Source organism: Streptomyces sp. NPDC089799 (assembly GCF_040684755.1).
Lineage (GTDB): Bacteria > Actinomycetota > Actinomycetes > Streptomycetales > Streptomycetaceae > Streptomyces.
Window position 1 is genome coordinate 1 of sequence record NZ_JBFBGR010000028.1, and the last position, 56879, is coordinate 56879.

Here is a 56879-nt window from a genome sequence, read left to right on the forward strand (position 1 = left end):
ATCAAGGACCCGGCTCAGTTCGCCGCGTTCAGCAAGATCGTGGAGCACGAGAGCGGCTGGAACCCGTCGGCGACCAACGCCTCCTCCGGCGCCTATGGTCTGGTCCAGGCCCTGCCCGGCTCGAAGATGGCTTCGGCCGGTGCGGACTGGAAGACGAACCCGGCCACCCAGATCAAGTGGGGTCTGGACTACATGAACTCCCGCTACGGCTCCCCGGTCGGCGCCTGGAACTTCTGGCAGGCCAACCACTGGTACTAAGCCACCAGCACACAGCACACAGCACACAGCAGCACGCATGCGAAGACGCCCGGCCGGAACCCCCGGCCGGGCGTCCTCGCATGTGCGGACCCGGAGCTCCGCCCGTGGGTGAGGAGGGTCACCCACGGTCACGGTCCCCGCGGGCCGCGCCGTTGCTAGATTGTGCGGCGGCCCGGTCTCGGGCCCCGGACGAGATGCGCCGTACCCGGTTACGCACGACGACGCGCCAGGCGCCGTCCCACCGGAGGGTGCCGAAGCGCCGTCCGGACCCGGGTGGCGTTCCCTCGTCGCACAGATGGGCCGGACACATGACCGTACCGCTCACCCGCACCCTCTACCGGACGACCGCCCACGCCGACGGGGGCCGCACCGGCACCGTACGCACCCAAGACGGCCGGCTGGACGTGCGCCTGGCCCCGCCCCGCAAGAACGTGCCGGGCACCACCAACCCCGAGCAGCTGTTCGCCGCGGGTTTCGCGGCCTGCTTCACCTCCGCACTGGCCGAGGTCGCCGCCGAATTCGGGGCGGACGCCTCCACCGCGCGCGTCGCCTGCGAAGTCCGGCTGGGGACCACGGACACGCCCGCGGGCTACGGCCTCGCGGTCGCCCTCACCGTCTCCCTCCCCGGCTGGACGGCCGCGGACCTGCTGCCCCTGCTCCACCGGGCGGACGCCGTCTGCCCCTACTCGCAGGCCGTGCGCGGGAACATCGAACTGTCCCTGCTCGCCGAGGACGGCGGCACCGCCGATGCCTGAGCCGCTGTACGAGGACGAGGCGGTCGGCCCGGGGAGGGCCGGGAGACTTCCGGCAGCGGGCGGGCCCGGCATCCCGGTACCCGAGCGGGGCGCCTGGCTGCGGCGCGGGATCAGCCGTGACGGCGGACCCCTGATCGAGGACCGCGAGGTGGTGTGGCTGCAGGCCGGGCCGTACTTCGCCGACAGCCGCGGATTCGCCGGCGTCACGTCCTTCGACGGCCGTCAGGTGCACTTCCACCACCTGACGGGGGAGCCCGGCGAGGACGCGGGTACCTTCCGGCGGGAGGGCACGGACCTCATCGAGTGGGGCACCAACACCGACGGCAGCACCTTCCTGGAGGTCTGGACCCCCCTCCCCGTCAATGACGTCGAAGCCCACGGCGACGTGGACACCGGCTCCTGGTCCGCCCCGGGATACCACGTGGTGCGCGTCGGCCGGCACCTCGTGCACGTCGATTCCCGGACGGGCACGTACTGGCAGCTCTGAGCAGTCGGTTCCGGGCAACCGGCCGGTTCGGCGAGCCGGATCAGGAAGTCGGGAGTCGGGAGCCGGGTCGCGGAGCCGGGTCAGCGGGGCATCGCCCCGATCACCGCGGTCGCGACCTTCTCCGCTTCCTCACGACAGCTTCCCGCCGGATGTTCCGGCCCGCTGAGCCTGACGAGGACGGTGAGGTTCCCGTCGCGAAGGTCGAGCCGGCAGCCCGTGCCGTCCGACCAGGCGGTGTCCCAGTACGCCTCGTCGCCCGGGCCGGGGCCGGCTTTGGCCCCGCGCTTGCTCACCGAGCCGGCGAGGTCCGCACGGGCCGCCTCCTCACCGCCCGTCCGTACGGTGGTCCCGTCCGGCCGCGTGGCGGAGGCGGTGCCGCGGTGCATCCACCAGGACACGTACGCGTGCTCGCGCGAGGTGCCGTACGCGTTCCAGGTGCAGCTCGCATAGGCGTTGTTCCCGGCGTCGCTGCGCGTGTCGTGCGCCGTGTCCCAGTCGGCAACGGGCAGCGGGAGCCCCCGCGCCACCTCGTCGCAGAACACCATGTTGACGAACCGGTCACCCTCCGGGCCGCGCGCTTCCGCCCCCGTCCCGCCGGGCCACAGGGCGTACGTCGTGGCGGCGGCCACCACCACCGCACCCGCCACCACCGGTCCACGGAGGAACCGGCGCCGCACCCGGCCGCCGCCGTCGGGCGCTGCGGCGCCGTCCGCCGTCGTGCGCACGGCCGTCGGCGCGCCGGCGGGTGCGGCGGCAGACGCGGTGGCCGCGGACCACGGGCCGGAGCCGGCCGATGTGCCCGAGCCGGCCCCGCCCGGGCCCGCCCCGGCGGCAGACGCATCCACCAGGGTCCGCTCCGGAGCGCCGAGCACCCGGTCCACCTCGGCCTGCTGAGCGGCGATCATCCCGCGCACGGCCTCCGGCCACCGGTCGCCACCCCCCGGAGCCACCGGCCCCAGCAGCTCCAGCAGCCCTGCCGGCGTGGGCCGGGCGGCCGGATCCTTGGCCAGACAGGCGGCGACGACCTCCCGCAGCCCCTCCGGTACGGCCGCCAGCTCGGGCTCGCCGTGCACCAGGTCGTACAGGGTCCGCAGCGTCGACTCCCGGGCGAAGGGAGAGCGTCCGCTCGCCGCCATGGCCAGCACCGAGCCGAGCGCGAACACATCGCTCGCCGCGGTCAGTTCCTTCGCCTCGGCCTGCTCCGGTGACATGAAGGCGGGCGAGCCGACGACGACCCCGGCCGCGGTGAGCTCGGTCGACCCCGGCCCCGCCACCTCCCCTGCGTCCGCGCCCGCCCGGGCGATCCCGAAGTCGATGACCCGTACGCCGTCCTCGGAGAGCAGCACGTTGTCCGGCTTGAGGTCCCGGTGCACCAGCCCCGCCCGGTGTATCTCCACCAGAGCCGTGGCCAGGCCCGCCGCGATCCGGCGCACGGCCTCCCCCGGCAGCGGGCCGACCAGGTCGACCACGTCGCCGAGCGAGGGCCCGGTCACGAACACCGAGGCCAGCCACGGCGTTTCCGCCTCCGTGTCCGAATCGGTCACGGAGGCCGTGAAGGCCCCCGACACCCGCCGCGAGGCATCCACCTCCCGCCGGAACCGCGCCCGGAAGGACGCGTCGGCGGCGATCCGCGCGTGCACCTGCTTGACGGCCACCAGCCGCCCGTCCGGCGCGGCACCCAGCAGCACCCGCCCCATGCCGCCCCGCCCGATCTCGGCGAGCAGCCGGTACGGCCCGACCGCGACCGGATCCGTCCCCTTCAGCCCTTTCACCGCTGCGGCACCACCCTCATCGCCGACCGCGCGGCCTGCAGGGCCAGCGACTCGCACTCCACTCCCGGCCCATACCGCGCCCCCTTCACCTGAACCGTCAGGTGAAGGTTCGCATCGCGCACTGACAACCTGCAGCGGAGGGGGCCGCCTTCGTCCACGGGGAGCCACAGCCCCTCGTCGGCGAACTCGGGACGGGCCTCGCGTCCGGCCCCGCCGCCCGGCCGGCTCCCCTCATGGGCGCGGTCGGCCTGCACCGCTCCGGTCCCGGCGCCCGGGGAGGTGAAGTAGGTGCGCCACTCGACCGAGACCTCGCTGGAGCCGAACTCGACTCCGCTCTGGACCCAGGCACAACCGCCACCGGAGCCCGAAGGGTCCACGGTGATCCCCCGACCACCACCCCCCAGCGCGAAGCCGCCCGGCAGCTGCATCTCCCCGCCGATGTCCCGGCAGGTGGCGGCCTCCGCCCGGTACGCGTCGGCCACCCGCGACAGCGGCGCCTCCTCCGGGAACAGGGCGTAGTACGCGTCGTCGCCCACGACCGCCCCGGCCCCGCCGAGCACGGCCAGGACGGCCACCACACCCCCCGCGACCAACGCCCGCCGCCGCCTCCGCCGACGTACGGAGACACCCGCAGCGGGGACGACAGCGGAGGCGGCACCGGATACGAGCCCTGCGGCACCCGCACGCGGCGGCATCGCGGCCGCGAACTCCGCCGCCTCGGCCCGCTGAGCGGCGATCAGCCCCGTCACCACGCCGGGCCAGGGCCGTGCGGCCGGCGCCACCCGGCCGACCAGCGCGAGCACCTCGTCCGGTCCGGGCCGCAGCGCCGGGTCCTTGGCCAGACACGGCTCGATCACCCCGCGCAGCGCGCCCGGCACACCCGAAAGGTCGGGCTCCGCGTGCACGATCTCGTACAGCAGGCGCGGTACGGACTCCGCCGCGAAGGGCGGCCGCCCCGTACAGGCCGCGACCAGCGTGGACCCCAGCGCGAACACATCGGTGGCCGGCGTGACCGCCAGGCCCTGCGCCTGCTCGGGTGCCATGAACGACGGCGAGCCGATCAGCGCCCCGGTGTGGGTGATGCGCGTCCGGCCCTCGACGGGCCGCGCGATGCCGAAGTCGATGACCCGTACGCCGTCCTCGGTGAGCAGCACGTTGGACGGCTTCAGGTCCCGGTGCACCAGTCCGGCCCGGTGGATGTCCCCGAGGGCCGTGGCCAGCCCCGCCGCCAGGCGCCGTACGGCCTCCTCGGGCAGTGGGCCGGCCGTCTCCAGGGCCTCGCCCAGCGCGGGCCCCGGCACGAACACCGAGGCCAGCCAGGGTGTTTCCGCCTCCGGGTCCGCGTCCACGACGGGCGCGGTGCAGGCGCCCGAAACCGTGCGCGAGGCAACGACCTCCCGCCGGAAGCGGGCCCGGAAGCCGTCCTCGTCGGCGTATTCGGCGTGGATCTGTTTGACGGCCACGAGCCGTCCGTCCGGACCGGCCCCGAGCAGGACCCGCCCCATCCCGCCTTCCCCGAGCACGGCGAGCAGCCGGTACGGCCCGGCCGCGGCGGGTGCGGGCCCCGATATCGGTCGCATGGAGGTGGTCCGTCCATCACACGGGCCGTCAACTCGGCCGAACCCCCGCCCGACGGAACCCAGCTGCCGGCGAGCCTAACCCACGGACCGGGCCGCTCATCAGACCATCCCTCAGACCTCTCGTCGCATGTCTCGTCGGATGTCTCGTCGGTGATCCCGTCGGATGCTTCGTCGGATGCTTCGTGGGATCAAGTGATCGGCTGTGAGGTCCCGTCGGGCAACGAGCAGACCTCTCCGCCGTACGGGCGCGACACGATCTGTCCGCCCGCGGCCGTGCAGTCGTCCCGGGTGATGGTCGGGGACACGGCGGCCTGGGCGCTGACCGCCCCGACGGCGCTCATGCCGGCAAGGGTCGCCGCGGCCAGTGCGAGACCCAGCATCCTTCGCAGTCGCAGACGCATGGCTTCCTCCTCCGGGCGCCCCGTTCGGCCCTGTGGGGGAAGAACGAGCCCATGTCCCGGGCGGACGGCGCCCTGCTTCTCAGCATGGGCGACGCGCACGGGCCCCGCGAGGCGAATCGAGCCGAGCCGGACCGAAGCCCCCGCCCCTACCGGGCAGGAACACCTGCTCAACCCCTGAGCAGCGGGTTTCAGTAGGTACCGGGACCCGCGCCGTGAACCGGCGGGTTGCCCATGGCGCGCAGCTGCTGCCACAGATACAGGTCGATGCGTTCGACGAAGTCGGCGGCCTGCGCCTCGGCCGAGGCCGCCGCCCAGGACGAGGCGCCGACCGACCCCTCCAACTGCTGGTAGTACAGGTGCAGCTGCTCCAGCGCATGACGGAGCGCCGCGGCCTCGACGGGCACGATGCCCGCGACCGCGGTGACGTAATTGGGCCACCAGCCGTTGACGGCCTCCCTGAGCAGGTTCTTCAACTGTCTGGACGTGCCGCACGCAGCCACGAAGCAGGCCGGTGGCGGGCGCAGCACCCGGAGCAGGGCGTCGGTCTGGGCGGCGGTGCCCCGCCAGCGGTTGCGGCGTTCCGCGTCCTCCCAGCGGTCCCGCGTCATCCCCAACTCGGCCGCGGTCCGGCTCATCGTCAGCCCGGCCAGGGTGCGGCACTGGGCGAGCGTCGTGGCCTCCCCGACGAGGTCGACGGGGGAGCACCACAGCGCGGCGGCCAGCGCTTTGACCTCGTCGTCGTCGGGCACGACGGTGCCGGATTCCCAGGCTTCCAGCAGGGCCGGCGGAAACGGTTTTCCCTGATAGGCGGCAATGGCGTAGGCGACCTGACCGAGAGTCACCCCGAGCATGCCGCGGATCGCGCCGGCGCGGGCCGGCTCGAATGGGGGGAGGACGGATGGATCCTCTACGAAGGACATAGCGGCACACCGTAGAGACCGACCGGCATTTCGCCAAGGCCCGGAAAGCGCGGTCCGTACGCACTACCCCCTGCTCGACCGGGCGGCCGCACCCTGCCGGTGACCGGCGATCTTGTCGGAATCGGCGCGCCTCCGACCTGCGCATTCTCCGTTTCGGGAGTCTCCCGAAACGCAAACCGGAGCGCGCTCCTTGGGCATTTCCTCCAAAGTTTTCCGTGAACACCCCCTTCCGCTTGGGGGAGTTGACGAGTAGCCGAATCCCTACTTAGAGTCCCGTCGTCCGCAGCGGAAGAATTCTTCCGTGATGCGAAAGGGGCAGTGGCTCCGTGCTGCCCACCCATGCAGCACACCACAGCACAGCCTGCAGCACAGCACGGCACGGCCTGCACCACAGCACGGCCCGCAGCTCGACACCGCCTGCAGCACAGCACTCTGCAGCACAGCACTTCTGCAGCATTCCGCGGCCGGCACCTCCTGCATCCGGCACGGCCCGCAGCACGGCACTTCCCAGCACACAGCACCTCCTTGAGTACGGCACTTCCTCCGGCACGGCACAGCCGTCAGCACAGAACCAACCCTCTGCAGCACAGCACCGCCTGCAACGCCCCGGCGCCGGCCGTCCCCCGGCGGCGGCCGCCCACCTTCCACCCGCACGCCCCGGAACCCCCGTTCCGCGGGCGGTGTCCCAAGGACTCCGCTTGTCGCCCCGCGCCTCCGCCCCAACGCCCGATGCGCCCACGCACCCGGTCGACGAGATCCTCCCGACCCGCCGCCTGGTGCCCGCCGCGCTCCAGCACGTCGCCAGCATGTACGCCGGCCTCACCGCACCACCGCTGATCATCGGCGGATTCCTCGGCCTGACGGCCTCGCAGCTCTCCGCCCTGCTCGCCGCGTCCCTCCTCGTCGCCGGTCTGGGCACCATCGCCCAGACCCTCGGCCTGTTCGGCATCGGCGCCCGGCTGCCCCTGACCAACGGCGTCTCCTTCGCCGTGGTGGCCCCGGCCCTCTCCACCTCCGCCGCCGTGGGACGGGAGAACGCCCTCCCCCAGATCTTCGGCGCCACCCTGATCGCAGGAGTCCTCTGCATCCTGCTGGCACCCGCCTTCAACCGGCTGGTCAGGTTCTTCCCGCCGGTCGTCAGCGGCACCGTGATCACCCTCGTCGGGCTGTCGCTCCTCCCGGTGGCCAGCACCTGGGCCCGCGGCGGCGACACCGGTGCGCCGGACTTCGGCTCGCCCTCCAACCTGGCCCTGGCCGGCGCCACCCTCGCCATCACCCTGGCCGTCCACCGTGCGCTCTCCGGCCGCTTCCTCGGCCGCATCGCCGTCCTGCTCGGCATGCTCGCCGGCACCCTGATCGCCATACCCCTGGGCAAGGTCGATCTCGATCCCCTCGAAGAAGCGCCGCTCTTCGCCTTCCCCGAGCCGTTCGCCTTCGGCGCCCCGCAGTTCGTGCCCACGGTCATCACCACCGGCGTGGTGGTGATGCTCGTCTCGATGGCCGAAGCCACCGCCTCGCTCTTCGCCATCGGCGCCGTCTCCGGCCGCCCCACCCAGGGCTCCACCATCACCGGAAACCTGCGCGCCCAGGGCCTGGGCACCGTGCTCGGCGGCGTGCTGGGGGCGTTCACCCCCACGGTCTTCGCGCAGAACGTCGGCCTGGTCGCCCTCAGCCGGATCCACAGCCGCTACGTGGTCACCGTCTGCGGTGCGATCCTGGCCCTCCTGGGCCTCGTGCCGGTGCTCGGCTCCCTCGTCGCGCTCGTCCCGCCGCCCGTCCTGGGTGGAGCGGGCGTGGTCTTCTTCGGCTCCGTCGCCGTCGCGGGCATCCGCACCCTGGCCAAGGCGGCCCTGGGCACCGGCCACAACAGCCTGATCGTCTCCGTCACCCTCGCCTTCGGCCTCGTCCCCGTCGTCAGCCCGGACTTCTACGGCGACCTGCCGGCGCCGGCCGAAACCGTCCTGGGATCGGGCATCTCCGCCGGCTGTCTGGTCGCCGTACTGCTGAACTACCTCCTCAACCACCTCGGCGGCGGCACCGAAGCCGACCCGGACCCCATCCCGGCCCAGCAGACCTCGCCGCTCGCCGCCCCCGGCCTCACGGGTCCGCCCCCTCTCCCCAGCCGGCGCCTGCACGGCCCGGGCGCCCAGTCCGTACCCGCACCCTCGCCGTACGCCGCGCCCTCGCCGTACCCCGCACCCACGCCGTACGCCGGCCCGCCCACGGACTGGCCCGCCCCCGGGCAGACCCACCCGAACTTCCCCACCCCACCCCCGCCCCAGGCATCCGGCCATCCCTCCACCCCTCCGGCGGACTTCTCCTCCCCTTCCTCCCCCTCATCCGACGCGTCGGTCGGGTTCCCCGGCCCGCTCCACCCCCTCCACTCCCGGCTCAACCACCCTCGGGCCCAGGCCATCCGCGTCCACGACGACGAGCCCACCCACCACCCCGAAGGCCCCGGTCGGCCGTCCCCGAACGACAGCTGGTAACCGCGGCAGCTGGTAACCGCGACAGCTGGTAACCGCGACGGCCGGTAGCCCCGGCAGCGGGCATCCCCAGAACCGCCCGCTCCGGCGAGCGGGTGCGGCAGAGCGCCTCCCGGCCCCATCCGGGAGGCGCTCTGCCCGTACGAGGCGACCACCGTCGCCCGATGATCCGATCAATCGTTCGATTCGCGGCGGTGTGGACGGGCTCTGCCCGAGGGGGAGTGGGGAGCGGGGGAGCGTGGAACTGGGGTGCGCCCGTCGGCTGCGGTGCAGTGCAGTGCGGTGCGGAGAGGGCCGGCCAGAGGGCCGGCCGACACGACGGTGCCCGACCCCGGTCGATCGGGAGGCCGAAAGCGTCCCCTGCCAGGCACGGTGTGGGCAGGGTGCGGGCGGACGGGCGGCCGACACCGCCCGTCAAGGCGCTATGCCCCTATTGCACGGATATTCTGTGAAGTGTGATCGAGTCTGGACGGCCGCGGCCCCGTCGGCGCTACGGCCGTGGGTGGCTCGTTCGGCTGTCTCCGGTCATCCTGACCGTCGTGATCGCCAGCCTGGCCTACGCCACTCCGCCGGAGATGGCCTTCAGCCGCCTCCTGCCCGCGGCACCGGCCCTGGCGGCCGCCATGTGGCCGGTCCTCCCCACCATCCTGCTCGGCACGGTCTGCCTCCTCCTGATGATCGGCCTCGGCATGGTCTTCCCCGACCTGGGGACCTGGTGGACGGCCGCCGGAATCATCGCGGTCACCGTGGCCGCCGCCTACGGAAGCCACCTCCGCCTCCAGCGGGAGCGCACCCTGATCCAGGTACGGCTCGTCGCCGACGCCGCCCAGCAGGTGGTGCTGAGCCCCATGCCCCGCCGCTTCGGCGACGTCGAGATCGAATCCCTGTACCTCGCCGCCGCGGCGGAGGCCCGCATCGGCGGCGACTTCTACGAGGTGGTCGACACGCCGTACGGGGTCCGGCTGCTCATCGGCGACGTCCGGGGCAAGGGCCTGCCCGCGGTGGGAACGGCCGCGGCCATCGTCAACGCCTTCCGGGAGGCTGCCTACGGCGAGACCGACCTGGTCGAGGTCGCACGCCGGCTCGACGCCAGCAGCACCCGCTACAACGCCGCCTTTCCGCCTGAAGGGCCGATGGAGCGCTTCGCCACCGCCCTCCTCGTCGAGATCCCGCACGAGGGCAGACGTATCCACATCCTGAACTGCGGACACCCGCCACCGCTGCTCCTGAACCGCGGAAAGCTCTGCGTCCTGGAACCCGACACCCCCTCGCCCCTGCTCAGCCTCGCGGAGCTGATCGGCGACGACTACACCGTCGACAGCTTCGGCTTCGTGCCCGGCGACCTGCTGCTCCTCTACACCGACGGCATCGCCGAGGCCCGGGCCCGCGACGGTGAGTTCTTCCCGTTGACGGCCTGGATGAACCGACAGCCCCCGACACCGCCCCGCGAACTGCTCACGGCCCTCCACCGCGACCTCCTCCGCTACAGCAGGGGCCGCCTGGACGACGACATCGCCGCCCTCGCCGTACGCCTGCACGAGTCCTGAGCCGCGACTCCCGGCCCCCCGGCCGCTCACCCACCCGCTGCGAGGCCCCGGGGCGGTCCGACACCCGCCCCTCCACCTCGTCCTGCCTCCGCCCCACGCAGCGTTCACCGCCCACGAGTGGACCAATGGCCCGATCCCACCGCCTCACCGGCAAGACTGATGAGCCGCGTTCCGGCGCACCGGAACCGGCGCACCGGAACCGGCGAACCGGAACCGGCGAACCGGAACCGACAGGGGACAGAGGAGGGAGGACGGCGGGCGGCGCCGCCGCCATCGCACCGGCATGAATCCCACCGGCATGGATCCCACCGGCATGAGTCCGACCGAGCAGCGCGCCGAGGGCGCGGGCCCGTTCACCACCCGCCTCACCTGGCAGCCCCCCGAGGGCGGCACCGCCGTGTGGGAGTCGAGGCCCGCCCGCCGGCGCGGCGTCATCGCCGTCCGCCCGCCCGGAGCCCCCGCCGGCGGGCACACCCGTGCCGACGCGGCCGCCCTGCGCCGGCTGCGCCGGCTCAACGCCCTGGCCGCCACCGCCTTCATCATCGGCGGAGCGCTCTTCGCCACCGGCGCCGGCGTCGCCCAGTTCGGCTCCGGCGACGCCCTGACCTGCGCCTCGATCTACTTCGCCGGCGGTCTCTTCTTCAACACCGGCGGCTTCGCCTCGCTGCTCCAGGTCGTCAACAGCCCCCGCCACGTACCCGGCGGCGAGGGCCGGCTGGTCACACCCGCATGGCGCTGGTGGAGCTACGAGCCGACCCGGGTGGACTGGCTGAGCGCGTTCGTCCTCTTCGTCGGCACCCTGGTCTTCGGAGTCAACCTCCTGGACTCCTTCCTCCAGGGCCTGACCGTCCAGCAGGTCAACCGCCTGATCTGGACCCCGGACGTGATCGGCTGCATCCTCTTCCTGGTCTCCGGACACCTCGGGTTCGTGGAGATCTGCCACCGCCCGTGGATCTGTCTGCGCAGCCGCAGCCTCGGCTGGTGGATCGTCGCCGTGAACCAGTTCGGCTCGGTCCTCTTCATGATCTCGGCACTGGCCGCGTACACCCGCCCCGCCACCGGCAGCCTGATCAGCACCGGCGTCGCCAACTGGGGCACCCTCCTCGGCGCCGCCTGCTTCTCCCTCGGCGGCCTCCTCCAGCTCTACGAACGCCCCTGACGGCACCCTCGGCCGACGGGCGGGAACGACACCTGCTCGCGCCCGCCCTCCGCGGGCTCCGACCGCTCAGTCGAGGCGCTTGGCGGTCTTGATGTAGACCGGCTCCACCGGAACGTCCTGCATGCCGTCCCTGGTCGTCGTAGGAGAGCTCACGATCCGGTCCACGACCTCGATTCCCCTGGTGACCTTCCCGAAGACGGCGTAGCCGGCGTCAGGACCGGGGTCGAGCGCGGGATTGTCCGCCACGTTGACGAAGAACTGGGAAGTGGCCGAGTCCGGGACCGAGGTGCGGGCCATGGCGATCGTTCCGCGGGTGTTGCGCAGCCCGTTGCCGGACTCGTTCACGATCGTCTCGCGGGTGTTCTTCTCGACCATCAAGTCGGTGAACCCACCGCCCTGGACCATGAATCCGGGGATCACACGGTGGAAGATCGTGTTGTTGTAGAACCCGCCGGCGACGTACCTGACGAAGTTGTTCACCGAGACCGGGGCCTTCTCGGCGTCGAGTTCGAGCTCGATTTCGCCGAAGCTGGTGACCAGCAGAACGTGCGGCTGCTGCGCACTCATCGTCGTCTCCTGTGCAGATCGCATGCTGAACAACCTCGGCGACGGCCTGAACCGCCAACCGGGCCACGAGGTCCCATTCCATCCCCGGACCCCCAATCCTCGCAGGTCGGCACCGGGGTTCCACCAACCGGCCAGGGGGGTGGCCTCGGCTAGAGGCGGCGTCCGTCCAGCCTCTGCGTGTGCCTCCTGAGCTGGGCGAAGAGCTTGTCGACGAGCTTGTCGACGGCCGTGTGCACGTCCGAGGCCGTTGCGGTGATGGTGGTGAGGTCCTGGCCGTCCACCCGGAGGGTGCCCGAGGCGATCCGCTCCGCACCGTTGGTCTTCAGGCTCACCCGAGCGCTTGCGGTCTCGGTGCCCCGCCCGTCGAGCGCGCCGAGCCTTTCGCCGACGAAGTCGCGCAGTGCGTCGGTGATCTCGACGTTGTCTCCGTTGAGCGTGTAGAGCATCTCTTGCCTCTCGGTTCTGACAGGTCCTCGCTGCTCAGGCTAGGCGCCTTGTCGCGCACGCACGAAGTTGCGGCAGGATTTTTTCCCTTCTGACTCGATTGATGTGCATTCGCATGCGCCGCCGCGTACCCGTCCGCGGCCGAGTCGAGCGCCGCCGTCCACCGGGGACTGCGGGCGGACCACACGTTTCAAACAACCGTATTGAACAACTGTCATAGACGTGCGTATAGTCGATCTCGGCGAAGCACCGCCACTCCGACACCCGGATCCACAGAGGGGTACCACCGCCATGACCGTCCAGCCCGCCCGCGCGACCCTGACCGTCGACAACCGCACCCTGTCCTACCTGGACTTCGGTGGCACCGGCCGCCCCCTGGTGGTCCTGCACGGCCACCTCTCCGAGGGCGCCTCCTTCACCGCCCTGGCCACCGCCCTCGGCCCCGAATGGCGGGTGATCGCCCCCGACCAGCGCGGCCACGGCGACTCCGACCGCGCCCCCGAATACACCCGCGCCGGCTACGTCGCCGACCTCCTCGCCCTCGTCGACCACCTCGGCATCGACCGCGCGGTCTTCCTCGGCCACTCCCTCGGCGCGATCAACGCCATCCATCTGGCCGCCGAACGCCCGGACCTGGTCGAGGCCCTGATCAACGTCGACACCGCCGTGGACCTCCCCGACCACGGCACCAGCCCCCTCGCCTTCGTGCTCGGCCTCCCCCACACCGCGCCCACCCGCGAGGAACTGGCCGCCTCCTGCGGACCCCTCGCCGCCGTCCTCGGCCCCGTGCTGCGCCCGCTGCCCGACGGCGCCGGCTGGCGGCTGCCCTTCCACCCGCAGGACACCGTCGACTCCGAGAACCTCGTCCACGGCGACCACCGGAAGCAGTGGCTCGCCACCGACTGCCCCGCGCTCCTGATCCACGGCCTGCGCAGCCAGGTCCTGCCCGCCGAACAGGCCCGGGCCATGTGCTCCGAGCGCCCCGGCACGGTCTACCGCTCCCTGGACACCGACCACTTCGTCCAGCAGGCGGACCCCGACGGCTTCGCCACCACGGTCCGCGACTTCCTCGCGGAGGCCGGTGTGTGACCAGATGATGATTCCTTCGTTGTCCGCAGCGTGGGACAACGTCAAGGCCCCGGAGCCGGGCTGCGCCAGGCTGAGGCGGTCATCGTCGAGCGCTACCCCCGACTGCTGTGTCTGGCCTACCTGGTGCTGCCGCCGGACCTCGACCGGCACACGCGGCTGCTGCGCGCCCACCGTGCCGTCCAGCACTCCCTGCGGGCCGCGGGGCGCCGGGCCCGGCACGGCGCGGACCCGCTGGCAGCCGTACGGGCCGAGGTGGTGCGGCGCGCCGCCGGGCGGCGGCGCGGGCCGTTCCCGCCATGGGTGTGGGGGCTGCGGATGTGGCCCACGGCCGAGGGGCTCGACGAGGTGGCGCGCGGACTGGCGGGGCTGTCCCCGTACGCCCGCGCGGCGCACGTGCTGTGCCGGTACGACGGACTGGACCAGGACACCGCGGCGGACGTGCTCGCGCAGGCCGGAGCCGGTGATCCGGGCGGCGAGGTACGGGCGGCCCTCGCGGCCGGTACCGGACCGGAGGCCGCAGCCGGGCCGGAGGAGGGGGCTCCCGGGCGCAGGGGCGTCGGTGCCGGGCCCCGGCCGGACAGAGAAACGATCTTGCACCCGGCGGACGTCCACACCCGCCCCACCGATCTGCTGCTGCGCCGCACCCGCATCCGCGCCGCCTGGGGCATCGCCGCCGTCCTGCTGTCGGCCGCCGGGCTGACCCGGGCCACCGTCGCCGGGCCGGACTCGGGGCACCCCGTCGCCTACGCCGGAGCCCCCGCCGCCCGCGCCGTCCTCGATCCCGCGCGCCTGGTCCGGGTTCCCGCACAGGCCTGGGCCGACACCGGCCGGGTGGACTTCACCGCCTGGCCCGCCCGTGGTCCGCGCACCGGGGACCGGCCCCTGCTGGCGCGGGCCCTGGGCACCTGGGCCGCGCCGCCCTCCGGTACGGCCGTCACCGTTGCCCCCTCGGCCTCGGCGGAACCGCCCGGACACCCGCCGCAGCTGCTGTTCGCCGGCGATCCCCGACCCGGGACGGCCGTGGTCGTGTTCCTCGACGCCGACCGGGTCGTGCGCTACACCGAGCAGCGCGGCCACAGGAGCCTGGACATCGCCCGGACCGACGATTCCAACGTCACGACGGCGGCCGCCGTCACCCTGACCCGGGACGGGGGCACGGCCCGGCGTCTCCTCGCGCCGTGGATCGCCACCGCCGGGGTCCGGGACCTCGCCGCCCCCGCCACCGCCGCCCGGCCGCTGCCGATCGGCCCCGACGGGACGGTCACGACCGCGTTCCCGCGCGAGGCCGCCGGCCGGCAGGGGCCGGATGACGATGCGGACGGCGGTGCGGCGGGCGAGGGCTGTGGGCCGCGTCCCGTCCTGGAGGTCGCCTCCTCGCCGCGCATCGTGGAGAAGCACGCCTTCCTCCTCGCCGACCGCGGCGGGATGCTCCCCGTCCACCTCACCTACACCCCGCCCGCGGAGGGCGCCGGCGCGCCGCCGGCCCGCCAGCCCCGCGAGGCCACGGGGCCCGCCGCCCTGGCCCGCTGGGCGCAGGAGGCCTGTGCGCTGGACGCGGTGGACGGGCGGGCGGTCCGGGCGGTCAACCTGTGGGACTTCGCCGTCACGGAACTCCCCGAGACCCCCGGGCGGGCCGTCTGGTCCTGTACCCGCGCCACCCACCGGACCGGGCAGGGCGACGTCCGGATCCGGCTCCGGCCGCCCGCGGGTGCCTCGCTGGAAGTGGCCCGGGCCCGCTCCACCGCCGCCTGCGGACGCTTCGGGCAGCACCTCCTCGCGACGACGGTCTGGCGTGCCCCGTCCGGCCGCACCTACCAACTGGCCGCGGGCAGCCGGGAGGTGGCGGAGATCAACGCCACGGGATCCCTGCATTCCCGTACGCCCGGCCGCACCCTCGCCGTCCCGGCGCCGCCGGCCCCCGTTCCCCCGGCCACCCTGACCGCGAGACTGCGCAGCGGCGCGGTGATCAGCGCCCTGGATTCCCGGGGCGGCGGCCGGGACTGAAGGAGCCCGCCCCCCGATCACCGCCGGCGCCGTCCCGGTCCGCCGCCCGGTCCCCGGTCCGCGTACTGCAGCTCACCGAGGACGGCACCCGGCACCTGCCCACCTCGCCCGCCCGACCCGCCCGATGACCCGGAACCGGCCCGCCTCATCGGCGAACTCTCCGTGCGCAGCGAAGCGGCCCGTGCCCGCCGCTACCGGTGACCGCACGGAGGACCGTCCGCATGTGCCCGCCACTCCCGGGCAGGAGCACACCGTGCCGCCGTACAGCGAGAACGGAGCAGCACCATGACCGAGCACCCGGACGAGGCTGCCGTCGAAGCGGCGCACGAGCCGCACGATCCCGCGCCGGGCGAACCGACGGTCATCGACCGGGTGCGGGGCAAGGCCACGGGCATGCACCACCACGAGGCCGAGACGGCGCTGGAGGCGGCCCGCGAAGAGGCCGCGGACCCGGTCGCCGTGGCCGAGTGGGAGCGCATCGAAGAGCACCTCGCCGCGCACAGCGGCCCGTACGCACCGGACTCCGACCCCTACGTCCAGGGCCAGCTCGCGGCCCGCGCCGCGCACGAGGCCGAGCCTGAGACCGAGCACGAGGCCGGCTAGTACCGGGTACCGGAGTACGGCGGAGCGACCGCCGGCGTGCCGCCTGTGCCCCGGGTCGAAGGCCGGGGTGTCACGTTTCCCGCTGCCCGTTTGTCCACAGGACGAACCGTCAGCGAAAGCGGCACGCCCGCCGCACGACCACGGAAAGAGCACGCATGGAACTGAGCGTTCACACCTTCGTCAGCCTCGACGGCGTCATGCAAGGCCCCGGCGGCGTCCAGGAGGACCCGTCGGGAGGCTTCGACCGTGGCGGCTGGCTCGTCCCGCACAGCACCGAGGGACAGCTCGACCCGGTGGGGGAGTGGTTCGGCCGGGCCGACGCCGTCCTCCTGGGACGGACCACCTTCGAGATGATGCGCACGTACTGGTCGCAGGTGACCGAGCCCGACAACGTCGTGGCCACCACCCTCAACACCGGGCAGAAGTACGTCGTCAGCAACACGCTCACCGATGCCGACGCGGCATGGGGCAAGACCACCGTGCTGCGCGGCGACGACATCGTCGAGCAGGTGCGCCGGCTCAAGGAACAGCCGGGCGGCGAGCTCCAGGTGCACGGCAGCCGGCAGTTGGTCCGGACCCTCCACGACGCCGGACTGGTGGACGTCCACCGCCTGATCCAGTTCCCCGTCGTCGTGGGCGCCGGCAAGCGCCTCTTCGACGACGGCGCCGTCCCGTCCGTCTACCGGATCACCGAGTCGCAGGTGGCGGCCGGTGGCTCGGGGGCGGTCGCCCTCACCCTCCGCCGTACCGCGTGGGGTACGACCGGAGCCGGTGAGTTCGTCGTACGCGACGGCCGGGAGGCCACGGCGTAACGACCGGGAGGAACCGGCAAAGGTCCGGAAGGGCTCGGAAGGGTCCGGGCGGGTCCGGGTGGGTCCGGTTGGGTCCGGGTGGGGGCCGGGCGGGGGATCTCCTTCGTCCGGCCCCCACCGCCCATCCGGTGACGGGCCGTCAGTGAAGCCCGGGCCCCCGTCCCCGTCCGGTACGAGCGCCGCTCAGGCCACGCCCATCCCGGCCCGGTGGTCCCGGTGGAGCGGGGTCCAGCCGAGCTCCCGGGCCGCCTTCGCACCCGACACCCGCAGCCGGGTGTCCAGCATGAGCGCCCCCAGGTAGGGGACCATCATCCGCAGCGCCCACCCCGGCAGCCGCACCCCGCGGCCACCGGCCGCCGCCGAGCGCGCCGCACCGAGCTCGCCCCACGTCGACGGCCGCCCGTCGACGATGTTGTACGCCTCGCCCGCCCGCCCGTGTTCCAGAGCGGCGACGGTCGCCGCGGCGGCGTCCTCGACGTGGACCCACGGAACCACCCCGCCCCCGCCCGCCGGGACGGGCGTGGCCCTGCTTCCCGGAGTCGGGTCGAACCACGTCCCCGGGCCGTAGAACACCCCGTAGCGCAGGGCGCAGCCCGTCACGTGCCCGGCGTCGAACAGCCGGCCCTCGGCCTCCAGCAGCCCGGTGATCACGTGGTCGGCGACGTTGCCGCCGCGCACTCCGAAGGGGTCCTCCTCGGTGAGGACCCGGTCGCCGTGGTCGCGGTACCCGTAGCCCAGCACGAGCGACTGGGTGAGGAACCGGGCGGCGCCGACCGTGCCCGCGGCCTCCAACAGGTTCGCGGTGCCGCGTTCGCGGAGCACGTTGCCGGGATCGTCCGCCGTCAGCGTGCGCTTGGGCGCCTTGAGCGCTGTCAGCTGGTGGATCACCGCGTCGGCCGAGACGCCCTCCAGCGCCCGCAGCAGGCCGTCCCGGTCCAGGGCGTCCGCCCGGACGGGCTCGGCGCCGAGCCCGCGCACGGTCGCCGCCGACCGGTCCGTCCGGGCGAGCGCCAGCACCTGGTGCCCACCGTCGAGCAGCGCCCGGGTCAGCGGCCGGCCGATCGCGCCGGTCGCACCGGCGAGCAGGACTCTCATCGTCATCCTCCTGAAGTGACGGGTACGACCATTGGACAAACGACAAGATCCGTACGTGACACTCCGCGGCTCCGCCCTTCCGTGATCCGGGTCACGGCCGCGCCGTCGGCGATCCGGGTCACGGACGGATCGTCAGCCCCCGCAGCTTGTCGGGGTTGACCTGGAACCGCAGGTTGCGCAGCAGCAGGCCGCCCTCCTCGATGTCGAAGGTGAGCGCGCCGACCGGAACTCCCCCCATCAGACAGAGCAGGGACAGTTCGCCGTTGACGACGGCCGTGGTGACGGTCGCGGCCGCCATCTCGGGCTTGGCCATGACGCCCAGCAGCCAGCGGGCCACGCGGGAGGGTCCGTGCAGCGGGCGGATGGCGGCGGTGACCTTTCCTCCGCCGTCCGACCATGCGGTGACCTCGGGCGCGAGGAGTTCCATGACGGCGTTCAGGTCACCGCCGGCGCAGGCGCTCATGAACCTGGCGGTGAGCTCCGCGCGCCGGGCGTCGTCGGTGTCGAAGCGGGGGCGCCGGGCCTGCACATGGGTGCGTGCGCGGCGCGCGATCTGCCGGACCGTCGCTTCGGGCCGGTCCAGGAACCCGCCGATCTCCGCGTGGGAGAACCCGAACACCTCGCGCAGGACGAACACCGCCCGCTCCAGCGGGGTGAGGGTCTCCAGCACGACCAGCATGGCGGTCGACACGCTTTCGGCCGTCTCACTGCCCTCCGCGATGTCGGGCGAGGTCAGCAACGGCTCCGGCAGCCACGGGCCGACGTACTCCTCCCGCGTGGCGCGGGCCGAGGTCAGCCGGTTCAGGGCCAGGTTGGTCACCGTCCGGACCAGATAGGCCTTGGGGTGGCCCACGTCGGAGCGGTCCTTCTTGTTCCAGGCCAGCCAGGCGTCCTGGACTATGTCCTCCGCGTCCGTCACCGTCCCGGTCAGGCGGTAGGCGGTGGCGAACAGCAGTCGCCGGTGCTCGGTGAAGGGGTCCTGCTCCGACTCGCTCGCGGTGATCATCGCCGTATCGTGCCAATCGCCCATGACCGTGACAAGGCGGATTCACCACGGCCGACCCCGCAGCGCCTCGCCGAGACCCCCCCAGGGCCGTCGCGCGGTCAGCCGAGCAGGGCCGTTGTCGCAGGGCCGTCGTCGCGGTCAGCCCCGCAGCGCCGCGAGCCCTTCGGCGCAGCCCGGGTACCGCGGCGCCCAGCCGAGTTCGGCCCGGGCCCTGGCGTTGGACACGCGCAGGCTGCTGGTGAACATCCTGTGCGCGTAGGCCATCGGCCGGGTCACCCAGGCCGGAACGGTCATCGGCGGGGGAGTGCCGAACGCCTCGGCGACCGCGCGGACATGGGCGCCGAACCCCATCGGGACGTCGTCCACGATGTTGTACGCCCGCCCGGGACGACCACCCTCCACGGCCAGCGCCACCGCCCGCGCCGCGTCCCGCAGCTCGATCCACGGCAGGACGCGCCCCCGGCCGGCCACGGCCGGCAGCTTCCGCTTCCGCAGCAGCTCCACCAGTGCCCCGGTCCCGCCGGGCCCGTAGAACAGGCCGAACCTCAGGGCGATCCCCTCGATGCCCTCGGCGCCGAGCATCAACCGCTCCTTGATCCGCATCGCGTCCACGTGCGCCTGCGAACCGCGGTCGAGCCCGTCGGCCGCGCCGAACCCGTCGTCCTCGCCCAGCACCCGGTCCCCGAAGTCGCGGTAGCCGTACCCGAAGACCATCGACTCGGCGATCATCCGCCGCGCCCCCACCACCTGCGCCGCTTCGACCAGGTGCGCGGTGCCGGTGGTCCTCAGGGCGTCGGTGGCGGCCATGTCCCGGTGCTTCATCGGCGCCTCGCGCAGCGCGGTCGCCGCGTGCACGACGACGTCGAAGCGCAGTCCCTCCACGGCCCGCAGCAGCCCCTCGCGGTCCATCAGATCGGCGACGATGTCGTTCCCGGCCCCCCGCCCCAGCGCGAGCACGCGGTACCCCGCCCCGGCGAGTTCGTCCGCAACGTGGCGCCCGAAGACCCCGCTCGCCCCTGCCAGCAGCACGTTCCTGATGTCGTCCATGCCCATGGGACAAGCACCCCACCGGGATCGTGACACCCCCGAACGTGACCCCCGCCACACCCGCGCACGGTGAGGGTTCCGGCTCGTTCCTCGACTCCGACCGAACAGGCAACTCTTCCGAGTGATTGCATGCATACGGAGAGTTATCTAGCCTGTTGCCGCAGGGAACTTGGATCGATCAGAAATTGGGATGTGGCATGGCTGTGCGAAGTGTTCGAGGATTTCGCAGGTTGTTCACGGCAATGGCGGGGGCGGCACTGCTGGCCGGCTCGTTCAGCACATCCCCCGCTGCTGCTGCGGGGGATGTGGAGTTCAAGGCGTTCAGTCTCTGGATCGATGTCGGCGAGCTCTCCAACACCAACAAGTGCATCCCGTCCTGGGTGACTGCCCGGTACAGGGACGCGTCCGGCAGCGACACCTGGACCAGGCTGGTGCGCACCAACACCAACGGCTGCGACTCCGACCAGGAGCACCTGCAGAAGTTCGGCGACTTCCAGAGCACCCACAGCCGGGTCAACCTGCTGGCCGGCCCCAAGCCGGCGAACCACATCGTCTGGAAGGACCTCACCAGTCTGACCCTGACGGTGAGCACACCGAACACCCCCCCAGGCCGTCAGAAGAATGTGAAAATCACTCGGGAAGAAATCTGGGGCCAGGACACCAACAACAACTGGCACAAGCTTTTCGACAAGCCCCACACGTATGTGTTCGCCGATGGCTACAACGACTTCGAGATGTTCGTCGACCACTAGGTTCGATCTTTGACGTCGCCCGTGATCCGACCTTGAAGAACAACCTCACACGAGCAGGCGCAGCGATGTCGCCGCGATCCCCAGCCGTACGCTCTGGCCCCAGGTCAGCTGCAGGGCATCGGCCTCCATCCCGTCGCCGAAGACCACGAGCCGGTCCGACTCCACGGTCAGCCGCAGTCCTTGCTCCTCTTCCAGATGCCCGGAGGTCCTGGACGTTCCGGTCGCGGGCGACGGCCAGGCCTCGCGTACGAACCACAGCAGCTGCCGGTCGCACGGAGCGGGCAGCGTTGCGGTGCTGCCGCGCTCCAGCCACAGGGAGCGCAGCCAGCCCGTCGCGCCGGTGCCGGTGCCGACGAGTACCCCGGAGGACGCCTGCGCCTCGCCCGGCCCCGTCTCGCCGTCGGGGCCCAGGCGGTAACGGGCCGTCTGATGGCCGGGCGGGCCCAGGTAGATCTCGTTCAGCGCAAGCAGGCGCTGGGTGTCGTCGGCGACGGCTTCGACCATGGTCAGGTCCTCCGTCCGTCCCCCGGTGCTCGCGGCACGCAGCAGGGCGGCCGTGTCGGCGCAGCGGTGGCGGACCAGGACTCCGGGGTTGCGTCCCGGGTCGGTGTCGATGCCGACGACCGGCTGCCCGGCGAGGTACTTCGCGGTGTTGGCGACCAGACCGTCCTGCCCCACCACGACCACCACGTCCTCCGGCGCGAACAGGAAGCGGTCCAGGTCCGCCCGCTCGACCTGGGAGCTGCGCCAGGTCAGGGGCACCGCCGCCGCCACCTCCCGCAGCGCCTGCCGGGTCCGGGCGTGCCGGCCGACCACCTCGTCGATCGACCGGCCCCGGCTGGAGAGGAAGAACGCCGCCTGCCCGTGCGTCCCGTGCCGGCCGAGCAGTTCCTCGTACTCGGTCCTGCGGTGCACCAGTACCGCCCGGGGGGCGAGACTCACGCGTCCGCACCGGGATCCGGACGCCCGAGCCTGCTGAGCAGACCGGTGAGGACGTCGGGCGTGAGGGTGATGCTCTCGACCCGCGGCAGGTTCTCCGCCAGCCGCGTCGCCGCCAGCGCGTACAGCGTGCCCGGGCCGGTCTCGCCGTGCACCTGCAGCCAGGCTGCCTGCGCCTCGGCACGCGCCGCGCCGGTCTCACGCGCGGCCTCGGCGTCCGCGCGCGCCAGACGGACCTTGCGGGCCGCCTCGGCCTCGGTCCGTACGCGGTCGGCCGCCGCCTTCTCCTCCGCCTCGCGACGGGAGTTGATGCCCCGCTGCTCGACCAGCTGCTCCTCGCGCCGGGCCAGTTCGATCTGACTGGCCAGCTCGTTCTCGGCGATCGCACGCTCCCGCTCGACGGCGACGGCCCGCCGTTCGTACGTGGCCCGGTCCGCCTCCTGCTGGATCTGCTCGCGGGCCGGCGTACGCAGGGCGCGCTCCACCTCCGCTTCGGGCCGGATCGCCACGACGCGCACGGCCACCACCTCGATGCCCGTGGCCGGGAGCCGGGGCTCGGCCGCGAGACCGGCGGCGACGCTCTGCCGCACGGAGGCGACCCCGTCCACCAGGGCGACGGCCAACGGCGTCCGGGCCAGCACGTCCAGCGTGTGCTGCTGCGCCGTCTCGGTCAGCAGGGTGGAGATCTGCTCCAGGGGCGCGCCCCGCCAGCTCCCGGTGTCCGGGTCGACGGAGAAGTCGAGCCGGTCCGCCGCCGCGGCCGGGTCACTGATCCGGTAGGTGACGGTGGCCTGCACGGTGACGTCCTGGAAGTCGGCCGTACGGGCGTGGAACCCCATGGCCAGCTCCCGGTCGTCGACGGGCACTTCGGACAGCGCCGCCGACAGCGACCGGTACCAGAAGCTGAGCCCCCGCCCGTCATGTACGAGCCGCCCGCGCCTGTGGTGGTGGATGTGGGCGGTGGGCGCGGACCGCAAGTGCCGCCAACCGAACCGCCGCGTGATGTCGGCCATGCCGAACCCCCTAAATTTCGTCATCATGACGATAATGACGGGCGTCGATATCGTCAAGCGGACGAAAAGGATCGGGTTGCCGGCGATCGATCGGGATGGGCGGCTCCACGAAGTACGTGCCGCGCGTGCCGCGCGGGGGGTGCTTGCCCAGCAGGTCGGCGTAGTCGCCGAGGTGCAGCTCCGTGTTCGTCGTTATGCGGCCGAGGTTGTGGCGGGTGGCGTCGTGGACGTCGGGGTCGAGTTCGGCGGCGTGCACGGTGATGCCGAGCCGGGCGCCGAGGTGGTGGCTGAAATTGCCCGAGCCGCAGAAGAGGTCCAGGACGAGCGGATCGGCGCCGTCGTCGGGGAGGGCGGAGTGGAGCTCCGCCAGGGCCTCGGTGACGGCGGTGGCGTAGGCGTCGACGCAGCACTCGATCACGGTCCGGCCCAGGAGGCGGATGCCGGTCTCGCCCGATGATCACCGCAGTCCGGATGGGGAGTTCCGTCATGACCACCGACGCAGCGCCGTTCCTTCGCAGGGGCGACGGCTCCACCGAGCGGGCCGCCCGCCCGTTCGACGTCCTCGGCAAGGTGTACGAGGACACCTACGCCCACCTCCCGGAACAACTCGCCGCCATCGACTGGCTGCTCGCCCGCCTCCCCGAGGGCGCCGCCGTACTGGACATCGGCTCGGGAACGGGCCGGCCCACCGCGGACCGACTGGCAGCGGCCGGCCACCGGGTCACCGGCTACGACGTCTCCCGCACCATGGTCGACCTCGCCCGCGCACAGGTGCCCACGGCCCGCTTCGAGCTCGCCGACGTCCGTACGGTGCAGGACCGGCCGGGGCACTGGCACGCGGTGACGTGGCGGCCCCGCCGCACCCGCACACGCACTCACCGGCCCCCACCCCCGCCCCGAGGACTACCGCGGCCCGCACGAGCTGACCGAGCACGGCTGGCTGGACATGGAAGCCCGCTTCGAACGCCAGGACATCGCCCTGGTCGCAGACACGCTGCGCGGCAACCACACCGTCCTCGACGTCGGGGGAGGGACCGGCGCCCTCGTCCGCGAGATCGCCGGCCGCGTCGACGCCATCACCACCGTGGAACCGCACGCCTCCCGCGAAGCCGACGACGGAGTGGCCACGGTGGGGCAGCTGGAGGCGTTCCTCCGCGCCTGGGGCATGGACGCCGACGAGGCCAGGACCGCGGCCGGACGCCTCGACCAGGACGGCAACGGCCACATCACCCGCGACGAATACCTCACGGCCTGGACCTCCTTCCTCCTCTCGGACGACTCCGAAGACAAGGGAAGCACCCTCCTCGGCCCCCTCACCTGACCCACCCACCCCCACCCACCAGAACCGCGCGTGGCCGGTCCCCACCCCCTCCGGTGGCCCGGCCACACGCTTGGAGAGGACGCAGCGTTCCGGCAGACTTCCTGACCATGAGCGGATACGAAACCGGCCCGGTGGACAGCGGAGTTGGCGTCGGCGTCGGCGTCGGCGTGACGGCAGGACTGCTGGCCGCGTGGGCGCTGCACGACGCCGAGGAGGTGGCCCTGGTGCCCGGCTGGGCCCGTGCCCGGGTGCCCGAGCTGCGAGAACGGTTCCCACTGGTACCGGAGCGGATATGGCGGCGGCTGGAGTCCATTGACCGGACGGAGTTCACGACCGCAGTCGCCGCCATGGGCATCGTGGTCGCCGCGGCGGCTGCCGACGGACACCGCACCGGTGGGCGCTCCGCCTTCTACCAGGCTGCTCTCAACGGGTTCGGGCTGCACGGTCTGGTGCACTTGGCGCAGGCCGCCGTCGTCAGGGGGTACACGCCGGGCTCCGTCACCTCGCCGTTGGTGGTGATCCCCTTCACGCTCTGGGCGCGCGGTCGACTGCGGCAGGCGGGGGTTCTGCGTCCCGCGCACCCCCGCGATGCCGTGAAGGGCCTGGCACTGGCTGCGGTGGCCACGGCCGGAGCCCATGTGCTGACGCGACGTCCTGTCCGGAGGGATCCGGCAACCGCCCGGACCTGATCACCGATCACGGTGCCCGGAGTTCATGCGCCGTTGGACACCGGCACGTTGTCGGCGATGATCGTGACGCCGGTGTCGACGTTCTCGTCCGACAGCACCAGCGGGCCGAACGCCGGGTCCACCGGAAGGTCGTACCCGGGCGGGGCCTGTGTCTCCAGCCAGTAGTAGACGCCGAGCGGCAGCGTACGGGAGCACACGCCGTCGGCCCCCGTGGTGCAGGGGCCGTTGATCTCTTCGTCCGGGTCGGCGCCGGTGGTCTGGAGACCCGGGATGCCGTTGGTCTCCTCCCACAGCTGGAAGACGGCTCCGGCCAGGGGGTTGCCGGTGTTCAGGTCCTCCTTGACCACCGTGACCGCACCGGTGTCGGGCAGGCCGGGTCCGTCACAGTGGGGCGGGCCATCGGGACAGTGGCGCGGCGGGCACACGGCATCCCCGCCCCCGCCGTCGTCGCCGAACGGGGCCCTGACCGGGAACGGCTCTGCCGCCGCGGCGTACGACGGGGTCGCGGCCAGCAGCGCCGCCGTCGCCAGCCCGAAGAGCCGGGGGCGCCAGGAGGCCCAGGTCCGGCGGAGTCCACGAGGTGCCATGGCACCACATGATCGAGCCGGGTCGGCGCGCGGGGACGACGACACTCCCGCACCGCGGCGTTCCGGCCGTCCGACCACTCGGACGGCTTCCGGCGGCGTACGTCGTACGGAAGGACGCGTCCACGCACCCCTCCCGGCTCTCGCCGGCTGATTCACCCGCTGTTTCACCGGCTGTTTCGCCCGCTGTTTCGCCGGCCGGAAACGGGGCATCCGCGGCAGAAGTGCGGAGGAAGGAGGCCCTGACATGGAGGCCGGGGCGAACGAACAGGCGGACGTGCGGACCGTGTTCGGGACGTTCGACACCGATCACGACTGGATGCTGGACGTCCGCGAATTCGGCCGGGCACTCGCGCGGCTGACGTGGCACGGCAGGAGCCCAGAGGAGGTGGAACGGCTGTTCCTCCGGGCGGACGTGGACGGTGACGGCCTGCTGACCCTCCCCGAGTTCGAGGAGTGCGTGGCCGGCTTGCAGCACTTGTGACGGCGGGCGGGCCGAAGGGCCGTGCACGTCGAACGCGAGGCCCGCTGTGGCCGGCTCCTGCGGGAGCCGGCCACAGCGGGCCGGGTGGGTGGGGACGGGCGCCTCGGCAGTGCGGCTGCTCAGCAGCGCGGCATGTCGGCAGTGCGGGCGCTCAGCAGTGCGGCACGGACGTCTGGGCGCCGACCAGGGACGAGTGCACGTATCCGGTGCCGACCGGGCTGGAGACCCGGAACCAGCGGTTGGACGCGTAGTTCGAGCTCGGGGGATACACCCACTGGCTGTCCAGCCAGCACTGCATGCTCACCCCGGTCCCGTTGGTCAGGTAGCCGTACGAGCCGCAGCTGGTGCTGGCGCAGCTCCGGACGTTCGCCCCGCCGCTGTTGGACGAGATGTAGCTGCCGGCGGCCTCGGCCGTGACGGCGCCGGCGAGCGCGGCGGTCACGGCAAGGCCCGCCGCGGCGGCAGCCAGTCCGGTCCGGCTCCGCAGGGCGCTGGTGAAGCGTCGCATGGTCTGTCTCCTTCGCTCGGTGTCGCGGGTCCGCCGACCGGGCCCTGCCTACGCTGCCCGGCGGCGCCCCACCAGCAAGCCCCGCCGGACCGGGCCGGCGGAAGGGCGGAACCGCAGGCCGGACCGGTCCGGACGCGGCTCCGTACAACTCCGTACAGCCGAGCGGTCCGTTCCCCGGACCGGCCGCGGGTCACGGACACGGAGGCGCGTACGGCAGCCCCGGCAGCAGGGACGTCCACTCGGCCCGGGTGATCGGCGACCCCGCGCGTTCGCACACGTGCCGGGCGGCGTCCTCCGCATCGGTGCTCCACACCAGGGCGGCCGCCGCCGACCCGCCGGCCGCCAGCGAACGCCCGTCCGGGCTGTAGGCGAGGGCGTACCCCTTGCCGCCGAGACCGTTCAGCACGGCCCGCGCACCGGGCCGGCCCGCCCCGGAACGGCCGAGGCCGCCGGTGTCCCACAGCCAGACCGTGCCGTCGGTGCTCGCGGCGGCCAGGGTCCGGCCGTCGGGCGCGAACCCGAGGGCGTACACGTAGCTGCTGGGCCCGGTCAGCGGGGGCCCGAAGCCGACCGGCGGCCCGGCGGCCGCCGGGCCCGCCCGCCCTCCGTCCCCGTCCCCGCTCCCGTCCCCGCTCCCGTCCCCGCCTCCGTCACCCGGACCGTCGAACCGCCACAGCCACACGTCCCGGTCGCCGGTGCCGGCGGCGAGGGTCCGGCCGTCCGGGCTGAAGGCCACCGACATCACGTATCCGCCCGGCCCGTTCAGGGTGGCCTCGGCCCGCGGCACACCGCCGTCCGCGGGCACCCGCCACACCAGCACCTGCTTGTCCACGGTGCCCGCCGCCAGCCGCCGCCCGTCCGGGCTGAACGCCACCGAGTACACGAAGTTGGTCGGTTCCGTCAGTTCGCCCGCCGGCCGGGGCCGGTCCGGGTCACCGGTGTCCCACAGCCGCACGGTACGGCCTTCGCTGCCGACCGCCAGGGTCCGCCCGTCCGGCGAGAACACGGCGGACTGCACGGTTCCGGTGCCGCCGGGGACGGGTTCACCGCGCGGTGCGGCCCGTTCGGGCCGGCTGGTGTCCCACAGCCACACCTTGCCCTCCCGACCGCCGACCGCGAGGGTGCGGCCGTCGGGGGAGAAGGACAGCGTGCCCGAATAGCCCGTGGGGTTGGCCAGTGGCCGGCCCACCGGCCGCGGCCGCCACGGATCCCGCACGTCCCACAGGTGCACCTCCTTCGCGGCGACGGCGAGCAGGTTGCCGTCCGGCGCGTACGCCACCGCGTTCACGGTCCCCTGCATGCCGCGCAGCGGGCGGCCGGGCAACTGCCAGATCCGTACGGTGCCGTCGGCGTCGCCGGTGACCAGGCCCTGCCCGTCCGGCAGGAACACGAGCGAGGTGACCGGGCCCGGGTGCGGGAACACGCCGGCCGGGGCGAGCGTCGCCGCGTCGTACAGGCGCACCTGGTTGTCGGCGCTCCCGGTGGCCGTCCACCGCCCGTCGGCACTGTGCGCGACCGTGTTCACGTAGCTGGCCGGCCCGTCCGCGGCCGCCGGCGCACCACCGAGGACGTGCAGGGCCGGCCGCGCCCGGTCCCGGGGCCCGGGCACCGCCCACGTCCGGGTGGTCCGGTCCTGGCTGCCGGCCGTGATGCGGCTGCCGTCCGGGGTGAAGGCCAGCCCGAACACCGGCCCCGCGGCTCCGGTCAACGGCCCCGCGTAGGGGACCGGTTCCCCCGCTCCGGAGGTGTCCCACAGCCGGACGGCCCCGTCGGCCCCGCCCGCCGCGAGGGTACCGCCGGAGGGCCCGAACGCGACCGAGTGGACGGCCCCCTCGAACCCTCCCAGCCGCCGGGCGCCACCGCTGCCGCCGCTGCTCCCGTCGCTCCCGCTGCTCCCGTCGCCGTCCGCCCCGGCCCCGCCGGCCGCCGCGCCGCCGCGCCAGAGGTACACCCCGCCATCGGCGGACCCGGCCGCGATCGCACTCCCGTCCGGGGCGAACGCCAGCCCGTACACCGCGGACGACGGCCCGGACAGGACGATCCCGCCCCGACGCCCCTCCGGCGGGCCGGCCGGCTCCCACACCCGTACGGTCCCGTCACCCGCGCCGGCCGCCAGCCGCCGGCCGTCCGGGCTGAACGCGAGGGCGTACACCGTGTCCGGGAAGGCCGGCGACGGAACGTCCAGCCGCTGCGGCCGGGCGGTGCCCCGCAGGTCCCACAGGGCGATCGTCCGGTCCATGCCGGCCGCGGCCAGGGTGTGCCCGTCCGGACTGAGCGCGACCGACTGCACCACCCCGCGGAAGGCCGTCAGCCGGGTGACCGCGGGCAGCGCCGAGACGTCCGTCAGCGCAGCCCGGGCCTCGGCGGTCGGCGCCGTCCGGTACGCCACGAGGCTCAGCTGGGCGGCCAGCGCCAGGTCGCTGCCGCGCAGCCGCTCCGACCGGGCCGCGACCAGCCGCGACAGCGCCACCTTCCGCTGCTCCACGGCGTCCCGCCGCTGCACCAGCGCCACCGCCGCCAGCGCCCCCACGACCGTGGCCAGGACGGTCAACAGGGCCAACAGCTGCCGCAGCCGCCGGACGCGCCGCCGGTCCCGGCGGCCACGCTGCTCCTCCGCGGTCCGGCTCGCCGCGAGGAACGCCGTCTCCCGCTCCGTCAGCTCGTGCGCACGGCCGTCGGCTTCGGCCCAGCGCGTGGCCAGGGCCAGCCGGGTGCCCCGGTAGAGCAGCGAGCGTTCCCCGTCCGCCGCGCGCCAGCGTTCCGCGTCGCGCGTCAGGTCCTGCCACACCAGATGGCCGGCGCGGTCGGCCTCGATCCAGCCGCGGAGGCGCGGCCAGGCGGAGAGGAGCGCCTCGTGGGTGATCCGCGCGCCGTACCCGTCCAGCGTGACCAGGCGCCGGTCCACGAACTGCTCCAGCACCTCGTACACGCGTCCGGCCCGTCCGTCCGCAGACTCGTCCGCGGCCCACGGCGTGCCGGGCAGGGGCAGCACCCGGCGCGTGTCCGGTACGCCGTCCCCGACCGCGACCATGCGCAGGAACAGGGTCCGCGCCAGCCCGCGCCGCCCCTCGGCCAGTTCCGCGTACGCGTCCTCCGCGCTGGCGGAGACGGCCGCGGACATGCCCCCGCCCGCCCGGTAGTCGGCGATGGTGAGGACCGCTCCCCGGCCCCGCTCCCAGGTCGACAGCAGGGAGTGCGAGAGCAGCGGCAGTCCGCCCGCGCCGGAGTCCCGCAGGTCCGCGGCCAGCAGGTCGGCGAACCCTTCGTCCACGGTGAGCCCGGCCTTGGCGGCCGGGCCGTGCACCACGCTGTGGATCTCCTCGGCGGTGAGCGCTCCGACGACGATCTGGCCGCGTTGCAGGGCCGTGCCGAGGGCGGGTTCCTGGAGGGCCTGGGCGTAGAAATCGGCGCGCAGGGCACCGATCACGTGCACGCGCGCCGAGGGGAGTGCGGCCAGGCAGGCCAGGAACCGGTCCCGTTCGGCGGGCTCGTCGCAGACGGTGAACACCTCCTCGAACTGGTCGACGGCCACCAGGACGCGGACCCCCCGGCGTTCGGCCCACCTGCCCAGATCGGCGGCGGCCCGCCCGGCGTCCCGACCCGGGCCGGACACGGATCCGGTGCCCGCGGCGGTGTCGGTGTCAGGGCCCGCGTCGGTGCCGGTGCCGGTGCCCGACCCGCCACCGGCTCCACCGCCACCGGCTCCACCGCCCTCCGGTCCGGCCGTCAGGGCGGCCAAGGCGTGCAGGAGCGCCGTCGCAGGCGCCTTGCCCGGCGTCAGCAGGCAGGGGGTGAAACCGTGGTCCCCGCGCAGCACGGGAAGCACCCCGGCCCGCAGCAGGGAGGACTTGCCCGACCCGGACGCCCCCACCAGCAGGTGCGGGAACCCGGGCCCGTCGGCCAGGACCTGCGCGACGACCGCGTCCCGCAGGCGGGTCCGGCCGAAGAACCAGTCGGCGTGGTGCTCCTCGAACCCGGCGAGACCCCGGTACGGCACCGTCCCCCGGGCCACGCGCGGGATACGGGCCCGCCGGAGATCGGCCAGCCGCTCCAGCCAGCGCCCCGTCTCGGCGGCCCCGGACACGCCCAGTTCGTCCAGGACCCGGCGGAACAGCGGCAACGAGCCGATCGACGGCAGGCTCTGCCCGGCGAACCACCCGCCGATGGTGGTGTGCGCGCCCGGGGACTCCACCCGTGCGGCGAGCATCCGCACGGTCAGCCCGGCCTTCTCGCGGAGCCGGGTCAGTTCGGCGGCGAACTCCTCCCGGGGCGCCGGACCACCCGGCGAGCCCGGCCCGGCACCGGGCTCCGGTCCGGACAAGGGGGAGGAGGGGGAGGAGGGGGAGGAGGGGGAGGGGGAAGGGTCGGAACGGTCCATCGAACCTCCGCGCAACGGTGTCGGTGGGACTGCGATGCGGGCAGCATCCTGCCCACGCCGAAGGCCCCCCGGGCCGCGTACGCAGCGAACCGGTCTCTTTTCCGTACGCCGCCCTAGAACCGCATGACTACGCCGCCGGAAGCACCGCCGGCGAGTTCGCGCCCTGCACGAGCACGCGCGGCTCGCCACCGCCGTCGGCCGGGACCGTCCACACGTCGTTGGTGCCGTCGTCGCGCTGGAGGCCGTACGCCAGGGCGCGGTCGTCCAGCCAGGCCGCCTGGTCGTCCACCGAGCGGGTCTCGGCCGACTCCGTACGGCGCCCCGTCGCGAGGTCGAGGACCGTCAGGCGCCAGCCCTTGCCGGGGTCCGCGCCCACGGCCTGCTTGAAGGCGACACGGGTGCCGTCGGGGGACAGCGACGGGCACTCCACGTTGTCCGCCAGGGTGCGCAGCGTCCTGGCCGCCACGTCCCCCTCCGCCAGGGAGCGGACGCCTCCGCTGGACACCGTCGCGTAGAAGCGGTGAGAGTCGGCGGCGAACGTGACGCCCCAGACGTTGACGTCCGCGGCACGGTACCGCTTCCCGTCGCGGAAGACCGCGAACTCCTCCAGGGAGTCGATGACCTCCCCGGTGCGCGTGTCGAGGATGCCCGTGCGGGTCGAGAAGCCCCCGCCGGCGTACGAGTCCCCTCCCACGAACAGCGTCCAGGCGACCATCCGGCCGTCCGCGGAGACCCGGGTCCGGTTGGGGAGCCCGGCCAGGGACACGCTGCGCTTCACCTGGAGACCCTCGTCCAGGACCAGCAGCCGGGGAGCGCTCAGCGCTCCGGCCGGGGTGAGGCACGCCGTGGTGCCGCCCGCGGTGTACGCGCGGTCGCAGCGCTGGTCGGTGACCGTACGCGGGCCGGCGGGGTCGGCCAGGGACACCGTGGACAACAGGCCGTTGCTCAGCACCCGGAGCCCGGGACCGCCCGGCCGGCCGGCACCCGGCGAGGCCGCGGCCACCGGATCGGCGCCCCCGCCGGGGGCGGGCTCCGCGTTCCGGCGGGCGATGAGGACGGTGGCGGTCGCCAGGGCCGCGAGCAGGACGGAGGCGATCACCGTGACGAGTATCCGGGCACGCCGACTGGGGCCGTTCATGAGCTGGTACGAGTCCTTTCGTCCGGGTTCGGCGGGGCAGTGGGACCGTCGCCGGACCGGGGCATGAGCAGGAACGCCGTGGCCACGCCGGCGACGAGCACGGCCACCGCCGCTCCCCGGGCGGCCGTGGCAGCCCCCCAGGCCTGCCACGCCAGCCCGAAGAGCACCGACGAGCCGAGGTAGGCCAGGGCCTGGCCGCTCTGGACCAGCGCGATGCCGGTCGTCCGCAGCCGCTCCGGCAGGACCGGTCCCGCCAGCGCCATCAGCACGCCCTCCGTGGCCGCGTAGAACACGCCGTTCAGGCCGACGGCCAGGACGAGGAGCAGCGGGCCGTCCAGCGGGCCGTGCAGCAGCAGGTAGACCAGCGCCAGCACGCCGTAGCCGCCCAGCATCACCGGCAGCCGCCCGACCCGGTCGGCGAGCGCGCCCAGCGGGGCCGCGAGGAGGAGGTAGGACAGGCTCGTGCCGACCGCGAGCAGCGGGAACCAGCCGATGGACAGCGACTCGCGCCGCTGCAGCAGCAGGTACACGAAGCCGTCGCCGATGGTGGCCAGACCCAGCAGACAGGCGGCCGCCACCAGCCGGCGGACCGGCCGGGCCTTCAGCAGTCCGCCGACCGCGCGCGGCGAGACGGTGCCCGCCGGCGGCCGGGCCTCGCGGTGGTCCCGTACGAAGAGGACGAGCACCAGCACGCCCAGGGCCGCGATGCAGAAGCTGGTGACGAAGACGGCGTCGAACGACTGGGCGGCGGCCGTCAGGACCCCCAGCGCCACGAGCGGACCGGCGAAGGCGCCGATGCTGTCCATGGTCCGGTGCACCCCGAAGGCCCGGCCGAGGGCGTGCTCGGGCGTGGACAGCGTGATGAGCGCGTCGCGCGGCGCCGTACGCAGTCCCTTGCCCGCCCGGTCGGCGGCCAGTACCAGGCCGATGGACGAAGCCGAACCGCCCACCGCCACCAGGCCGAGCTTGGCCAGCGCCGACAGGCCGTAGCCCGCTCCGGCGACCGCCTTGCGCCGGCTGACCCGGTCGGCCACGTAGCCGCCGACGAGGCGGAGCAGGGCCGTGGCCCCGGTGTTGAGCCCGTCGAGGACTCCGTACGCGGCCGGGCTCAGCTGGAGACCGAGGACGAGGTACAGGGGCAGCACCGCGGTGACCATCTCCGCGGAGATGTCGGTGATCAGGCTGACGGTGCCGAGCGCGAGGACATTGCCCCCGACCAGGGTCCACCGGCCGCGGCGGCCCGGACCCGGGGCATCGGCCGGCAGCTCCGTCCTGCCGATGGTGGAGAGATACACGGTGCGGTGACCTCCGGATGGGATGGGGGTGGGGGAGAGGGAGGATCGGGTGGGGGATGGGGGGAGTCAGCCGGCGGAGCCGGGAGCCGGGAGGCGGAGGAGGTGCGGCCGCGCGCCGCCCGCCGCCGCAGGCAGCGGTCGGGCGGCACGCGGTCCGGGCGAGAGGATCAGTGGCAGGTGCCGGTGCCGCTGTCGTTGTACGTCTTGCCCGCCTCCGGGACGAACGCCCAGTCGTAGCCGTTGTCGTGGAGCGTCAGCTTGAGCAGGCCGAAGGTGTTGTTGTTGCGGGCCTCGCTGTTCGGCTGGATCGTGCCGAAGCCGTACAGGTCCGCGCCGCCCATGCCGGCCACGAACTGCCGCAGGCCGCGCGAGGTGTCCAGCTGACCGCTCGGGTTCTGCGGGGCGAACCGCTCGTACTGGTGGTTGTGGCCGGTCAGGATGACCTCGGCGTTGTAGTCGTACAGCGCCTGGACGAGCGGGCCCGTCGAGGGGTCACCGGCGTGGCTGGAGCTCGACGTCCAGCGCGGCTTGTGCCAGTAGGCCACCGTGCACGGCTTGGTGCTCGCGGCCAGGTCGGCGCGCAGCCACTGCTCCTGGGCGGAACCCACGGCCATGCCCGTCTCGGAGTTGAGCGCCACCACGTGCCAGTTGCCGAGGTCGTACGAGTAGTAGCCGCGCCCCGACGGACCCGCGTTGGACCCGAAGTAGGTGTAGTAGCCCGTGGCACCGGAGGTGTGGTAGTCGTGGTTGCCCGGCGCCGGCTTCGTACGGGCCTTGTGGCGGCCCCACGTCGGCTCGTAGTACGTGGTGAAGTCCGAGGCGGTCCCGTCCGGATAGGCGTTGTCGCCGGTGGTGAAGACCGTGCCCGGGATGCCGTCGAGCAGCTTCGCCGTCGCGGTGTCGCCGGAGCCCGAGGTGGCGATGTCGCCCGCGCCCACGAGCACCGGGTCGCCGGACGGCGGAGTGGTGCCGGTCGGCGTCGGGGTCGGGGTGGGCGTCGGGCCGCCGCCGGTCTCGATCACCAGCTGCGGTGCGGTGGTGCCGCTCTCCCGGGAGTCGTAGTCGGCGCCGTTGCTGCTCGACGAGGTGACCCCGATGCCGAACGTGCCGTTGCCCGTGACGTACGGGGTCACGTCCACCTCGTACCAGGTGTTGCGGGCGACCGCGCCGAGGGTGCCCAGCGTGGCACCGTCGATCGAGGGCCGGTTGTTGTACGTCACCGACGTCTCGGACCACGAGGTGTTCGACATCGCGCGGAACGTGCCGCCGCTGCTGCTCTCCGCCCCCGACACGTCGTCGACGTGGACGCGGAGCGTGGCCTTGGTCACCGGCTGGGTGAGGCCGGATACGGCGAACTTCAGCAGCGCCTGCTTGACCGGGCTGTTGTCCACGCCGAGCTGCTGCGAAGCGCCGAAGTTCGTGGACGCGTTCTGGGCGTCGACGTAGGTGTCGGCGGTCGCGGTGAACGTGGTGCCCGCCGCCGAGGCGGCGGGGGCGAGGACGGTGAGGGCGGCGGCTGCCAGGGCGGCCGAGGTGACTGCGCCGACGAGAGCCACCGTGGTGCTCTTCCGACTGGGCATGCGAAACCTTTCGCTCGCGGGACGAGGGCGTCACGGAACGTAAGGGCGCCACGATGCGCCCCGGTGATGCCTTGAGGTTGCTCAGGTGTCCCTTGAGTGAATCGCGGACTTCGCCGCCCCGGCCGGTGTCGGCCATGGTGCGACCGGCCCCTTGACACACGTGCGCGGGGCCGGAGCGGACGTCAACTGCCGGTCCCCGCCGACGCTCCGGGCCGGGGCCGGCCGATCACAAGATCCACGCGGCAGTACAACCCTTCCCCCGCTTCGCCGGTCGAACCCCTGACAGGGCCCCGCACGGAACACCGCGGGGCCGACCGCCTCCCGGGCGTCGCCCGCGGAAGAGCGGTCGGACACATCAGGGGGAAATGTTGCTGCGCAGATCCACAGTTGCCACTGCCGTGCTGGCGGTCGCGGCCACCGCACTGCCATGGACCGTCGCCACCGCCACCGGTGCGGCGGCCGCCGGGATGCCGGGCGAGCTGGTGGTCCCGGTCCGGCAGGTCGCCGATCCACTGGCCCACGCGATCGTGGCCGCCGGCCCCACCGGGTACCTCCGCGAGGTCCGGGGCGGGCACGCCTGGTTCACGTACGGCGGGCTCCAGGGGACGCCGGTGCCCGGCGACGAACTCGGCGACCTGCACGGCCTGGTCGATGACAGCCTCGTGTACAGGTCGTCCTCCACGTTCACGTTCGTGTCCGTCGTCGACGGCTCGCGCAAGACCGTCACCGCCTCCGCCGACGACTACTACCTCGGCGTGCTGGGCGACTCGGTCGTCTTCAAGAACGGCACGCAGAAGGTGGTCCTGGTGGCTCCCGAGGGCAGCGGCCAGCGCCGGCGCGAAGTCACCGGCCTGGCCGCGGAGTCCGTCGTCGGCATCCGGTCGTTCAACACGGGCATGCTCGTCACCCAGCGGGACGCGCAGTGGAAGGACACCCACTACTGGGTGGACGCGGCGACGGCGACCGCCCGGCTCGTCCCCGGCCTGTCCGACAGGTACACCTACGACGGCGTCCAGAAGGGCAGCGACTGGCTGATCCGATGGAACGCGGACACCCGTCGGACCGAGGCCTGGGACACCCGCGGTCCGCTCACCGGCCCCACCCACACCTACGTCCCGTACGAGGACCCGGCCGGCATCCACCCGGAGCGGTCCGGGGCGGGCATCGTCGGCAGGGACCTCGTCGGCTGGGACGACGACGTGCTGTACGTGATCTCCCCGGAGGACACCGGCCACCGCCGGCTCATGTCCGGGGTCAGGGGCGTCGGCTTCGTCCGGGACGGCCGGGTCATCGTCATGACCGAGCAATCGGGCCGGACCACCCTCCACGTCGTCGCGGCGGACACGGCCGGCAAGGCCGCGGTGAGCGAGCTCGCCTCGTACCCCACCCAGCAGTTCCCGCAGACCACGGTCCGGATGGCCATGCAGGGAGGCACGCTGCAGACCCTCGACACGGCGCCGCGACAGACCGCGGAGGTCAGCGAGTACACCACCTCGCCCCACGGTGCGCCGACGCCGGGAACGTGGAAGACCGTGTACGCGGACCCGCCGGTCTCGTCCGGGAATCCGGACGAGGAGCCCGAGCCCTTCTACGGCACCTGCACCCCGCAGGCGTGCGCCGATGTGTGGCCGACGGGGACCGGGAAGTTCGTGCACGTCTCCGGTGAGAAGGCCAGTACGTACTTCCGATGGGACAACGTCTCCGTCCCCGGCTATGTGAAGGGCTCCCTCCGGGCATCCGGCCGCCACATGGCCTACGTACGGTCCTCGCAGCAGCCCCAGGTGGCCGTGGTGGACCTGGAACAGCGGAAGGAGATCCGCACACACGCGGTGCCGGACGGCGCGTTCGCCCTGTTCGGTACGGCGCTCTGGCGGGAGACGAAGACCGCGGGCACGGTCGAGGCGGTGAACGCCCGTACCGGCGCCCCGCTCCAGACGGTCAAGGTGGCCGGCTGCGACATCCGGGAGATGGACGCGTACGGCAGTTCGCTGTACTGGAAGTGCGACACGGAGTCCGGGGTCTACGACACCGGGACGAAGACGACCGTCAGGCTTCCCGCACACAACCGGGCCCGCCTCGGCAACGGCGCGGTCGTCCTGGAGGCCGGCGGAGTTCTGAAGTCCGTGGCCCTGCGAGGGGCCGCCGCCACCGTGGACCTCGGCCGTCCGGGCAGTCCGGTCCCCGAGCAGGGCTGGACCCTGGACCGCGAAGCGGGCCGGGTCGCGTACGCCGACGGCGCGGGAGCCGTCCACATCGTCCCGCTGCCGGTGGCCCCCACCGAGGTCTTCCTACTGGAATCAGAGGTTCCGGCCGGCGCGGAACTCACCGCGGGCAAGGGGTGGAATCCTGTGTTCCGGCTGTCGAAGCCGGTGGCCTCCTGGTCCCTGGAACTCAAGCGGAAGGCCACCGGCACGGTGGTCCGCACGCTCACCGGAAACGTCTGGGACGGAAGGATCCTCGCGGGCTGGGACGGCACGGACAGTGCCGGCTGGAACGTGCCACGGGGGGACTACACCTGGAGCCTGACGGCGAAGCCCGCCGACGGCCTGGGCAGTCCGCTGACCCGCACGGGAAACCTCGCCGTCACCGGCCGTCCGGTCTGGCGCGACTTCGCCGGCACCAACGGCCAGGCGGACCTCGTCGTCCTCGACAAGGACCTCAAGGCCCGCATGATCACGGGGGCCGGCAAGGACGCCTACTCGGCGTCCACCTCGTACGGGCTCACCGGCTGGGACCCCAAGGCGACCTTCGTGCCGTTCGGCGACCTGGACGACGACGGGATCAACGACCGGCTCGTCCGGGACCGAAACGGTGTCCTCCAGGCGCAGTTCGCCCAGCCGGGCAAGGTGGTCGCAGCGCGTTCCAGGACGGTCGGCCCCGGCTGGGGCCAGTACGACGTCCTGACCTCGCCCGGTGACCTCACCGGCGACGGCCGCGCCGACCTGATCGCCCGGCAGACCACCTCCGGTGACATCTACCTCTACGCGCAGGACGGCAAGGGCGCCTTCAAGCCGCGCGTACGGATCCAGCTCAACTGGAAGACGTACAAGGCGATCGTCGGGGCGGGCGACCTCAACGGCGACGGCATCGGCGAGATCATGGCCGTGGACGGCAACGGCACCGTCTTCCGCTACGACGGGGTGAAGACCGGGACGGTCAAGCCCCGTGTCCGCGCCTCGGCCGACGGCTGGGCGAAGGGCCGTACGGCGTTCACCGTGATGGACATCGACGGCGCCGGGGGCAAGCCGGCCGGCATCGTCACCCGCAACGCCGCGGGCGACCTCCTGTTCAGCCCGGCCGTGACCGGCACCGCCCTCCTCACCCCCGGCACCCGCTTCGCCACCGGCTACGCCGGCTTCAAGGCCATCCTCTGACACCACCGCCGGCAGGGCCCCGGAACCCCTCCGGGGCCCTGCCGGCGGCGCACCCGGCCGGATCCGGGGCGAGATGCCTCCGGGGACCGGCCGTGCCTCCCGGGACCGGTCAGCCGAGCGCCTCGACGACCAGCCAGATCGTCAGCGGGGCGGTGCAGAACACGGCCAGCAGGGAGAGCCAGGCCACCGAGGTGTCCAGGATCCGTGCGAAGGGAGCCCGGAACACGAGCACGTCCGACGTGTCCCGCGGGTCGTAACCGACCTGTTCGGACGGAGCGGCGCTCAGGTGGGAGAAGTAACGGGTCGAGCCGCCGCTGTCGGTGAACCGGTACACCCTCGGCCTGTCGGTCCGCACCGCGACGACGGACAGGCCGTGCCGGCGCAGCCGACGCTCGTGGAACGACGCCCCCCAGAACAGCACGCAGAGCCCGACGAGCAGGACCGTGAGGCCGCCGGTGATCCCGCCGACGAAGGCGCTGCCCTTCGCGTCGGAACCCTCGGCCGTGGCGGTGAGGGCCACGAACAGGCCGATCACCGAACCCAAGGCCCCGAGCACGCACCCCAGGAGTCTGCGCCGGAACTTCTGCAGTCTGGTTCTGGCGAAGGACCGCACGACGACCAGGGCCCCGCCGTCGACCTCCCCGACCGGATCGGGCAGCAACGCGTTCACGGCCTCCACGAAGACGACGGCCGCCGCCTCGCTCACGTCCTCGATCCGCTGGACGGACGGCGTTGTGCCCGCAAGGGCCCTCAACTCCACTGTCACGCACCGCGCCTCGGCACGGAGGTGCGCGACCGCCCCGACGGGAATCGCCAACGTCTCGCCGCGCCGCTCCAGCACCAGCTCGTCCTCCTTCCAGCTCAGAACAGCGGCGCCGCGCCCTTGCAGGACAGGTATGGAAGAAGGTGTGATCAGCATGGGAAAGATCGTAGAGCGGGAGGTCACACCGCACTCGCCGGGTCGACACCGGGCCGGCTAAGCGCCGTGGTCTCCATGTCCGAGGCCCGCGGCCCGGGTACGCCTACTCCGGTGCCCGGAATCCGCCGATCCGCTGCTCGAGCAGTTCGGCCAGCCGCAGCGGAGTGCGGTCCTCGAACATCGGACCGATGAGTTGCACCCCCACCGGCAGGCCGTCGGAGGACAGGCCCGCCGGTATCGCGGTGGCGGGCAGGCCGGGCATGGTGGCCAGACCGGCCCACACGAGCTGGTCGAGGTACGGGTACGCGACGCCGTCGATGTCGATCCGGCGTTCCAGCAGATCGGGACCGTGGTCGTGAGGGAACGCGGGAGTCGGCGTGACCGGACACACCACGGCGTCGAACTCGGCGAAGAGCAGCCGCCAGCCGTGACGATGGAGCTCACGACGTTCGTTCGCCTCGATCCAGTCGCGATGACTGAACACCAGCCCGTGCAGCCGCGCCGCGGCGAGACTCCGGTCGTCCGCCCCCGGTCCGGCGGCGCGGCTCCGCAGCTGCTCGTACGCTTCGGCGGGAAGACGCGCACCGCTGCCCGAGAACAGCAACTGCATGTAGAGCGTCGCGGCTTCGCCCAGGTCGGGCAGCAGCGGAGTGTGCCGTTCGACGCGGGCTCCGCCGGCGACGAGTGCGTCGGCCACCCGGTTCACGCCGGCCCGCACCGCGGACCCGGTCGGAAGGAACGGGTGCTCGTCGAGGACCAGGACCCGGAAGTCCCCCAGCCGCTCGTGGCGTGCGGGCGGCAGCGCCAGGTCGTGCGCCACGCCGCGCGTCAGCGGGTCCGGCCCGGCCATCACGTCGAGCAGGAGCGCGAGGTCGCGGGCGGTGCGCGCCATCGGGCCGACGACGGCGAGGTCGAGGTCGACCGGGAGGGCCGGCGTGGCCGGCTGGACCATACCGCGGTTCGCCACCAGCCCGAGCGTCGGCTTGTGCGCGTAGATTCCGCAGAAGTGCGCGGGGGTGCGCAGCGATCCGCCGATGTCGGAGCCGATGGACAGCGCGCCGAAGCCGGCGGCCAGGGCCGCCGCCGATCCACCGGAGGATCCGCCCGCCGTGCGGGCACGGTCCCACGGGTTGTTGGTGGTGCCGTAGATCTCGTTGAAGCTCTGCAGGTCCTGCAGCCCCAGCGGCACATTGGTCTTGCCGAGCACCACCGCGCCGGCGGCCCGGAGCCGCGACACCTGTACCGCGTCCTCGGCCGGCACGAAGTCCCGGTGCACCGGCACGCCCCAGGTCGTGGGCAGTCCGGCGACGTTGTAGGACTCCTTGACCGTCACCGGAACACCGAGCAGCGGCCGGTCCTCGCCCCGGGCACGCGCCCGGTCGGCACCGCGCGCGGCCGCCCGCGCACGCTCGAAGTCCCGTACGCAGATCGCGTTGATCACCTTGTCGTCCCGCTCGATACGGGCGATCGCCTCCTCGGTCAGCTCCACCGACGTCACGTCACCGGCACGCATGGCGGCCACGAGGTCTTCTGCGCTCTGAAAGGTCCGCTTCGAATCCATGAATCCGACCGTATTGACCTCCGGGAGAGGCCATAAAATGCCGATCCGCACAACGGCACGGCCGCATCGACTTGTCGCCGACCGTGACCTCGTCGACCCGGAGGACGTCAGGAGCGGGCGCCGAGCCAGGCCCCGTAGCGGGTGCGGGCGGTCCGTACGGCGGGCCCGCCGGTCAGCGCGTCCCCCTCGACGAGCGCGAACGGGCCCGCCCCCTCGTCGGTGACGACGGCACGGAGGTCCCGACGGGCCGTCAGGGTGAGCCGGCCGAGCTCGTCCAGGGGCAGCACGTCGGGTCCGGCGATGTCGAGGGTCCCGTCCAGCGGGCGTCCGGTGGCGACCTCGGCCAGGGCCTCGACCACCTCGGCCGCCGCGATCGGCCGCAGCGGCGTGGAGGGCAGCCGGACGGTGGTGTCGTCGGCGGTCCAGGAGAGGACGGCGTCGACGAACTCGAAGAACTGGGTGGCGCGGACGATCGAGTACGGGATCGGCCCCTGCTTGAGCAGGTCCTCCTGGAGCGTCTTGGCCCGGTAGTAGTCGAGCTGCGGCACCCGGTCGACGCCGACGATCGACAGGGCGACCTGGTGGCGGACCCCGGCCCGCTCCCCTGCCGCCAGCAGGTTCCCCGTGGTGGTGCGGAAGAAGTCACCCGACGCGGAGTCGAAGGTGGGCGAGTTCGTCACGTCGACGACCGTGTGCGCGCCGGCGAGCGCCGCGTCCAGCCCTGCGCCGGTGGTCAGGTCCACGCCGCCCGACAGGGATGCGGCGACGACTTCGTGCCCGGCCCCGCGGAGCGCGGTGACGAGCCTGGAGCCGATCAGTCCGGTACCGCCGATGACCGTGATCTTCATGGCCGTGACCTCCATCAAGGGAATCGTTGACTCGGAAACTCGGATAAGTCTTGTCCGAGATCATACGCGGATAGAATGTGTCCGAGTCAACGGGAGGGCGCATGAAACTGTCCGGCGGAGTGGAGTGGGCACTGCACTGCTGTGTGGTGCTGACCGCGGCCTCCGAGCCGGTCCCGGCCGCCCGGCTGGCACTGCTGCACGACGTCTCCGCCAGCTACCTGGCCAAGCAGATGCAGGCCCTTTCCCGCGCGGGCCTGGTCACCTCCCTACAGGGCAAGACCGGTGGCTACGCACTGACCCGGCCGGCCTCCGAGATCACTGTCCTGGACGTCGTACTGGCGGTCGACGGGGCGGACCCGGCCTTCGTGTGCACCGAGATCCGCCGGCGGGGCCCGCTGGGGGCCCCACCCGAGAAGTGCACGAAGCCGTGCGGGATCGCGCGGGTGATGGCGGACGCCGAAACCGCATGGCGCGCGTCCCTGCAGGGCGTCACCATCGCCGACCTGGTCGGCTCCGTGGACCGCGACAGCGGCCCCGAGGTGCTCCCGGCCATCGGCACCTGGCTCACCCCGGCCCGCGGTTAGGGCCTGTCCGGCGGATCAGGGTCGGAGAGGCCCTGGGCCGCGTTTCCGGGTCAGCCGGTGGTGAGGGCGAAGGGCCCGTCGTTCGCGAAGACGAGCCTGGCGAAGTTCTCGCCGATCCGGCCGCCCGGCGCATGTCGGTGACGGTGTGCAGGTTCCCGCCGTCCACGGTGGCCCCGGGCGGTGAGGAGGCCGTCGACCAGGAGGCCGTCGACCAGGAGGTCGTAGACGCCGTCCGGTGGCGGCGGGAAGCCTCAATGGACGCGCTTGGTGGGCAGGGTGGGCGCTCATCGCCTCGAGCCTTCGGTTCCCGGGTCGGGTGTGGGGTCGGTAGGCGCGGATCGGCTCCGCAATGCGGTGTCGAGGCAGTCCAGGGTCCAGGCCCAGGACTGCTGCGCGCCGACGTCCGTGTGGTCGAAGGCGCCGGCCGCCTCCAGGTAGGCGTAGCCGTGGAAGACGCATGCCCAGCATGCGGACCGCGTGCGTCTGGTCCGGCTCGGCCAGGTCGTAGCCGCGTTGATGCCCCCTTCCGAAATACCCCTGGGGGGTATAACGTTCCGACTCGGCGAAACCGGATACCCCCAAGGGGTATCAGAAAATGATCTCGGTGGGGGGCAGAGCGGTGTCGGTGTCAACGTCAACGGTCAATCCCCGGCGCTGGTGGGCGCTGGGCGTGCTGGCGACAGCACAGTTCATGGTGATCATGGACACGTCGATCATCGGCGTGGCACTTCCGCAGATGCAGCGGGACCTCGGCTTCACCCAGGGCGACCTGAGCTGGGTCTTCAATGCCTACGTCATCGCCTTCGGCGGACTCCTCCTGCTCGGCGGCCGCCTCTCGGACCTCCTCGGCGCCCGCCGCGTCTTCGCCGCCGGCTGGGTGGTCCTGACCGCCGGATCCGTCGTCGCGGCAGCCGCCGGAAGCCCCGGGGCGGAGATCCTGGGCCGGGCCGTACAGGGAGCCGGCGGAGCCCTCATCGCCCCGGCGTCCATGACGCTGCTGATGATGCTCTTCGGCCACGACCCCAAGGAGCTGGGCAAGGCCCTCGCCCTCTACGGGGCCGCCGCGCCCGCCGGCGGCACGGCGGGCGTGTTCCTCGGCGGGGTGTTCACCCAGTGGGCGTCCTGGCCGTGGATCTTCATCATCTACATCCCCATCGGCATCGCCACCCTCGCCGCCACCGGCCTCCTGCCGGCCGTGGGCCGCCGCCGGGGCGGAATCGACCTCCTGGGCGCAGCCGCCGTCACCGCCGGCCTGGCCCTCGCGGTCTTCGCCGTCGTCCGGGCCCCCGAGACCGGCTGGGGCAGCGCGCCGACCCTGGTGCAGCTGACCGGCGCCGCCGTCCTGCTGGCCGTCTTCCTGGCCATCCAGAAGGCGTCGAAGGCGCCGCTGATGCCGCTGAGCATCTGGCGCACCCCGGGCCTGGGCATCTCCAACCTGGCGATGGCCCTGCTGGGGGCCGCATGGATCCCGATGTGGTACTTCCTCAACCTCTACCTCCAGCAGGTCCTCGGCTACGGCGCCTTCGCCAGCGGCGCGGCCCTGCTGCCGATGACCGCCCTGCTGATGCTGTTCATGACCACGCTCACCGGGCGCCTGCTCGGCCGCTTCGGAGCCAAGCCCCTGATCGCGTCCGGTCTGCTGGTCCTGGCCGCGGGCCTGCTGTGGCTGTCGGCGGTGGAACCGACCGGCACCTTCCTGGTGGACGTCCTGCCCGCCTCGCTGGTCGCCGCGACCGGCATGTCCCTGGCCTACATCCCCGCCCTGATGTCGGCGATGGCCGGCGCCCCCGCCGAGCAGGCGGGCCTGGCCTCCGGCATCGTCAACACCACCTACCAGGTCGGCTCCGCCCTGGGCCTGGCCGCCCTGACCGCGCTCGCCGCCTCCCGGGGCGCGGACCGTCTCGGCGACCTGCCCGCCCTGACCGACGGATTCGGCAGCGCCTTCCTCGGCGCCGCAGCCATCGCCGCAGTCGGGGCCCTGGCCACCGCCCTCCTGATGAAGAACGGCCACTCCCCGGCCGCAGCCCGGGAGCCCGCCGCCGACAGCGAACGCGTCAACGCCTGACCCCCCCCCCGCATATGAGGAAGGGCCGCCGGACACATGTCCGGCGGCCCTTCCTCATGTCGCTACCGGCCCCGGCGAGGGCCGCCGGCCGGAAAGGGGAGAGCCGGCGGTCTCACGCCTCGGACGGCGCAGCACTGGCCTGGCGCTGCCGTCGGCGGTGTTTGCGCATGGACACCTGAGAGCCGCAGCCGGTACTGCAGTACAGCCCTCCCCCATTGCGGGTGCGGTCGAAGAAGCCGAAATGGCACGGGGGGTTCCGGCACGCCTTGATGCGCCCCCAGTCGCTGCTCTGCGCAAACGTCGTCACCGCAGCGAGTACGGTTCCGAACACGCGCGGCACCCCAGCCTGCGGTGAGGCCAGCTCCACGCCGCCGGCCGTGACCACCGTCGCCAGCGGGTAATGCGAACCCACACGTCGCAGGTGCCGTTCGGCGCGCTGCAGCGGCTCGCCCAGACTCTCCTCGTCGCCCGAATGCGCGAGCAGCAGTGTCACCAGGGCATCACGCAGCTCGCGCGCGACCGCGGCGTCGGCGTCGGTCGCCACGGTTTCGCCGCCGAACTCGTCGCGCTCGGCCAGCCACGCCGCGAACGAGTCCCCGTCACCGAACATCTCTCGGCGACCCGAGCCGTCCGCGCGCGTGTTCACGAACGCGAGGACGGTCTCCACCGTCGGCGTGACGGTGCGCGGGCTGGGTTCGGGGGATCCGGCTGCTGCAGCGATCATCCGTCCACATTACCTCAGCGCGAGACGAGCTAACCCATCTAGTAGGCAACCCACCGGCCAATCCGCCTTGACCTGTTGCGAGCTAACGCCTTACGGTCGCAACATGAACGGAACAATCAACCACCAGGCCCCCCTCCGCACATGGCTGATCACCGGCGCGACGTCCGGCATCGGCCGCGAACTGACGCTCCAGGCACTGGAGAACGGCGACACCGTCGCGGCCCTCGCCCGCGACACCTCCCCCCTGGACGAACTGGCGCAAGCGCACGGCGACCGCCTGCTCCTCATCCGGGCCGACGTACGTGACGAGAGAGCCGTCCAGGACGCGGTCGACGGCACGCTCGCCCGGTTCGGCCGTATCGACGTCGTGTCCAACAACGCGGGATACGGACTGTTCGGAGCCGTCGAGGAGGCATCCGACACGCAGGTCCGCGCCGTGTTCGACACCAATGTGTTCGGAGTGCTCAACGTGCTCCGCGCAACGCTCCCGGTGCTCCGCGCCCAGCGGTCCGGTCACGTCCTCCAGGGCTCGTCGGTCTACGGGCAGTCCGCCCATGCCGGCGTGGGTCTGCTGGCCGCCACCAAGTACGCGGTCGAGGGACTCTCGGACGCGCTCGCCGCCGAGGTCGCACCGCTCGGCATCAAGGTCACGATCATCCAGCCCGGGATGACCGCGACCCCCTTCCTCGCCAACCTCGACGTCGCAGCCGGCCTGGACGACTACGACCAGACCGTCCGCGAGGTCCGGAAGGGCATCGGAGAGATGCCGGAGTCCGCCTTCTCCGCCGCGGCGCGGATCGCCGCCGGCATCCGGACCGCGGTCGACAGCCCCAACCCTCCGCTGCGCCTGGCCCTCGGCGTCTCCAGCGCGGCCGGCATGCGCCCCGCCCTGGAGGCGCGGATCGCAGACCTGGACGGCTGGCAGCACGTGACCGACGCCGTCGACAGCTAGCAAGCGCCGAACCCCGCCGGGAACACGGTCGGGGCGGAGGAGTCCCGTCCCTCCTCACCGCCCGGCCATGACCAGGGCGTCCGGGTCGAAGCCACGGCAGATGGCTTCGACCCGGACCCCTCTCAGCGCCGTACGAAGACCACTTCGGGATCGGCAGCCGTCGGGCCGTCCAGCCGGGGAGCCGGCCGGTCCTTCAGGTGCCGGTCGAAGAAGTCGAGCACGTACGCGCGGGTGATCTGCTGGGAACGCGTGCCGGACAGGGGGGTTTCGGGGTGCGCGTAGCCGGCCTGGTCGCCGAGGACCGGCCAGTCGGTGAAGCCCGGGTGCCCCATCCCCGTGACGGTCACCCACCGCCTCCAGCCCTCCAGGCGCGGCCAGGCGTCCTCCCAGCTGGTGTCCTCGAAGTCCGGCGGCAGCAGGGCCGGGTCACCGCCCATCAGCAGGAAGGGGCGCCCGCCCAGGCCCGATTCCGGCAGCGGGGTGAAGAAGGTCCCGTCCATGTTCACCCCGGCGTCCACCCGCGGGTCGGCGGCCATGGCCGCGGCGGCGGAAGCCCCGCCGATGGAGTGTCCGGCCATGCCCACGCGCCGGCCGTCGATCAGCCGGGCGTGGCGCCAGGCGGGCCGCGGCCCGGTGAGCCGGTCCAGCAGGAACGCCACGTCCTTCGCCCGCCCCTCGGAGACCCGTCCCAGCGAGCGGTCGGGGAAGACCTGCCCGCATGCGGTGCAGGGGAGGACCCGGCCGCCGGGGAAGACCGCCGCGTCCGCCTCGTAGGCGTGGTCCACCGAAGCCACCACGTAGCCGCGGGAGGCGAGTTCCTCCGCGAGCCCGGTCAGCGACGAGCGGGGCAGGGTGAAACCGGGGGACAGGACGACCAGCGGGTACGGACCCGCTCCCCGGCGGGGCTCGGCACCGTCCCTGGAGTGCGTCCGTACCGCGGCGACCTGCTCGGGCGTCACGTACCGGCCCAGTTCGCCGCGCTCGGCGAGCAGCGCCCGTGCCTCGTCCACCGTCGTATAGGCGGCCGGGCGGCCGGTTCCGGGAACGGCGGGATAGTGCAGCGACACCATCAACTCGCGGTCGGCACTGGGCACCCAGGGGTCCTTGCGCTCCCGGTCGACCAGATGGACCGTGTCCCGGCCCACCGCGAAGCCTCCGGTGGGCCGGGGCAGTTCCAGCCGTACGCCGTCCGCCGCGGGCCCGCCCGGCCCGTCGGCCACGGCCGCCGAAGCTCCGCCGGCAACCGGCCCCAGTCCGCCGCAGAGGCCCACCGCCGCCACCACGGCAGCCACCCTCATGATCATCTTTCTCATGCCCGCACCCTACTTGAAGTAAGGCAAGCCTCACCTAACCGAACCGGAAATGGCTTGAAGCAGGCTGCCCAGACCCCCGCCGACCGGATTCGGCCCCCGGGTACGGGGCCCCGAGGAAGCGCCCCGCACCTCGGAAATCGCACCTACCGGTGGTCCGCGCTGCCACCACCGCAACCCTGCGGCGCACCGCCGCCGACTCGGCCCACCAAGCCCGCCTCCTCGCCACCCGCAACCCCCGCGGCCGGACAGGCGCCGCCCGCCGAGGGCCGCTCATCCGGCCGCGCGGACCGCCCGGAGCGCGGGGTCCGGCAGCCGCCCGAAGAGAGTGACCTGCTCGGCCGCCGACGTGCGGCCACCGAACAGTGCCGCCGGGTGGCGGGAGAGGGAGGCGACCGCACGGGTCCACCGCTCGCCCTGGGTCGCGGGACCGGGCTGTCCGATCCAGGTGTTGTACTCGCCCTGCCGGGTGTCGGCCGTGTCCAGCGACCCGGTCTCCACGGGAATGTGCCCGGAGGTCACCCAGCGGTCGCCGTCCTCCTCCCCCGACACTGCGATGACGTACCGGTGGCCCGGGCGCAGCCGCGAGGCCGTGTCCGTCTCCTCGTACGCCGCGTACACGGTCACGGTGGCGGGCACGGTGCCCCGGAACACGTGCGCCGTGCGGACCCGGTACGCCACCTGTACGGCGTCCTGGGCGTAGGGCAGTCTGAACGAGGGGTACGCGCCGATCACTTGGCCCCACACGAGCGCGTCGGAGTGCCCGGCGAGGTCGGCATCGTCGGTGGGCCGGTAGACCAGACAGCCGCCCACCGTCGGGAAGACCTCCGGGACCGGCTGCGGCGCGGCGGCCACCAGGACCGCCCCGGCCGCCGCGAGAACGGCCATGGTGCCGGCGTACCGACGGTTCGAGGCGGGCCCGGCCCGGCCCGCGGGGACGATGCGCATCCCGGGACGGTAGCGCCCCCACCGCCGGCACGATCGTTTCGGCAGCCGACCTGTCGCCCGATGGAAGCACACCGGCCGTACGGAGGGGGCCGGACCGGCCGCGGACCGCCGCCGACAGCGCCGGGCAGGAGGCCGCCGGGGTCAGTTCGCCCCCCCAAGCCCACTTCCCGCGGTGCCTGTGGTGCCCGGCACCGCCTCGTGTGGACGGCGCGGTGCCCGGCACCGCCTCGCGTGGACGGCGGTGCCGAACGGCCGTGTCCTCCCCGACCCGGTCAGCGGTCGAAGTGGATGCGGTTGCGGGGCACCGGTGGTTCGAGGATCTGGATCAGGGCGTGGGTCATGCAGTAGCCGCCGCCGAGACCGATCATCAGGACGTGGTCACCTGGCTGGAGGCGGCGTTCGCGGATGAGGTGGTCCAGGCCGAGGAACTGGTCGGCGGGGCCGACGTGGCCGGTCTGGCGGGCGTAGTACCAGGTGGTGCGCTCGCGGGTGAGGCCGAGGGGTTCGGCGAAGTAGAAGTCGTTCATCTCCCAGGCGGACGACGGGACGATGGTGTGCTTCACCTCCTTGGGGTCGAGGTCCGCCTCGGCCACGACGGCTTTGAGGCTGCGGTCCAGGGCCTTCCAGATGAGGTGTTCGTGGGGTTGCTGACCGGTGTCGGAGAGGAACTTCCGACGTTTCGCGGTCCATTGGTCGTCGTCGGTCTGGGTCAGCTCCCTGCTGATCTCCTCGAGTTCGGGTACCGCGGTGTGTGCGGTCGTGCAGAGCCGGGCGAAGCCGGAGCGGCGGGACATCAGGAGTGCGCCGCCACCGTCCGCCATGATCATTCCCGGGCTGCCCTGCCAGCGGTCCAGGTGCTCCGGCGGGAAGATCGACGCGCCGGTGACCAGGGCCTCGCCGTCGGGGCGGGCGGAGAGGTGGCCGGCGGCCGCGAGCAGACCGGCCATGCCGCCGTTGCTGGCGGCCCGCAGCTCGTAGCACTCGGCGTCGGTGGCGGCGAGGACACGCTGGAGGTACTGGGCGGGGGTGCTGTGTGCCTGGAGCCCGACGGTGGTGTACAGGAGCAGGGAGAGCTCCTCGGGCTCGGCTGCCGCGTTGGTGAGTGCGTCGACGGCGGCCCGGGCCGCCATGCGCACGGCGAGCTGCTCGGTGCTGGTGGTGGTGAAGGAGGAGCCGAGCTGGTCGGCGCGGCGCTGTTTGATCAGGCCGCGGGCGACGGCGTCGGAGGTGGCGGTGGCTTTCGGCAGCCACCGTCCCGTGGAGCGGATGAGGATGTCGTCCCATTTCATGACCGGGCCGCCGTTTCGGTGGTGTCCGACGGGGCGGGCGTCGCCGTGTCGGGGATGCCGAGGGTGAGGGATCGTGCCGGGCCGGCCGCGAGGTCGACGCGGCCGGTGGTGCGGTCGAGGGTGCCCAGGACCGCGCCGTGGATGCCGTGCATGCGCACGAGGGTGGTGTCTCCGACGAGGGCGTGGACGCTGCCGGGGGCTGTCGAGGCCGGTGCGTGGAGGAGGATTCCGGCAGCAGGATGTGCGCGGGTGAGGGCGGTGTCGTTGCGGGGTGTGGCGAGGTCGATGGCGTCGATGCCGGCGAGCGCCGCCAGGGGGACGGGGGCGTCGTCCGGGGCCGTTGCGAGGACTGCGGTCTGGATCATGGCGTCGAGGGTGAGTGCGGGGATGACGAAGGCCTCGAAGGCGAGTTGCCAGTGCGGCGCGAGCGCGAACCGGGCGCCGGCCCCGTGCCGGTCCAGCTGATGGCCGGTGGTGGAGGCGAACGGTCCGGTGAGCTGGACCAGCGGGTTGGGGTGGTGCAGGGCGATCCCGGGTGCCGGGCGGCCGGGCTTGGGGTGCTCCTGCGTGGGGATGGGGTGCCGGTCGGGGGAGAGGAGCACGTCGACGCTGTGGCAGAGGCGGTCCCGGACCAGGACCGTGCCGTTGCGGCTGGTCCGGTCGGTGAGGATGCGGACCCGGACCCGGCGGCCGCCGTCGGGGGCGGCCTCGGGCAGGAGGTGTGCCCGGGTCCGGATCACCAGCGGCGGATGGCCGGGGAGGACGGTCAGGGCACTGTGACAGCGCAGGTCGCGGAATCCGACGACGTGAAGCTGCGGTGCCAGGGTCAGGGCCGCTTCGGCTGCGATTTCGAGGGCGAAGGTGCCGGGCACCACCGGGAGACCCTTGACGGTGTGGTGGGCGATCCAGGGATCAGGATCGTCCGGATCGAGGCTGTGGCGCATGCGGCGCTCGAAGACGCCGTCACCGGCCTCGTCCGCCAGGCGGCGTCCCAGAAGCGGTGAGGCCGTCGTGGGCCGACGCGGGGCAGGGGCAGGGGCAGGGGCAGCGGCAGCGGCAGGGGTAGAGGTGCCGGCAGGGGCCGAGGCAGAGTTGCCGACGGGGACGGAGACAGAGGCAGAGGCAGAGGCGGTTTCCCGGGGCTGGGGTGCCGGCGTAGTGCCTCCGGGGCCGATGAAGGCCAGGGCCGGTACATGGGTGTGGTGGGCGAGTGCCTGGAGGAGCTGTCCGGCGCCTTGGGACGGGGTGATGACCTCGTAGCGGCCGGTGCTCGCGATCTGCTCGGCGAGGAGGGGATCGGCCCCCGCCCCCTGCCCCGACCACACGGCCCACATGAGGCTCGACTCCGCGGCCTCCGGCGTGGTGTGGCGGCGCGCGGCGCAGGTGAGGAAGTCGTTCCCGGCGACGTAGTCGGCGTCCCCGGGATTGCCGAAGACGACGGACATCGAGCTGAAGTTGCACCACAGGCGCGGCGGGCTGTCGCGCAGGGCGTCCTTCAGGTTGAGGTAGCCGAGGACCTTGATGTCCCGGACGGTGCGGAAGTCCGCGAGGGGTTTGAAGCCGAGGGCGCGGGACCTGATCTCGGTGGCGGTGTTGAGCAGCAGGTCGATGCGGCCGTGGCGGTCCAGGACGTGCCGGACCGTCCGCGTCACCTGCTCGGCATCGGTGAGGTCGCAGGTGAGGTAGTGAACGCGGTCGGCGCCGCACTGTTCTCTGAGCAGGGCGAGGTTCCGGGCGACCTCGTCGGCGCGGACGAGACGCGCGTGGGAGGCCTTGATGTCCTTGACGGGGACGGACGGGTCCTGGGCGCGGGTGCGGCGGATGTGGTCGGCCAGGGAGGGCAGGGGCTCGGCGTCGGGGTCCGGCAGGGGGGTGCGGCCGAGGACGTAGAGGTGAGGGGCCTTGTCGGCGGTGAGGGCGAGGAGGAGGGAGGGGGTGAGGCCACGCGCTCCGCCGGCCGCGAGGATCACCGACTCCCCGTCCAGCGCGAACGGCGCCGCCGGCGCGGCGGCATCGACCGGACCCCCCGGTGCGGCGGCAGAGACCGGCCCCGCCGGTGCGGCGGGGGCCATCCGGTAGCCGAGGCGTTTGCCGTCCAGGTGGACGACGGCGGCCCCCGGGACGCGTTGTGCCGATTCGGCCGCCAGGAGGTCCAGGGCCTTACGTGGCGCCAGGTCGCCGGTGAGCACGGTCAGGGAGGCACAGTCGGGCAGTTCCGTCGCGAAGGAACGCACCGATCCGGTGAACAGGCCGCTGAAGGGGTGCGGGACCCCGTCGGGGAGGGCCTGGGTGAGCAGCGCGGTGATGCTGCCCGTCGCGAGAGGACCGGCCAGGGCGTTGGTGACGGCGAACGCGAGGTCGTGCAGGGCCAGTACCCGGGCCGTGTCGGCCGGCGAGGTGGTGGCGGGAAGACGGGTCAGGATCCGCACGTGCCGAGGAGGTGCGTCCAGGCCGGCCAGGACGGTCGCCGCGTCATCGGCCCGGACGGGCACGGCCCGGGGTGTCGGAGCGGCGGCGGGAGACCACAGGTGGACGCCGGGCGCGGCGGGCACGAGGTCGGCCAGGAGCGGGTCGTCGCACAGCACCAGCGTCCCGGGGCCGAACAGGTCGGGCCCTGCACCGGTGCGGGGCTGCGACGGGGGGAGCTCGTGCAGGCCGTAGTCCATCGCCCGGTACTGCAGGGCGCCGTCCTGCGGCTCCGGGAGGGAATGCCCGGCCCGGTCGGATCCGGATGCGGTGCCGGCCGTTGCGGCGGGGGCGATGTGGACCGCCGGAGCACCCGGGGTGCGCGGGGAGATGACGGTGTCGGCACCCGTCGTCAGGGCCCTCAGCACCGCGAGGGCCCCGGCCGCGGCGCGGTAGTGGGGGCCGTCGGCGAGGTGCTGGCCGTCCTTGGGGGCCTCCGGGTCGTCCGGCCGGGACCGTCGGGTCCGTACGGTCGCGAGGACGGGCAGGCCATGGCGGGACGCGGTCCGTGCCCGGGTGACGGCGAGAACGACCGCGCCCTCCCCCGGCGCGCGTTCGCCGCGGACATCGAGGGTGCCGGCCGGCGTGTCGGCCTCCGGCAGGGTGTTGCCGTCCGCGGCGCAGACGAGCACCAGGTCGCAGGAGCCGTTGTGCAGCCAGCGCTGGGCCTGGCGCAGCGCGGAGAGGGTGCTGTCGGTGTCGGCGTGGCAGGTGGTGATGGGGCCCTGGAGGTCGTGGTAGTTGGCCACCCGGCCGGCCACCAGGCCCGTCGGGGCCCCGGTGAAGGAGTGGGCGTGGGGTGACGCGGACCCCTCGGTCACGGCGGTGGCCAGGAGCGAGCGGAGTTCCTCGGCGGCTTCGGCGCCGCGGAGCGCCGCGACCCGTGCCGCTGCGTCGTTGAGGTGGATGTGGCCCATCGCTTCGACCTGGCGCCGCGTCATGGTTCCGGCGGCGGCGACCACGGCGGTGGTCGGGCGCAGCTCGTCCCAGGCCGCCCCGAGGGCGGGGGCGAGATCACGGACGGCCTGGACGGACATGATCTGGGTGCGGTCGATCTGGCGGAGGGTGGGGGGCGGGATGCGCAGCGGAGGATCCGTCGGATGCGGGTAGCGGTCACCGAACCCGGACCCGGGGGGCGGCCCTTCGCCGCGCAGCCAGCTGTCGACCGTGTCGGTGGCGGCACCGGGGAACAGCGCGGTGCGGGCGACGATGACGATGTCGTCCCGGGCGGTGTCCGCAAGGGCGGGCTCGCGGGTCCGCAGGCTCGGGTGGTCGTCGGTGAGGATGACGTGGCCGTTGACCCCTCCCAGCCCGGCCGAGCAGACGGCGACGGTCCGGGGGCGTTCCCCGCGCGGCCAGTCGATGTCCCGCACCGGGACGTCCACGGGATCGGCGGACCGTCCGTCCACGGAATCGGCGGACCTTCCGCCGGCGGGATCGGCGGACTCTCCGGCAGTGGGGGCCGGCAGGCGCTCGAAGTGGGGCTGGCGCAGGATCCGGTCGTGGCGCAGACCGAGCACGGCGTGGAGCAGTGACACCAGGCCGGCGTTGGCGATGGTGTGGCCGAACACCGCCTTGGCCGAGGTGACCGGGCAGGGGCTCTCACGGCCGGCCAGGGCCTCCCGGAGCATGCCGAGCTCGACCTCGTCCCCCCTCGCGGTGCCCGTGCCGTGGGCGATGATCCAGTCGAGGTCGGCGGCCGAGATGCCGGCTTCCCGCCAGGCGCGGCCCAGCGCGAGCGACTGGCCCCGGGCGGCGGGGGCGTGAATGGAGGCGGCCCGTCCGTCCGCGGACAGACCGATGCCGCGGATCACCGCGTGCACGGTGTCCCCGTCGGACCGGGCCCGGTCCAGGCGCTTGAGGACGAGGGTGACGCTCCCCTCGCCGGTACGGGTTCCGGAGGACCGCTCGTCGAAGGGACGGATCTCGTCCCCGGTCGACAGCGTGCCGGTGGCCGCGAACATCCGGCACAGGCTGGGGCTGATCACGACGCTGGACGTGCACAGGGCGATGTCGCAGGTGTCCTGTTGCAGTGCGCGGACCGACGCGTCGAGGGCGTAGAGGCTGCTCGCGCAGGCGGATTCGGCGACCACGCTCTCCGCGTCCGCGGGTACGAGGCCTTCCAGAGCGCGGTGGAGGTAGAAGGGCGCCGTGGACAGCTCCGGGGGGAGGCTGTCGCGCTGGTAGTGGGCCGCCAGGATGTCGCCGGTGTGCTCGTGCAGCCAACGCGCCCCGGGCATGTCCTCGATGGCCCGGGCCAGATGGCGTGCGTAGGTCTGGGCGAGCACGTCGTGGTAGAGGTGCGGGTACTCGTGTTCGCCCGAGGTGGCGGCCGCACACAGCCAGCGGTCGGTGTCGTGGGTGCGGAGCCCGTCGAGGGCCTGGAGGGCCGAGTGCCGAAGGAACGTCATGACGGGCGGAGCATCGGCCGGCCAGTCTCCGGCGGCGAGCTCGGCGGCCAGGCGCGGGTGCGGCCTGAGCCGGTCGATGAAGCCGCCCAGGGCCGCATTGCGCGGCTCGGGCGGCATGACGTCCTCCGGGTTCCACAGTACGGGCGCCCGGAAGCGGTTGCGGCCGGCCTCCAGGACGTCCCACACCTCCTCCGGTCCGCTGGCGCCGGCCAGGACGGCGCCGTACCCCACAACCGCGACGGGTGCGTTGCTCATCGTCTTCTCTCCGGATTCTTCTGATCGGGCAGGGGCGACACCGGTGACCGCCGGGCCGGGGGCAGCCGGGCGGTGCGGTGCGTGTGGTGCGGGCAGGCGCCGTACGGGCAGGGTGGGGTCCCGGGACCACGAGCTGGCCCAAGGGCGTTCGGACACCCCCACCGGCCGGCCGTGGTCGGGGTCGGGCGGCATCGGCCGGCGTCGGCCCGACGGGGGTCCCGGCCGTGTGCGGGGGAGGGAGCGCTTCGGAGCCCCACGAGGTGAGGCAGGAGCACCCGCACCGACCGCCCCCACACGCAGCGGGACCGCTCCTGGTGTCGGCCGGTCACTGCGGATCGTCATGGATCGCCATGGATCGCCATGGATCGCATGGCGAGCGGCTTACAGGGAGAGGCCCGTGGCGGGGTTCGTGCCGGGGCCCGTGACAAGCGACTGTGACAAGAGACGCATGACGAAAGGCCGAGGTCGTCCAAGGCCGCATGCCGTGACCGGGCCGTGTCGCCTGACGGCTGTTCACGGCCCGGGTCCTGCGGTGACGGGTGTGTTCCCCGGCGGTGGACTCCCGGTCCCCGTCGGGGACGCGATCGTGCTAGAGCGCGGCCCGGGCCTCGAGGACGGCGTCGGCGATCCTGCCCAAGGTGGCCAGTTCGAGGAGGCGGGGGTTGTGCCGCAGGCCCTCGACGCCGAACACCTCTCCGGTGCGTCGCAGGAGGGCCAGTTGCTGGAGGGACTCGACTCCGAGGACCGCCTCGAGATCCGCGTCCTCCTCCAGCACCTCCTCGGGGTACTCGAGGGCCTCCGCGTACATGGTGCGCAGGCGGGCCAGCACCTCCTGCCGATCGAGTACGGCGGGTGCTGCGGTCACGGTGGGTGCTGCGGTCACGGCGGGTGCGGTCGGCGGGGCGGTCACGTCGGACCCGGTCGCCCCCGTGGGCCGGGACGGCGTGGGGGCGGGGTGCTCCGTGGTCGTGATGGCGGCGGTGACGGGCTCGTGGACCGCGGATGCGGGAGCCCCCGCCCGGGCGGGGGCGTCCGTGAGGGAGACCAGTGCGTCCGGCACTCTGCCGTAGCTCTTGTTCTTGCCCTTCCCCTTCCCCCTGCCCTTCTTGCCGCGGCTCTTCCCGGACCCGGCGGTTCCGCCGGGGGCCGAGGCCAGGGCACCGGAGGCGAGGCCCCGGAGCACGGCGGCCGGACCGGCCGGATCGGCCAGCGGGACGTACACGTCAATGCCCGGCAACGAAGCCTCCGCGAGGGGGCCGACGACCGGTCGGGCTCCGCAGTCCACGAAGACGTTGACACCCTGCCCGTGGAGGTCCCGGAGGGAGTCCAGGAGCCGAACGGGACTGGTCAACGCGCCGATGGTCATCTCCAGCGGGTCCTCGTCCCCCACCTCGCACCCCAGCGTCGGGGACCAGATCCGCAGGTGCCGGCCGCCGTACGGCACCGGGGCCTGCTGCGCCCTCAGCGCGCGCGCCGCCGGGCCGAGAGCCGGGGAGTGCGAGGCGTGCGGGACGTCGAGTTCGGCGGTCGGCCACCCCAGGAACTCGGCGATCCGGCCGGCCCGCGCGACCGCGGCAGCCGGCCCGCTCAGCACGCACTGGCGCGGCGCGTTCACACAGGCCACCACCAGATCGGGGTCCCCGACCAGTGCCGCGAGGCTGCGCGCATCGGCTTCCCGGGTCCCCACCGCCAGCATCGCCCCCGGCCAGTTCTGCCCGGTCAGGGCCCGGGAACGGGCCACCGCCAGACGGGCCGCGTCCTCGATCGCAAGATGACCGCCAGCGGCCAGCGCCCACAGCTCCCCGATGCTCTGCCCCGCCACGGCGAACGGCTGCAGACCGCATTCGGCAGCTGCCGAGCACACCGCCGCGGAGACCGCGAAGATCTCCAGGTACTGCGCGTCCGGATCAGCCGTCATCGGTTGCGGCGCGCTGTCATTGACCAGCCGGGGAGACACCTTCTCCATGCCCAGCTCCACCGCAACCTCGTCGATGCGGGCCAGCACGTCCCCGACGGAGCCGAACTCCTGCGCAAGCTCACCCAAGACGCCACTGCGAGGTCGGGGAACGGTCCCCGGTATCAGCAGGACAACCCGTCCGTCCATGTCGAAACTCCCTTTTCTCCATTACGTGCGTGGTCGTGCGTGGTCTTGCCGCCGCCCCGGTGTCCGCGATCCGGATGACCTCACCAAGGCCGCCGGAAGTGGAATCCTGAATTCTTCACGTACGGCACCGGCAAGGAGAAAGGAAATTCCACTCCCCAGGATTCCCGGTGACACGGATAGGTGCTCCGGATGCCGGCGGTGGTTCCCTTCTGCCCGTGGTTCTCGCACTCCACCGCAGTCACGTGCCCGACATGGCAGCGGCGAGGAGTGATCCGACGGCAGCCGCTGCGGCGACCCATGCGGAAGGGTGCACGGATTGACTCCCCTTTATTCACCGCACCCGGCCGACACTCGAC

The 56879-nt window shown here is 73.2% G+C and carries 45 protein-coding genes, 2 pseudogenes and 1 riboswitch; of the genes and pseudogenes, 19 read left to right on the top strand and 28 right to left on the bottom strand.

The annotated features are described in order from the left end of the window. The 3 genes from AB0O36_RS26680 to AB0O36_RS26690 all read left to right on the top strand — a co-directional run. On the top strand, positions 1-258 hold a 258-nt coding region (locus AB0O36_RS26680), incomplete at its 5' end, for a transglycosylase SLT domain-containing protein (RefSeq protein WP_365114737.1). Between the two features lie 166 nt (positions 259-424). After that, a riboswitch (guanidine-III (ykkC-III) riboswitch) is annotated at positions 425-486 on the top strand. A gap of 80 nt (positions 487-566) precedes the next feature. After that, on the top strand, positions 567-1013 hold the full coding sequence (locus AB0O36_RS26685; protein ID WP_365114738.1) for an Ohr family peroxiredoxin: 447 nt from the start codon (positions 567-569) through the stop codon (positions 1011-1013). Then, entirely contained in the window at positions 1006-1500 is a 495-nt protein-coding gene (locus AB0O36_RS26690; protein ID WP_365114739.1) for a hypothetical protein, read from the top strand. Before AB0O36_RS26685 ends, AB0O36_RS26690 begins: the two co-directional genes overlap by 8 nt. Positions 1501-1580: 80 nt before the next feature. Here the strand turns inward: AB0O36_RS26690 and AB0O36_RS26695 are convergent, their stop codons facing one another. From AB0O36_RS26695 to AB0O36_RS26710, 4 genes are all read right to left on the bottom strand, one after another. Next, positions 1581-3272 (bottom strand): serine/threonine-protein kinase, encoded by a 1692-nt coding sequence (locus AB0O36_RS26695; RefSeq protein WP_365114740.1) that lies wholly within the window; start codon positions 3270-3272, stop codon positions 1581-1583. After that, positions 3269-4852: a serine/threonine-protein kinase gene (locus AB0O36_RS26700; protein WP_365114741.1), complete on the bottom strand. Its 1584-nt coding sequence runs from the start codon at positions 4850-4852 to the stop codon at positions 3269-3271. The genes AB0O36_RS26695 and AB0O36_RS26700 overlap by 4 nt, the downstream gene beginning before the upstream one ends. Before the next feature lie 188 nt (positions 4853-5040). Beyond that, positions 5041-5253, bottom strand: coding sequence for a hypothetical protein (locus tag AB0O36_RS26705; protein WP_365114742.1), 213 nt, complete (start codon positions 5251-5253; stop codon positions 5041-5043). Between the two features lie 188 nt (positions 5254-5441). Then, positions 5442-6173 (bottom strand): helix-turn-helix transcriptional regulator, encoded by a 732-nt coding sequence (locus AB0O36_RS26710; RefSeq protein ID WP_365114743.1) that lies wholly within the window; start codon positions 6171-6173, stop codon positions 5442-5444. A 698-nt stretch (positions 6174-6871) separates the two neighbouring features. On the opposite strand from AB0O36_RS26710, the gene AB0O36_RS26715 reads away from it, so the two are divergent. The 3 genes from AB0O36_RS26715 to AB0O36_RS26725 all read left to right on the top strand — a co-directional run bounded on the left by AB0O36_RS26715 (position 6872) and on the right by AB0O36_RS26725 (position 11365). Then, the gene (locus AB0O36_RS26715) at positions 6872-8662 is read left to right on the top strand and encodes a nucleobase:cation symporter-2 family protein (protein WP_365114744.1); all 1791 of its coding nucleotides are present in this window, start codon (positions 6872-6874) and stop codon (positions 8660-8662) included. A gap of 452 nt (positions 8663-9114) precedes the next feature. Next, positions 9115-10206: a PP2C family protein-serine/threonine phosphatase gene (locus AB0O36_RS26720; RefSeq protein ID WP_365114745.1), complete on the top strand. Its 1092-nt coding sequence runs from the start codon at positions 9115-9117 to the stop codon at positions 10204-10206. A 313-nt stretch (positions 10207-10519) separates the two neighbouring features. Then, positions 10520-11365: a hypothetical protein gene (locus AB0O36_RS26725; RefSeq protein WP_365114746.1), complete on the top strand. Its 846-nt coding sequence runs from the start codon at positions 10520-10522 to the stop codon at positions 11363-11365. A 66-nt stretch (positions 11366-11431) separates the two neighbouring features. Here the strand turns inward: AB0O36_RS26725 and AB0O36_RS26730 are convergent, their stop codons facing one another. Both AB0O36_RS26730 and raiA read right to left on the bottom strand, forming a co-directional pair. Next, entirely contained in the window at positions 11432-11932 is a 501-nt protein-coding gene (locus AB0O36_RS26730; protein ID WP_365114747.1) for a peptidylprolyl isomerase, read from the bottom strand. Positions 11933-12081: 149 nt separating this feature from the next. Then, the gene (gene raiA / locus AB0O36_RS26735; RefSeq protein ID WP_365114748.1) at positions 12082-12378 is read right to left on the bottom strand and encodes a ribosome-associated translation inhibitor RaiA; all 297 of its coding nucleotides are present in this window, start codon (positions 12376-12378) and stop codon (positions 12082-12084) included. Positions 12379-12667: 289 nt separating this feature from the next. Between raiA and AB0O36_RS26740 the strand changes: the two genes are divergently transcribed. The 4 genes from AB0O36_RS26740 (at position 12668) to AB0O36_RS26755 (ending at position 16884) form a co-directional block, all read left to right on the top strand. Further along, positions 12668-13465: an alpha/beta hydrolase gene (locus AB0O36_RS26740; RefSeq protein WP_365114749.1), complete on the top strand. Its 798-nt coding sequence runs from the start codon at positions 12668-12670 to the stop codon at positions 13463-13465. A gap of 30 nt (positions 13466-13495) precedes the next feature. Beyond that, the gene (locus AB0O36_RS26745; protein WP_365114750.1) at positions 13496-15469 is read left to right on the top strand and encodes a hypothetical protein; all 1974 of its coding nucleotides are present in this window, start codon (positions 13496-13498) and stop codon (positions 15467-15469) included. A gap of 285 nt (positions 15470-15754) precedes the next feature. Further along, entirely contained in the window at positions 15755-16072 is a 318-nt protein-coding gene (locus AB0O36_RS26750; protein ID WP_365114751.1) for a hypothetical protein, read from the top strand. A 155-nt stretch (positions 16073-16227) separates the two neighbouring features. Next, positions 16228-16884 carry a dihydrofolate reductase family protein gene (locus AB0O36_RS26755; protein ID WP_365114752.1) on the top strand — a complete coding sequence of 219 codons (657 nt, stop codon included), beginning with the start codon at positions 16228-16230 and terminating at the stop codon, positions 16882-16884. Between the two features lie 183 nt (positions 16885-17067). Here AB0O36_RS26755 and AB0O36_RS26760 read toward each other — a convergent pair whose 3' ends face one another. The 3 genes from AB0O36_RS26760 to AB0O36_RS26770 form a co-directional block, all read right to left on the bottom strand. Continuing rightward, positions 17068-17979: an NAD(P)-dependent oxidoreductase gene (locus tag AB0O36_RS26760; RefSeq protein WP_365114753.1), complete on the bottom strand. Its 912-nt coding sequence runs from the start codon at positions 17977-17979 to the stop codon at positions 17068-17070. 118 nt (positions 17980-18097) lie between these two features. After that, a complete protein-coding gene (sigJ, locus tag AB0O36_RS26765) occupies positions 18098-18985 on the bottom strand; it encodes an RNA polymerase sigma factor SigJ (RefSeq protein ID WP_365114754.1) in 888 nt (295 codons plus the stop codon). 138 nt (positions 18986-19123) lie between these two features. Further along, positions 19124-20038 carry an NAD-dependent epimerase/dehydratase family protein gene (locus AB0O36_RS26770; protein WP_365114755.1) on the bottom strand — a complete coding sequence of 305 codons (915 nt, stop codon included), beginning with the start codon at positions 20036-20038 and terminating at the stop codon, positions 19124-19126. A 224-nt stretch (positions 20039-20262) separates the two neighbouring features. Here AB0O36_RS26770 and AB0O36_RS26775 point away from each other — a divergent pair, with 224 nt between their 5' ends. After that, the gene (locus AB0O36_RS26775) at positions 20263-20784 is read left to right on the top strand and encodes a hypothetical protein (protein ID WP_365114756.1); all 522 of its coding nucleotides are present in this window, start codon (positions 20263-20265) and stop codon (positions 20782-20784) included. Between the two features lie 45 nt (positions 20785-20829). Here the strand turns inward: AB0O36_RS26775 and AB0O36_RS26780 are convergent, their stop codons facing one another. The 3 genes from AB0O36_RS26780 to AB0O36_RS26790 are packed head-to-tail and all read right to left on the bottom strand — an operon-like array spanning position 20830 to position 23154. Continuing rightward, the gene (locus AB0O36_RS26780; protein ID WP_365114757.1) at positions 20830-21726 is read right to left on the bottom strand and encodes a hypothetical protein; all 897 of its coding nucleotides are present in this window, start codon (positions 21724-21726) and stop codon (positions 20830-20832) included. Continuing rightward, positions 21723-22736, bottom strand: a complete 1014-nt coding sequence (locus AB0O36_RS26785; RefSeq protein WP_365114758.1) for an SPFH domain-containing protein — start codon at positions 22734-22736, stop codon at positions 21723-21725. Before AB0O36_RS26785 ends, AB0O36_RS26780 begins: the two co-directional genes overlap by 4 nt. A gap of 10 nt (positions 22737-22746) precedes the next feature. After that, a complete protein-coding gene (locus AB0O36_RS26790; RefSeq protein ID WP_365114759.1) occupies positions 22747-23154 on the bottom strand; it encodes a hypothetical protein in 408 nt (135 codons plus the stop codon). A gap of 68 nt (positions 23155-23222) precedes the next feature. Here AB0O36_RS26790 and AB0O36_RS26795 point away from each other — a divergent pair. The 3 genes and pseudogenes from AB0O36_RS26795 to AB0O36_RS26805 form a co-directional block, all read left to right on the top strand. After that, a pseudogene (locus AB0O36_RS26795) lies at positions 23223-23570 on the top strand (class I SAM-dependent methyltransferase); the annotation flags it as partial. Between the two features lie 112 nt (positions 23571-23682). Continuing rightward, a complete protein-coding gene (locus AB0O36_RS26800) occupies positions 23683-24057 on the top strand; it encodes a hypothetical protein (RefSeq protein ID WP_365114760.1) in 375 nt (124 codons plus the stop codon). Positions 24058-24164: 107 nt separating this feature from the next. Further along, positions 24165-24746 carry an HXXEE domain-containing protein gene (locus tag AB0O36_RS26805; RefSeq protein ID WP_365114821.1) on the top strand — a complete coding sequence of 194 codons (582 nt, stop codon included), beginning with the start codon at positions 24165-24167 and terminating at the stop codon, positions 24744-24746. A 23-nt stretch (positions 24747-24769) separates the two neighbouring features. Here AB0O36_RS26805 and AB0O36_RS26810 read toward each other — a convergent pair whose 3' ends face one another. Next, complete coding sequence (locus tag AB0O36_RS26810) at positions 24770-25333, bottom strand: prealbumin-like fold domain-containing protein (protein ID WP_365114761.1); 564 nt, start codon at positions 25331-25333, stop codon at positions 24770-24772. A gap of 244 nt (positions 25334-25577) precedes the next feature. Here AB0O36_RS26810 and AB0O36_RS26815 point away from each other — a divergent pair, with 244 nt between their 5' ends. Beyond that, a complete protein-coding gene (locus tag AB0O36_RS26815) occupies positions 25578-25814 on the top strand; it encodes an EF-hand domain-containing protein (RefSeq protein WP_365114762.1) in 237 nt (78 codons plus the stop codon). A gap of 151 nt (positions 25815-25965) precedes the next feature. Here the strand turns inward: AB0O36_RS26815 and AB0O36_RS26820 are convergent, their stop codons facing one another. From AB0O36_RS26820 to AB0O36_RS26840, 5 genes are all read right to left on the bottom strand, one after another. Continuing rightward, complete coding sequence (locus AB0O36_RS26820; protein ID WP_365114763.1) at positions 25966-26322, bottom strand: SH3 domain-containing protein; 357 nt, start codon at positions 26320-26322, stop codon at positions 25966-25968. Between the two features lie 190 nt (positions 26323-26512). Continuing rightward, positions 26513-30700 carry a hypothetical protein gene (locus tag AB0O36_RS26825; protein ID WP_365114764.1) on the bottom strand — a complete coding sequence of 1396 codons (4188 nt, stop codon included), beginning with the start codon at positions 30698-30700 and terminating at the stop codon, positions 26513-26515. Positions 30701-30827: 127 nt separating this feature from the next. Further along, positions 30828-31838, bottom strand: a complete 1011-nt coding sequence (locus AB0O36_RS26830; RefSeq protein ID WP_365114765.1) for a hypothetical protein — start codon at positions 31836-31838, stop codon at positions 30828-30830. Beyond that, positions 31835-33133 carry an MFS transporter gene (locus AB0O36_RS26835; RefSeq protein ID WP_365114766.1) on the bottom strand — a complete coding sequence of 433 codons (1299 nt, stop codon included), beginning with the start codon at positions 33131-33133 and terminating at the stop codon, positions 31835-31837. The genes AB0O36_RS26830 and AB0O36_RS26835 overlap by 4 nt, the downstream gene beginning before the upstream one ends. A 167-nt stretch (positions 33134-33300) precedes the next feature. Then, positions 33301-34713: a DNRLRE domain-containing protein gene (locus tag AB0O36_RS26840; protein ID WP_365114767.1), complete on the bottom strand. Its 1413-nt coding sequence runs from the start codon at positions 34711-34713 to the stop codon at positions 33301-33303. A gap of 365 nt (positions 34714-35078) precedes the next feature. Between AB0O36_RS26840 and AB0O36_RS26845 the strand changes: the two genes are divergently transcribed. Next, the gene (locus tag AB0O36_RS26845; RefSeq protein ID WP_365114768.1) at positions 35079-38087 is read left to right on the top strand and encodes an FG-GAP-like repeat-containing protein; all 3009 of its coding nucleotides are present in this window, start codon (positions 35079-35081) and stop codon (positions 38085-38087) included. A 109-nt stretch (positions 38088-38196) separates the two neighbouring features. On the opposite strand, the gene AB0O36_RS26850 is transcribed toward AB0O36_RS26845, so the two are convergent. From AB0O36_RS26850 to AB0O36_RS26860, 3 genes are all read right to left on the bottom strand, one after another. Further along, positions 38197-39006: a hypothetical protein gene (locus AB0O36_RS26850; protein WP_365114769.1), complete on the bottom strand. Its 810-nt coding sequence runs from the start codon at positions 39004-39006 to the stop codon at positions 38197-38199. A gap of 103 nt (positions 39007-39109) precedes the next feature. Beyond that, the gene (locus AB0O36_RS26855) at positions 39110-40567 is read right to left on the bottom strand and encodes an amidase (RefSeq protein ID WP_365114770.1); all 1458 of its coding nucleotides are present in this window, start codon (positions 40565-40567) and stop codon (positions 39110-39112) included. Positions 40568-40674: 107 nt separating this feature from the next. Further along, positions 40675-41415 (bottom strand): NAD(P)H-binding protein, encoded by a 741-nt coding sequence (locus AB0O36_RS26860; RefSeq protein WP_365114822.1) that lies wholly within the window; start codon positions 41413-41415, stop codon positions 40675-40677. A 101-nt stretch (positions 41416-41516) separates the two neighbouring features. Here AB0O36_RS26860 and AB0O36_RS26865 point away from each other — a divergent pair, with 101 nt between their 5' ends. Then, a complete protein-coding gene (locus AB0O36_RS26865; protein ID WP_365114771.1) occupies positions 41517-41999 on the top strand; it encodes an Rrf2 family transcriptional regulator in 483 nt (160 codons plus the stop codon). 284 nt (positions 42000-42283) lie between these two features. Here the strand turns inward: AB0O36_RS26865 and AB0O36_RS26870 are convergent. Then, positions 42284-42512: pseudogene (locus tag AB0O36_RS26870) on the bottom strand (TetR-like C-terminal domain-containing protein); the annotation flags it as partial. A gap of 112 nt (positions 42513-42624) precedes the next feature. Between AB0O36_RS26870 and AB0O36_RS26875 the strand changes: the two are divergent. Continuing rightward, positions 42625-44064 (top strand): MFS transporter, encoded by a 1440-nt coding sequence (locus AB0O36_RS26875; RefSeq protein WP_365114772.1) that lies wholly within the window; start codon positions 42625-42627, stop codon positions 44062-44064. Positions 44065-44176: 112 nt separating this feature from the next. Here AB0O36_RS26875 and AB0O36_RS26880 read toward each other — a convergent pair whose 3' ends face one another. Further along, on the bottom strand, positions 44177-44788 hold the full coding sequence (locus tag AB0O36_RS26880) for a CGNR zinc finger domain-containing protein (RefSeq protein ID WP_365114773.1): 612 nt from the start codon (positions 44786-44788) through the stop codon (positions 44177-44179). 103 nt (positions 44789-44891) lie between these two features. On the opposite strand from AB0O36_RS26880, the gene AB0O36_RS26885 reads away from it, so the two are divergent. After that, a complete protein-coding gene (locus tag AB0O36_RS26885) occupies positions 44892-45740 on the top strand; it encodes an SDR family NAD(P)-dependent oxidoreductase (protein ID WP_365114774.1) in 849 nt (282 codons plus the stop codon). A gap of 122 nt (positions 45741-45862) precedes the next feature. On the opposite strand, the gene AB0O36_RS26890 is transcribed toward AB0O36_RS26885, so the two are convergent. The 5 genes from AB0O36_RS26890 to AB0O36_RS26910 all read right to left on the bottom strand — a co-directional run bounded on the left by AB0O36_RS26890 (position 45863) and on the right by AB0O36_RS26910 (position 56463). Further along, positions 45863-47053: an alpha/beta hydrolase gene (locus tag AB0O36_RS26890; protein WP_365114775.1), complete on the bottom strand. Its 1191-nt coding sequence runs from the start codon at positions 47051-47053 to the stop codon at positions 45863-45865. Between the two features lie 270 nt (positions 47054-47323). After that, the gene (locus AB0O36_RS26895; protein WP_365114776.1) at positions 47324-47998 is read right to left on the bottom strand and encodes a hypothetical protein; all 675 of its coding nucleotides are present in this window, start codon (positions 47996-47998) and stop codon (positions 47324-47326) included. A gap of 272 nt (positions 47999-48270) precedes the next feature. Beyond that, positions 48271-49287 (bottom strand): ketoacyl-ACP synthase III family protein, encoded by a 1017-nt coding sequence (locus AB0O36_RS26900; protein WP_365114777.1) that lies wholly within the window; start codon positions 49285-49287, stop codon positions 48271-48273. Further along, positions 49284-54419 (bottom strand): SDR family NAD(P)-dependent oxidoreductase, encoded by a 5136-nt coding sequence (locus AB0O36_RS26905; protein WP_365114778.1) that lies wholly within the window; start codon positions 54417-54419, stop codon positions 49284-49286. Before AB0O36_RS26905 ends, AB0O36_RS26900 begins: the two co-directional genes overlap by 4 nt. A 589-nt stretch (positions 54420-55008) precedes the next feature. Beyond that, on the bottom strand, positions 55009-56463 hold the full coding sequence (locus AB0O36_RS26910; protein WP_365114779.1) for an acyltransferase domain-containing protein: 1455 nt from the start codon (positions 56461-56463) through the stop codon (positions 55009-55011). Positions 56464-56879: the final 416 nt, after the last annotated feature.

What these genes read in the sequence shown, in the direction of transcription:
- AB0O36_RS26895 (WP_365114776.1), bottom strand. Translation starts at nt 47,998, where the DNA reads ATGCGCATCGTCCCCGCGGGCCGGGCCGGGCCCGCCTCGAACCGTCGG.
- AB0O36_RS26770 (WP_365114755.1), bottom strand. Translation starts at nt 20,038, where the DNA reads ATGGGCATGGACGACATCAGGAACGTGCTGCTGGCAGGGGCGAGCGGG.
- AB0O36_RS26705 (WP_365114742.1), bottom strand. Translation starts at nt 5,253, where the DNA reads ATGCGTCTGCGACTGCGAAGGATGCTGGGTCTCGCACTGGCCGCGGCG.
- sigJ (WP_365114754.1), bottom strand. Translation starts at nt 18,985, where the DNA reads ATGATCACCGCGAGCGAGTCGGAGCAGGACCCCTTCACCGAGCACCGG.
- AB0O36_RS26690 (WP_365114739.1), top strand. Translation starts at nt 1,006, where the DNA reads ATGCCTGAGCCGCTGTACGAGGACGAGGCGGTCGGCCCGGGGAGGGCC.
- AB0O36_RS26815 (WP_365114762.1), top strand. Translation starts at nt 25,578, where the DNA reads ATGGAGGCCGGGGCGAACGAACAGGCGGACGTGCGGACCGTGTTCGGG.
- AB0O36_RS26755 (WP_365114752.1), top strand. Translation starts at nt 16,228, where the DNA reads ATGGAACTGAGCGTTCACACCTTCGTCAGCCTCGACGGCGTCATGCAA.
- AB0O36_RS26700 (WP_365114741.1), bottom strand. Translation starts at nt 4,852, where the DNA reads ATGCGACCGATATCGGGGCCCGCACCCGCCGCGGCCGGGCCGTACCGG.
- AB0O36_RS26855 (WP_365114770.1), bottom strand. Translation starts at nt 40,567, where the DNA reads ATGGATTCGAAGCGGACCTTTCAGAGCGCAGAAGACCTCGTGGCCGCC.
- AB0O36_RS26850 (WP_365114769.1), bottom strand. Translation starts at nt 39,006, where the DNA reads ATGCTGATCACACCTTCTTCCATACCTGTCCTGCAAGGGCGCGGCGCC.
- AB0O36_RS26740 (WP_365114749.1), top strand. Translation starts at nt 12,668, where the DNA reads ATGACCGTCCAGCCCGCCCGCGCGACCCTGACCGTCGACAACCGCACC.
- AB0O36_RS26760 (WP_365114753.1), bottom strand. Translation starts at nt 17,979, where the DNA reads ATGAGAGTCCTGCTCGCCGGTGCGACCGGCGCGATCGGCCGGCCGCTG.
- AB0O36_RS26905 (WP_365114778.1), bottom strand. Translation starts at nt 54,419, where the DNA reads ATGAGCAACGCACCCGTCGCGGTTGTGGGGTACGGCGCCGTCCTGGCC.
- AB0O36_RS26840 (WP_365114767.1), bottom strand. Translation starts at nt 34,713, where the DNA reads ATGCCCAGTCGGAAGAGCACCACGGTGGCTCTCGTCGGCGCAGTCACC.
- AB0O36_RS26890 (WP_365114775.1), bottom strand. Translation starts at nt 47,053, where the DNA reads ATGAGAAAGATGATCATGAGGGTGGCTGCCGTGGTGGCGGCGGTGGGC.
- AB0O36_RS26750 (WP_365114751.1), top strand. Translation starts at nt 15,755, where the DNA reads ATGACCGAGCACCCGGACGAGGCTGCCGTCGAAGCGGCGCACGAGCCG.
- AB0O36_RS26710 (WP_365114743.1), bottom strand. Translation starts at nt 6,173, where the DNA reads ATGTCCTTCGTAGAGGATCCATCCGTCCTCCCCCCATTCGAGCCGGCC.
- raiA (WP_365114748.1), bottom strand. Translation starts at nt 12,378, where the DNA reads ATGCTCTACACGCTCAACGGAGACAACGTCGAGATCACCGACGCACTG.
- AB0O36_RS26900 (WP_365114777.1), bottom strand. Translation starts at nt 49,287, where the DNA reads ATGAAATGGGACGACATCCTCATCCGCTCCACGGGACGGTGGCTGCCG.
- AB0O36_RS26685 (WP_365114738.1), top strand. Translation starts at nt 567, where the DNA reads ATGACCGTACCGCTCACCCGCACCCTCTACCGGACGACCGCCCACGCC.
- AB0O36_RS26785 (WP_365114758.1), bottom strand. Translation starts at nt 22,736, where the DNA reads ATGGCCGACATCACGCGGCGGTTCGGTTGGCGGCACTTGCGGTCCGCG.
- AB0O36_RS26810 (WP_365114761.1), bottom strand. Translation starts at nt 25,333, where the DNA reads ATGGCACCTCGTGGACTCCGCCGGACCTGGGCCTCCTGGCGCCCCCGG.
- AB0O36_RS26805 (WP_365114821.1), top strand. Translation starts at nt 24,165, where the DNA reads ATGAGCGGATACGAAACCGGCCCGGTGGACAGCGGAGTTGGCGTCGGC.
- AB0O36_RS26725 (WP_365114746.1), top strand. Translation starts at nt 10,520, where the DNA reads ATGAGTCCGACCGAGCAGCGCGCCGAGGGCGCGGGCCCGTTCACCACC.
- AB0O36_RS26825 (WP_365114764.1), bottom strand. Translation starts at nt 30,700, where the DNA reads ATGGACCGTTCCGACCCTTCCCCCTCCCCCTCCTCCCCCTCCTCCCCC.
- AB0O36_RS26820 (WP_365114763.1), bottom strand. Translation starts at nt 26,322, where the DNA reads ATGCGACGCTTCACCAGCGCCCTGCGGAGCCGGACCGGACTGGCTGCC.
- AB0O36_RS26830 (WP_365114765.1), bottom strand. Translation starts at nt 31,838, where the DNA reads ATGAACGGCCCCAGTCGGCGTGCCCGGATACTCGTCACGGTGATCGCC.
- AB0O36_RS26800 (WP_365114760.1), top strand. Translation starts at nt 23,683, where the DNA reads ATGGAAGCCCGCTTCGAACGCCAGGACATCGCCCTGGTCGCAGACACG.
- AB0O36_RS26730 (WP_365114747.1), bottom strand. Translation starts at nt 11,932, where the DNA reads ATGAGTGCGCAGCAGCCGCACGTTCTGCTGGTCACCAGCTTCGGCGAA.
- AB0O36_RS26885 (WP_365114774.1), top strand. Translation starts at nt 44,892, where the DNA reads ATGAACGGAACAATCAACCACCAGGCCCCCCTCCGCACATGGCTGATC.
- AB0O36_RS26845 (WP_365114768.1), top strand. Translation starts at nt 35,079, where the DNA reads ATGTTGCTGCGCAGATCCACAGTTGCCACTGCCGTGCTGGCGGTCGCG.
- AB0O36_RS26880 (WP_365114773.1), bottom strand. Translation starts at nt 44,788, where the DNA reads ATGATCGCTGCAGCAGCCGGATCCCCCGAACCCAGCCCGCGCACCGTC.
- AB0O36_RS26860 (WP_365114822.1), bottom strand. Translation starts at nt 41,415, where the DNA reads ATGAAGATCACGGTCATCGGCGGTACCGGACTGATCGGCTCCAGGCTC.
- AB0O36_RS26865 (WP_365114771.1), top strand. Translation starts at nt 41,517, where the DNA reads ATGAAACTGTCCGGCGGAGTGGAGTGGGCACTGCACTGCTGTGTGGTG.